Annotated in this window: 42 protein-coding genes and 1 pseudogene; 32 read left to right on the top strand and 11 right to left on the bottom strand. The window is 51.7% G+C overall.

What is annotated here, in order from left to right; genetic code table 11:
- The first annotated feature begins 266 nt into the window (after positions 1-266).
- The 9 genes from tmk to H9X84_RS10825 all read left to right on the top strand — a co-directional run bounded on the left by tmk (position 267) and on the right by H9X84_RS10825 (position 10,314).
- Positions 267-914 (top strand): dTMP kinase, encoded by a 648-nt coding sequence (gene tmk, locus H9X84_RS10865; protein WP_205134299.1) that lies wholly within the window; start codon positions 267-269, stop codon positions 912-914.
- 12 nt (positions 915-926) lie between these two features.
- A complete protein-coding gene (locus H9X84_RS10860; RefSeq protein ID WP_205134300.1) occupies positions 927-1,253 on the top strand; it encodes a cyclic-di-AMP receptor in 327 nt (108 codons plus the stop codon).
- 17 nt (positions 1,254-1,270) lie between these two features.
- A complete protein-coding gene (holB, locus tag H9X84_RS10855; RefSeq protein ID WP_205134301.1) occupies positions 1,271-2,260 on the top strand; it encodes a DNA polymerase III subunit delta' in 990 nt (329 codons plus the stop codon).
- Positions 2,257-3,129, top strand: a complete 873-nt coding sequence (locus tag H9X84_RS10850; RefSeq protein ID WP_205134302.1) for a PSP1 domain-containing protein — start codon at positions 2,257-2,259, stop codon at positions 3,127-3,129. The genes holB and H9X84_RS10850 overlap by 4 nt, the downstream gene beginning before the upstream one ends.
- Entirely contained in the window at positions 3,119-3,874 is a 756-nt protein-coding gene (locus tag H9X84_RS10845; protein ID WP_205134303.1) for a tRNA1(Val) (adenine(37)-N6)-methyltransferase, read from the top strand. The genes H9X84_RS10850 and H9X84_RS10845 overlap by 11 nt, the downstream gene beginning before the upstream one ends.
- A 1-nt stretch (position 3,875) precedes the next feature.
- Positions 3,876-4,754 (top strand): 16S rRNA (cytidine(1402)-2'-O)-methyltransferase, encoded by an 879-nt coding sequence (gene rsmI, locus H9X84_RS10840; RefSeq protein ID WP_205134304.1) that lies wholly within the window; start codon positions 3,876-3,878, stop codon positions 4,752-4,754.
- The gene (locus tag H9X84_RS10835; protein WP_205134305.1) at positions 4,739-5,107 is read left to right on the top strand and encodes a hypothetical protein; all 369 of its coding nucleotides are present in this window, start codon (positions 4,739-4,741) and stop codon (positions 5,105-5,107) included. The genes rsmI and H9X84_RS10835 overlap by 16 nt, the downstream gene beginning before the upstream one ends.
- Positions 5,108-5,363: 256 nt before the next feature.
- Entirely contained in the window at positions 5,364-6,020 is a 657-nt protein-coding gene (locus tag H9X84_RS10830) for a TetR/AcrR family transcriptional regulator (RefSeq protein ID WP_205134306.1), read from the top strand.
- Positions 6,021-6,042: 22 nt separating this feature from the next.
- Positions 6,043-10,314 (top strand): acyl-CoA dehydratase activase-related protein, encoded by a 4,272-nt coding sequence (locus tag H9X84_RS10825; RefSeq protein ID WP_243423741.1) that lies wholly within the window; start codon positions 6,043-6,045, stop codon positions 10,312-10,314.
- A gap of 190 nt (positions 10,315-10,504) precedes the next feature.
- Here H9X84_RS10825 and H9X84_RS10820 read toward each other — a convergent pair whose 3' ends face one another.
- Positions 10,505-10,966: a hypothetical protein gene (locus tag H9X84_RS10820; protein WP_205134308.1), complete on the bottom strand. Its 462-nt coding sequence runs from the start codon at positions 10,964-10,966 to the stop codon at positions 10,505-10,507.
- A gap of 206 nt (positions 10,967-11,172) precedes the next feature.
- Here H9X84_RS10820 and cls point away from each other — a divergent pair, with 206 nt between their 5' ends.
- Complete coding sequence (cls, locus tag H9X84_RS10815; RefSeq protein ID WP_205134309.1) at positions 11,173-12,639, top strand: cardiolipin synthase; 1,467 nt, start codon at positions 11,173-11,175, stop codon at positions 12,637-12,639.
- Positions 12,640-12,658: 19 nt separating this feature from the next.
- The gene (locus H9X84_RS10810) at positions 12,659-13,411 is read left to right on the top strand and encodes an acyl-[acyl-carrier-protein] thioesterase (RefSeq protein ID WP_205134310.1); all 753 of its coding nucleotides are present in this window, start codon (positions 12,659-12,661) and stop codon (positions 13,409-13,411) included.
- A 70-nt stretch (positions 13,412-13,481) separates the two neighbouring features.
- Here the strand turns inward: H9X84_RS10810 and H9X84_RS10805 are convergent, their stop codons facing one another.
- Positions 13,482-14,666: an MFS transporter gene (locus H9X84_RS10805; protein ID WP_205134311.1), complete on the bottom strand. Its 1,185-nt coding sequence runs from the start codon at positions 14,664-14,666 to the stop codon at positions 13,482-13,484.
- A gap of 20 nt (positions 14,667-14,686) precedes the next feature.
- Positions 14,687-15,556 carry a methionyl aminopeptidase gene (locus tag H9X84_RS10800; RefSeq protein WP_205134312.1) on the bottom strand — a complete coding sequence of 290 codons (870 nt, stop codon included), beginning with the start codon at positions 15,554-15,556 and terminating at the stop codon, positions 14,687-14,689.
- Between the two features lie 204 nt (positions 15,557-15,760).
- Between H9X84_RS10800 and cysK the strand changes: the two genes are divergently transcribed.
- Positions 15,761-16,693: a cysteine synthase A gene (cysK, locus tag H9X84_RS10795; RefSeq protein WP_205134313.1), complete on the top strand. Its 933-nt coding sequence runs from the start codon at positions 15,761-15,763 to the stop codon at positions 16,691-16,693.
- Between the two features lie 55 nt (positions 16,694-16,748).
- Here cysK and ytvI read toward each other — a convergent pair whose 3' ends face one another.
- Positions 16,749-17,816 (bottom strand): sporulation integral membrane protein YtvI, encoded by a 1,068-nt coding sequence (gene ytvI / locus H9X84_RS10790; protein WP_205134314.1) that lies wholly within the window; start codon positions 17,814-17,816, stop codon positions 16,749-16,751.
- Positions 17,817-18,066: 250 nt separating this feature from the next.
- On the opposite strand from ytvI, the gene ispE reads away from it, so the two are divergent.
- From ispE to H9X84_RS10770, 4 genes are all read left to right on the top strand, one after another.
- On the top strand, positions 18,067-18,969 hold the full coding sequence (gene ispE, locus H9X84_RS10785; protein ID WP_205134315.1) for a 4-(cytidine 5'-diphospho)-2-C-methyl-D-erythritol kinase: 903 nt from the start codon (positions 18,067-18,069) through the stop codon (positions 18,967-18,969).
- Complete coding sequence (locus H9X84_RS10780; RefSeq protein ID WP_205134316.1) at positions 18,966-19,640, top strand: GntR family transcriptional regulator; 675 nt, start codon at positions 18,966-18,968, stop codon at positions 19,638-19,640. Before ispE ends, H9X84_RS10780 begins: the two co-directional genes overlap by 4 nt.
- A gap of 173 nt (positions 19,641-19,813) precedes the next feature.
- Positions 19,814-20,920, top strand: a complete 1,107-nt coding sequence (locus tag H9X84_RS13330) for a G5 domain-containing protein (RefSeq protein WP_205134317.1) — start codon at positions 19,814-19,816, stop codon at positions 20,918-20,920.
- A gap of 48 nt (positions 20,921-20,968) precedes the next feature.
- Positions 20,969-22,306, top strand: a complete 1,338-nt coding sequence (locus tag H9X84_RS10770) for a glucose-6-phosphate isomerase (protein WP_205134318.1) — start codon at positions 20,969-20,971, stop codon at positions 22,304-22,306.
- Between the two features lie 178 nt (positions 22,307-22,484).
- On the opposite strand, the gene H9X84_RS10765 is transcribed toward H9X84_RS10770, so the two are convergent.
- Positions 22,485-22,919, bottom strand: a complete 435-nt coding sequence (locus H9X84_RS10765; protein WP_205134319.1) for a MarR family winged helix-turn-helix transcriptional regulator — start codon at positions 22,917-22,919, stop codon at positions 22,485-22,487.
- 144 nt (positions 22,920-23,063) lie between these two features.
- Between H9X84_RS10765 and H9X84_RS10760 the strand changes: the two genes are divergently transcribed.
- The 11 genes and pseudogenes from H9X84_RS10760 (at position 23,064) to H9X84_RS10715 (ending at position 33,247) form a co-directional block, all read left to right on the top strand.
- The gene (locus H9X84_RS10760) at positions 23,064-24,278 is read left to right on the top strand and encodes an MFS transporter (RefSeq protein WP_205134320.1); all 1,215 of its coding nucleotides are present in this window, start codon (positions 23,064-23,066) and stop codon (positions 24,276-24,278) included.
- The gene (locus H9X84_RS10755) at positions 24,275-24,715 is read left to right on the top strand and encodes a MarR family winged helix-turn-helix transcriptional regulator (protein ID WP_205134321.1); all 441 of its coding nucleotides are present in this window, start codon (positions 24,275-24,277) and stop codon (positions 24,713-24,715) included. The genes H9X84_RS10760 and H9X84_RS10755 overlap by 4 nt, the downstream gene beginning before the upstream one ends.
- A 305-nt stretch (positions 24,716-25,020) precedes the next feature.
- Complete coding sequence (locus H9X84_RS10750; protein WP_205134322.1) at positions 25,021-25,713, top strand: response regulator; 693 nt, start codon at positions 25,021-25,023, stop codon at positions 25,711-25,713.
- Positions 25,714-25,761: 48 nt separating this feature from the next.
- Positions 25,762-26,994: pseudogene (locus H9X84_RS10745) on the top strand (histidine kinase dimerization/phospho-acceptor domain-containing protein); the annotation flags it as partial.
- Between the two features lie 45 nt (positions 26,995-27,039).
- Complete coding sequence (locus tag H9X84_RS13475; protein ID WP_420360569.1) at positions 27,040-27,522, top strand: sensor histidine kinase; 483 nt, start codon at positions 27,040-27,042, stop codon at positions 27,520-27,522.
- A 148-nt stretch (positions 27,523-27,670) separates the two neighbouring features.
- A complete protein-coding gene (locus tag H9X84_RS10740) occupies positions 27,671-28,105 on the top strand; it encodes a hypothetical protein (RefSeq protein WP_205134324.1) in 435 nt (144 codons plus the stop codon).
- A gap of 29 nt (positions 28,106-28,134) precedes the next feature.
- The gene (locus H9X84_RS10735) at positions 28,135-29,538 is read left to right on the top strand and encodes a hypothetical protein (protein WP_205134325.1); all 1,404 of its coding nucleotides are present in this window, start codon (positions 28,135-28,137) and stop codon (positions 29,536-29,538) included.
- A 24-nt stretch (positions 29,539-29,562) separates the two neighbouring features.
- Positions 29,563-30,417, top strand: a complete 855-nt coding sequence (locus H9X84_RS10730; protein ID WP_205134326.1) for a two-component system regulatory protein YycI — start codon at positions 29,563-29,565, stop codon at positions 30,415-30,417.
- Between the two features lie 197 nt (positions 30,418-30,614).
- Positions 30,615-30,839 (top strand): FeoA family protein, encoded by a 225-nt coding sequence (locus H9X84_RS10725; RefSeq protein ID WP_205134327.1) that lies wholly within the window; start codon positions 30,615-30,617, stop codon positions 30,837-30,839.
- Positions 30,840-32,891 carry a ferrous iron transport protein B gene (gene feoB, locus H9X84_RS10720; protein ID WP_205134328.1) on the top strand — a complete coding sequence of 684 codons (2,052 nt, stop codon included), beginning with the start codon at positions 30,840-30,842 and terminating at the stop codon, positions 32,889-32,891.
- Between the two features lie 68 nt (positions 32,892-32,959).
- The gene (locus H9X84_RS10715) at positions 32,960-33,247 is read left to right on the top strand and encodes a Nif11 family protein (protein ID WP_205134329.1); all 288 of its coding nucleotides are present in this window, start codon (positions 32,960-32,962) and stop codon (positions 33,245-33,247) included.
- 60 nt (positions 33,248-33,307) lie between these two features.
- Here the strand turns inward: H9X84_RS10715 and spo0A are convergent, their stop codons facing one another.
- The 3 genes from spo0A to H9X84_RS10700 all read right to left on the bottom strand — a co-directional run bounded on the left by spo0A (position 33,308) and on the right by H9X84_RS10700 (position 35,984).
- Positions 33,308-34,102: a sporulation transcription factor Spo0A gene (gene spo0A / locus H9X84_RS10710; RefSeq protein ID WP_205134330.1), complete on the bottom strand. Its 795-nt coding sequence runs from the start codon at positions 34,100-34,102 to the stop codon at positions 33,308-33,310.
- Between the two features lie 485 nt (positions 34,103-34,587).
- Entirely contained in the window at positions 34,588-35,460 is an 873-nt protein-coding gene (gene rsmA / locus H9X84_RS10705) for a 16S rRNA (adenine(1518)-N(6)/adenine(1519)-N(6))-dimethyltransferase RsmA (RefSeq protein WP_205134331.1), read from the bottom strand.
- A gap of 23 nt (positions 35,461-35,483) precedes the next feature.
- Positions 35,484-35,984, bottom strand: a complete 501-nt coding sequence (locus tag H9X84_RS10700) for a COG2426 family protein (protein WP_243423740.1) — start codon at positions 35,982-35,984, stop codon at positions 35,484-35,486.
- A 207-nt stretch (positions 35,985-36,191) separates the two neighbouring features.
- Between H9X84_RS10700 and H9X84_RS10695 the strand changes: the two genes are divergently transcribed.
- Positions 36,192-37,055: a MurR/RpiR family transcriptional regulator gene (locus H9X84_RS10695; protein WP_205134332.1), complete on the top strand. Its 864-nt coding sequence runs from the start codon at positions 36,192-36,194 to the stop codon at positions 37,053-37,055.
- Positions 37,056-37,110: 55 nt separating this feature from the next.
- Here H9X84_RS10695 and H9X84_RS10690 read toward each other — a convergent pair whose 3' ends face one another.
- Complete coding sequence (locus tag H9X84_RS10690; protein WP_205134333.1) at positions 37,111-37,632, bottom strand: DUF6648 family protein; 522 nt, start codon at positions 37,630-37,632, stop codon at positions 37,111-37,113.
- 90 nt (positions 37,633-37,722) lie between these two features.
- On the opposite strand from H9X84_RS10690, the gene H9X84_RS10685 reads away from it, so the two are divergent.
- A complete protein-coding gene (locus tag H9X84_RS10685) occupies positions 37,723-38,139 on the top strand; it encodes a hypothetical protein (protein ID WP_205134334.1) in 417 nt (138 codons plus the stop codon).
- Here H9X84_RS10685 and H9X84_RS10680 read toward each other — a convergent pair.
- On the bottom strand, positions 38,108-38,662 hold the full coding sequence (locus H9X84_RS10680) for a DJ-1 family glyoxalase III (RefSeq protein WP_205134335.1): 555 nt from the start codon (positions 38,660-38,662) through the stop codon (positions 38,108-38,110). The two genes, H9X84_RS10685 and H9X84_RS10680, sit on opposite strands and share 32 nt — an antisense overlap.
- 128 nt (positions 38,663-38,790) lie before the next feature.
- Here H9X84_RS10680 and H9X84_RS10675 point away from each other — a divergent pair, with 128 nt between their 5' ends.
- The 3 genes from H9X84_RS10675 to trmB all read left to right on the top strand — a co-directional run bounded on the left by H9X84_RS10675 (position 38,791) and on the right by trmB (position 41,341).
- Complete coding sequence (locus H9X84_RS10675; RefSeq protein ID WP_205134336.1) at positions 38,791-39,255, top strand: CYTH domain-containing protein; 465 nt, start codon at positions 38,791-38,793, stop codon at positions 39,253-39,255.
- 170 nt (positions 39,256-39,425) lie between these two features.
- On the top strand, positions 39,426-40,610 hold the full coding sequence (locus tag H9X84_RS10670; protein ID WP_205134337.1) for a hypothetical protein: 1,185 nt from the start codon (positions 39,426-39,428) through the stop codon (positions 40,608-40,610).
- 80 nt (positions 40,611-40,690) lie between these two features.
- Entirely contained in the window at positions 40,691-41,341 is a 651-nt protein-coding gene (gene trmB, locus H9X84_RS10665; protein ID WP_205134338.1) for a tRNA (guanosine(46)-N7)-methyltransferase TrmB, read from the top strand.
- Between the two features lie 46 nt (positions 41,342-41,387).
- Here trmB and H9X84_RS10660 read toward each other — a convergent pair whose 3' ends face one another.
- Positions 41,388-41,621 carry a hypothetical protein gene (locus H9X84_RS10660; RefSeq protein ID WP_205134339.1) on the bottom strand — a complete coding sequence of 78 codons (234 nt, stop codon included), beginning with the start codon at positions 41,619-41,621 and terminating at the stop codon, positions 41,388-41,390.
- Positions 41,622-41,775 lie beyond the last annotated feature (154 nt).

The raw sequence follows: 41,775 nt of genomic DNA, 5'->3' as shown, positions 1-41,775 counted from the left end.
AAAGTGGATGAAATGAACAAACGTCCCAGAAAATGTTTAAGGTATAGAACGCCTTATGAGATTTATTATTCAGAGGTGTTGCATTTAACTTGACAATTCAAGGGAAAAAAACAGGAGAGGATGGCCCGTTTTCCCCGGAAGGACAGGGCTTTGGGGCTGTTTTTCTTTCCAAACGGCGGGGAGTATGATATAATACTTGCAAAAAGAAGGTTTTGCGGCCGCTCCGGCGGCATTTCGATTTTTTTGGAAAAAGGATGCGTTGTAAAATGAAAGGGTATTTTATTTCCATAGAAGGCAGCGACGGCAGCGGCAAATCCACCCAGCTGGAAAAAATGGTGGCATATCTCAGGGAACGCTGCCCCCGGGTGGAAGTCACAAGGGAACCCGGCGGCACAGCGGTGGCGGAGAAAATACGGGAGCTGATTCTGGACCCGGAAAACAGGGCCATGACGGCGCGGGCGGAAATGCTTCTGTATGCGGCCAGCCGTGCCCAGCATGTGGAGGAAAAGATTCTGCCCCTGCTGGAGGAAGGCACTGTGGTGGTGACGGACCGTTTTACGGATTCCAGTATCGCCTATCAGGCCTATGGCAGAGGATTGGGGGATATGGTGGCAGAGGTGAACCGTATCGCCACGGGCGGTCTGGAACCGGATCTGACCATATTTCTGGATCTGTCCCCGGAGGCGGGGATTGCCAGAAAACGGCGGGAGGACCGTCACGAACTGGATCGGCTGGAGCTGGAGGCGCTGGCCTTCCATGAAAAGGTATATAAGGGGTATGACGTTTTATGTGGGGAAAACCGGGAGCGCATTGTGCGCATTGACGCGGACCGGCCGGTGGAAGAGGTCTTTTCTCAGATCCGGCAGACATTGGACGGGGCGCTCCGGGAGAAATATACGCGAAACGATCGGTAAGGAGGTATTTTTATGAAACTTATCATTGCCATTATACAGGACGAAGACGCGGGCGAAGTAATCGCCCATCTGAATGACGCGGAAATCCAGGTGACCAGACTGTCTACCAGAGGCGGATTTTTGAGAAGCGGCAATACGACCATTATGACGGGGATTCCCGATGAGCAGGTGGATACAGCCCTGAAGATCATTGAAGAAAACAGCAAGGCCAGAACCCAGTACGCGACGCTGCCTTCTTCCTGCGGTGCTATGCACGGATTTATTCTGGCGCCCATCGAGGTAAAGGTTGGCGGCGCTACGGTATTTGTGCTGGATGTGGAGCAGTTCCATAAATTCTAAGGCGAAGGAGCATTGGTATGTACCGCTTTGAGGAAATTTGCGGCAACGCCGGACTGGTGGCGCATTTACAGGGTGCGCTGCGCCGGAAAAAGACCTCTCACGCCTATTTGTTTTTGGGCGGGGAAGGCATGGGCAAACGACAGCTGGCCCGGACCTTTGCCATGTGTCTGGAGTGCGAGGCGCAACAGACGGAGCCCTGCGGCCAGTGCTCCAGCTGCCGGGCGTTTCTGGTAGGAAGCCATCCGGACATTGTAACGGTACGGCCCTCCAAAAAAACGCTGGGGGTAGACGATATCCGGGAGCAGATTCTGGAGGATGTAAAGCTGAAGCAGTACCGTTATCCTTATAAGATCTATATTGTGGAGCAGGCGGATACCATGACGGTGCAGGCGCAGAACGCGCTGCTGAAAACACTGGAGGAGCCGCCTGCTTACGCTGTGTTTTTGCTGCTGGCCCAGCGGCTGGAGAATTTTCTGCCCACGGTGCTTTCCCGGACGGTGGTACTGAAGCTGCGGCCCTTGCCGGAACAGACGGTGGCCGATTATCTGTGCCGGAAGAAGCTGGTTCCCCAAGAAAAGGCCGGTGTGCTGGCGGCCTATGCGCAGGGCAGTATCGGCCGTGCCCTGTCTCTGATGGAGGAAGAGGGCTTTGCCGCCATGCGTCAGGAGGTTCTGGACAAGCTGGAACGGCTGCCCCGCGCGCCTTTGTCGGAGGTCCTGCTGTGGGCCAGAGAATGGGAAGTGTACAAAAACGATCTGCGGTTTTTGGATATCATCAGTCTGTGGTATCGGGATGTTCTGGTGGCGAAACGGCTGGGGGACGGATCGAAGCTGATCCAGCAGGATAAGCAGAGAGAACTTTTTGCCGCCGCCGGAAGCTCTGTGGCGGCTCTGGCCAAAGGCGCCGCCGCCGTGGAGGAAGCCCGGCGGGCCCTGGCGGCCAACGGAAATTTTCGGCTGACTCTGGAAGTCATGCTGATGAAACTAAAGGAGAACGAGACATTATGATAGAAGTTGTAGGTATCCGGTTTAAAAAAGCCGGTAAAATGTATTATTTCGATCCCGATGGCCTGAAGCTGGAACGGGATCAGTATGCCATTGTGGAAACGGCCAGAGGCGTGGAATACGGAATGGTTATTAAAGGAAATTCCATGGTGGCGGAGGACAGCATTGTGCCTCCTTTGAAAAAAGTGCTGCGGGCGGCGACGGAAGAGGACGCCAAAACCATGGAGGCCAATGCGAAAAAAGAAGAAGAGGCCTTTCGCATCTGCCTGCAAAAAATCGCTCGTCTGGGGCTGGATATGAAGCTGGTGGATGTGGAGATTACGTTTGATAAAAATAAACTGATTTTCTATTTTACCTCTGACGGCAGAGTGGATTTCAGAGAACTGGTAAAGGAACTGGCGGCGGTATTCCGTATGCGTATTGAGCTGCGGCAGATCGGCGTCCGGGACGAGGCGAAGATGCTCAATGGCATCGGCATCTGCGGCCGTGCCCTGTGCTGCGCTACCTTTCTGGGGGATTTTCAGCCAGTATCCATCAAGATGGCAAAGGAGCAGAATCTTTCCCTGAATCCTACTAAGATCAGCGGCATCTGCGGCAGACTGATGTGCTGCCTGAAATATGAGGAAGAGGTCTATGAGGAGCTGAACCGGAAGCTGCCTTATGTGGGGGATATTATTTCCACACCGGACGGCACAGGGGAGATCCTGGCCACCAATGTACTGATGCAGCAGGTGAAGGCGGCGGTGCGCAAAACAGAGAATGACGCGCCGACCATCGCTTTTTACCATGTGGATGAGATCAAGGTCATCAAATCCAAGAAAAAGAGAAAGCATGAGCCGGTACCGGAGGAACTGAAGGCATATGAGGACTGATGTAAAGATCAATCCCTGGGAGCGGGTGGATGACCTGCACCGAAAGGGCTACCATATCATACAGGACCCCAAACGGTTCTGCTTTGGGGTGGATGCGGTGATCCTCAGCGGCTTTGCCCGGGTAAAAAAGGGAGAAAAGGCGCTGGATCTGGGCACCGGCACCGGCATCATCCCCATCCTGCTGGAGGGCAGGACGGCGGGACAGCATTTTACGGGGCTGGAGATCCAGACGGAAAGCGCGGAGATGGCCAGACGCAGTGTGGCTCTCAACGAGCTGGAGGAGAAAGTGGATATTGTGGAGGGAGACATCAAGGAAGCGGCGGCATTGTTCGGCGGCTCTGTGTTTGATGTGGTCACTTCCAACCCGCCTTATATGAACGAGGGCGGCGGTCTGCAAAATCCTTCCGGGCCCAAGGCCATCGCCCGGCATGAGATTCTCTGTACGCTGGAGGATGTGGTCAGTCAGGCGGCCAAGGTGCTGCGCCCCGGCGGCAGATTTTACATGGTCCATCGCCCCCATCGGCTGACAGATATTCTGGTGCTTTTAAGACAGTACCGGCTGGAGCCGAAACGCCTGCGCTTCGTCCATTCCTATGTGGACAAGCCGCCGGTGATGGTACTGGTGGAAGCGGGCCGAGGCGGCAGACCCATGATTAAAGTAGAAGCGCCTCTGGTGATCTACGAAGAGGCGGGAAAGTATACCCAGGAGATTTACGACATATATTATGGAGAGGGACAGGCATAATATGGCTGGAACATTATATTTGTGCGCCACACCCATTGGGAATCTGGAAGATATGACTCTGCGGGTGCTGCGGATATTAAAAGAGGCGGACGTGATCGCGGCGGAGGATACCCGCAATACACTGAAGCTGTTGAATCATTTTGAAATCAAAACACCCATGATTAGCTATCATGAGCATAATAAAGGCGCTAAGGGGCCACAGCTGATTGAGCGTCTCCAAAAGGGAGAGACCATCGCGCTGGTCAGCGACGCGGGGATGCCCGGCATTTCCGATCCCGGCGCCGATCTGGTGCGGCTGTGCTACGAGGCGCGGATTCCCGTGACGGTTGTTCCCGGCGCTTCGGCGGCAGTGACGGCGCTGGTACTGTCGGGGCTGGATACGAGACGATTTGTGTTCGAGGGCTTTCTGCCGGCGGAGAAAAAAGAGCGTCGTGCCGTACTGGCGGCCCTGGAAAAGGAACACCGTACCATGATATTCTATGAAGCCCCTCACCGTCTGCTGGATACGCTGGCGGAGCTGGAAGAAATTTTCGGCGGAGAACGGCCGATGGCGGCCCTGCGGGAGCTGACAAAGAAATTTGAGGAGGTTCGCCGGGGTACGGCGGCACAGGTGCGGGCTTCTTTTGACGGACAGCCGCCCAAAGGCGAGTTTGTGCTGGTCTATGAGGGCTATTCTCTGGAGGCCCAGCGTCAGGCGGAGGCGGAAAGCTGGGCGAAGATTTCCGTGGAGGAGCATATGCGCCGCTATCTGGATCAGGGCATGAGCGAGAAGGAAGCCATGAAACAGGTGGCGAAGGACAGAGGCGTGCCCAAGCGGGAGATCTATCAGTATCTCCATAAGGACGGAAAGGCAGGTGTTTCGCCATGTGGGAAAGCATAATGACAACAGGCTGGAAGCAGATCCTTTTCTGCGCCATTGTGGCCTATGTGGTCTGGGCGCTGGTGGAAAAATGGATCGCCTTCGCCAAAAGCCGGAAGAACCGCCGGACCTTCGGCGAGGTGGATATGATGCGGGTCATGGAGCGGTGCCGGGAAATGTTTCCCATTGAAACGGTATCCTTTCACGGCGATCTTTTTCAGCGGGGGACCCGGGTCCGCATCGTCACGACCCAGGAAAACATCATTGAAGGAGAGCTGGTGGGCATGAACCGGATTCAAATGGTCTGCATTCGTACCCAGACACAGATCATTGCCCATCAGCTGAACAAGATACAGGATATGCGCAGAATCTAAGCGCAAAATCAGATGTATTTTTCGGAAAAAACGGAAAATGCATCTTTTTTTGTTGTCGAAAATCGGGCGGGGAAAGTTTTCCAGATAGGGAAAAATTTTCAGAAAAATGGGGAAGCAGGAAACAAAAACCTTGATATAAAGGCATTCTTAACACTTTTTTAGCGGTTTTTTAATTGAAAATTTATGGCAGAATGGCATATAATGATAACGAATCAGACCGACTGGTCTGTATGTTTTTGTCTAAAGGAGGGATAACATGAAAACGGAACAGAATATCTTGCAGACGGCATTTCGGCTGTTTTTGGGCAAGGGGTTTTCCGATATCTCTACCAATGAAATTATTCGGGAAGCCGGCGCCACCAAAGGCGGCTTTTATTATTGCTTCAAAAGCCGGGAGGACCTGGTGCTGAAGGTCATTGACCGGTATTTGAAGCCATATTATCTGTGTCCCATCGAGCGGATGGAACAGGTTTGGGAAAATAAACGGGTGGATATGTCCACCAGAACGCTGCTGTGGGAAGGTTTTTTCGCTCCCCAGCGGTTCAAAGCCTATCAGGAATACGCGGGCATGGATATTGCCTTTCGAGATTTTTATTTCCTGCTGTATGAAGGCATGAAAAAATACGAGGAAGTAGAACACTACTTCGCGGAGAATACCAGAAAACGGGAACTCTGTTTGCGGCGGATTCTGGAACGGGGCAAGGAAAGAAAAGAGATTCCGGCCGATGCGAATCTGGACAGCTGCATTGTAATGACCCTGGCCATGCAGGACGGGATTCTGGCACTGAAGGTGCTGGACGATAAAATAGACGACGAAGAAAAATACAGATATATGGAAAAACAGATGTGGAAGGATCTGGTAGGTCAGGAAGCCTACGGGCCTTATCTGGATGGAGGTGTTGAGAGTGCATAAGAATCAGGAACAGTGTTATAAAATGGGGATTGATATTGGCTCTACGACCGTAAAGGTGGTTTTGGTAAATGAGGCCAATGAAATGGTATTTAACCGGTATCGCCGCCATTTTTCCGAAATTAAGAAAACCGTAAAGGAAATTCTGGCGGAAGCCAAAAAAGAACTGGGCTTCTGCTCTTTCTCCACGATGATTACCGGCAGCGGCGGCGTTGCGCTGGCAAAGGCCGTAGGCGTGGACTTTATTCAGGAGGTTGTAGCCACAGCCAACGCCATTGAAGTAGTAGCGCCCCAGACAGACGTTGCCATTGAGCTAGGCGGCGAGGATGCCAAGATCATCTATTTCTCCGGCGGCAACGTGGAACAGCGTATGAACGGCGTTTGTGCCGGCGGTACCGGTTCTTTCATCGACCAGATGGCCAGCCTGCTGCATACAGATGCTACCGGTCTGAATGAGTACGCTAAGGGACATGAGGTGATTTATCCCATCGCTTCCCGCTGTGGCGTATTTGCAAAAACCGATATCCAGCCCCTCATCAATGACGGCGCAAAGAAGGAAGACCTGGCGGCCTCCATTTTCCAGGCGGTTGTCAATCAGACCATCGCGGGTCTTGCCTGCGGCAAGCCCATTCGCGGCCATGTGGCCTTTTTGGGCGGCCCGCTGCATTTCCTTTCCGAACTGCGCCAGCGTTTTATTGAAACACTGCATTTGACAGACGAAACGGCCATTCTGCCGGATCATTCCCATCTGTTTGCCGCATACGGCACCGCGGTTTCCAATAAAGGCGAGGCGGAACTGGATTTCGATACGCTGCTGCGTCTGCTGGATCAGGGCGCGGAGCTGCAGATGGAAGTACAGAGACTGGAGCCTCTTTTCGCCAATGCGGAAGAATACGATGCCTTCCAGAAACGTCACGGCAAGGATAAAGTAAAAAGAGTACCTCTTTCTACATATTCCGGCGACGCGTTCCTGGGCATTGACGCTGGTTCTACCACCACAAAAGTGGCGCTGGTCAGCGACAAAGGCGATCTGCTCTACTCCTTCTATGCGGGCAACGAAGGCAATCCCCTGAAGGTAGTAATGCAGAGCCTGAACGAAATGTATGATATGATGCCCGAAGGCGTAACCATCCGCAATTCCTGCGTAACCGGTTACGGCGAAGGCCTGATTAAAGAAGCGCTGATGATCGACCTGGGCTATATCGAAACCGTAGCCCATTATAAGGCAGCCCAGTTCTTCAAGCCCGATGTAGACTTTATTCTGGATATCGGCGGTCAGGATATGAAGTGTATCCGCATCAAGGACGGCGTTATCGACAGCGTCCTGCTGAACGAGGCTTGCTCCTCCGGCTGCGGTTCCTTCATCGAGACCTTTGCCAAATCCCTGAATTATACGGTGGCGGATTTTGCCAAGATCGCGCTCTTTGCGAAAGCACCCATTGACCTGGGCTCCAGATGTACCGTATTTATGAATTCCCGTGTAAAACAGGCCCAGAAGGAAGGCGCTGATGTATCGGATATTTCCGCTGGTCTGGCATATTCCGTTATCAAAAACGCGCTGTTAAAAGTAATCAAGATCGCGGACCCCAAGGCTATGGGCAAATCCATGGTCGTACAGGGCGGTACCTTCTATAACGACGCTGTATTGAAGAGCTTTGAAATGATCAGCGGCAGAGAGGCCGTTCGTCCCGATATCGCCGGCATCATGGGCGCTTTCGGCGCCGGCTTGATCGCCAGAGATAAATACGCGGCCGGTTACCAGACCACACTGGTTTCCAGAGAAGAAATGAACGCACTGGAAATTCAGTCCTCCATGGCAAGATGCCAGGGCTGCACCAACCACTGCCTGTTGACCATCAACCGTTTCAGCGGCGGCAGAAGATTCATCACCGGCAACCGCTGCGAAAGAGGTCTGGGCAAGGATAAGATCGAAAATCCCGCACCCAACCTGTATGAATACAAACGTCACAGACTCTTTGACTACGAGCCTTTGACGGCGGAAACGGCCACCAGAGGCACTGTGGGTATCCCCCGTGTACTGAATATGTGGGAGGATTATCCTTTCTGGTTCACTTTCTTCACAAAGCTGGGTTACAGAGTGGTGCTTTCCCCTTATTCCACAAAGGCCATCTTTGAAAAGGGCATGGAATCCATCCCCAGTGAATCCGTTTGCTATCCTGCGAAACTGGTTCATGGCCATATTATGTATCTGATCGAGCAGGGCGTAGACTTTATTTTCTATCCCGGCATCGTTTACGAAAGACGGGACAGCAGCGCGGCGGACAACAACTATAATTGCCCCATCGTTGCTTCCTATAACGAAAATATCAAAAACAATGTGGAAGATCTGAAGGAAAAGAATATTCCTTTCATGAATCCCTTCCTGTCTCTGGATAAGATCGAGACTGTCATCAAGCGTATGACCGATGAATTCGTTCCCATGGGCTGCGACGCCAAGGAAATCAAGGCAGCGGTAGAAGCCGGCTGGGAAGAATGGGATCACTTCCGTCAGGATATGCGCAAAAAAGGTGAGGAAACCGTAAAATACCTGAAAGACAATAACATGACCGGTATTGTTCTGGGCGGCAGACCTTACCATGTGGACCCGGAAATCAACCACGGTATTCCCGAACTGATCGCCGGCTACCATATCGCCGTACTGACAGAGGACAGTGTAGCCCATATGGGTCATCTGGAACGTCCTACGGTAGTACGTGACCAGTGGACATACCACTCCCGTCTGTACGAAGCGGCTGCTTTCGTAAAGAAACAGGAAAATATCGAATATGTACAGCTGAACTCCTTTGGCTGCGGTCTGGATGCCGTAACCACAGACGAGGTAAAAGCCATCCTGACAGCGGCAGGCAAGATCTATACCGCTTTGAAGATCGACGAGGTAAATAACCTGGGTGCGGCCAGAATCCGTATCCGTTCCCTGATCGCCGCTATGGAGGACAGAAAGGAAAAGAAAGTCGAACTGAAAAAAGGCGATGCTTCTTTGAAGAGAGTGCTCTTTACCAAAGAGATGCGCAAGGATTACACCATCCTCTGCCCCCAGATGTCTCCCATCCATTTCGACATTCTGGAGCCCGCTTTCCGCAAATGCGGCTATAACCTGGAGATCATGGCGGCCATGGACAAAGACGCCATCGACGCCGGCCTGAAATATGTCAACAACGATGCCTGCTATCCTGCCCTGATTACCATTGGGCAGCTGATGAACGGCCTGTTATCCGGCAATTACGACCTGAACCGTACAGCCCTGCTGATTTCTCAGACAGGCGGCGGCTGCCGTGCCACCAACTATATCGCCTTCATCCGTAAGGCGCTGGCCAATGCCGGGATGCCCAATATTCCCGTTATCTCCATCAACCCTGCGGGCCTGGAGAAAAACCCCGGCTTCAAATACGAGCCCGGCCTGCTCCACAGAGCTATGCAGGCACTGGTATATGGTGATACCTTCATGCGTGTGCTGTACCGTACCCGTCCTTATGAAAAGGTAGAAGGCTCCGCCAATGCCCTCTATGAGAAATGGAATGAAAAAGTAAAGAAAGACATCCTCCGTGCCGACAGAAAGACCTTCTGCCGCAACGTTGCCGGGATCATCCGGGATTTTGAGAACCTGGAGATCTACGAGGATATGAAGAAGCCTCGTGTCGGCGTCGTTGGTGAGATTCTGGTAAAATTCCATCCCACCGCCAACAACGATCTGGTGAACCTGCTGGAAAGAGAAGGCGCCGAGGCCGTTGTGCCTGATCTGTTGACCTTCGGTCTGTACTGCTGCTACAACGCGACCCAGAAGGAAAGATACCTGGGCGGCACCAGAAAAGGCAGAATGATCGCCAATGTACTGGCGAAAGTCATCGAATGGTACCAGAAGCCTTTGATGAAGGCTCTGGATAAGAGCAAACGCTTCGACCGTCCCGAGGATATCCGCACACTGGGCGAATATGCGAAGAAAGTGGTATCCCTGTGCAACCAGACCGGCGAGGGCTGGTTCCTGACAGCGGAAATGATTGAGCTGATCCACAGTGGTGTGCCCAATATCGTCTGCACACAGCCCTTCGGCTGTCTGCCTAACCACGTTGTGGGCAAAGGCGTTATCAAGGAACTGCGCAAACAGTATCCTATTTCCAATATCGTAGCCATCGACTACGATCCCGGCGCCAGCGAAGTTAATCAGCTCAACCGTATCAAACTGATGCTGTCCTCCGCCGAAAAGAATCTGGCGGCTGGCAAGACAGAAGTGCCGAAACAGCAGCATACGGTAACAAAAGCGGCCTTCCGTGTATCTTAAGAGACAGGAAATCAAAAGAAAAAAAGAAGCTGCTTTAAGGGCATCTTCCTGAGAAAACAAAAAGCTGAAATCTTTGTACCGCAAAGATTTCAGCTTTTTTATTGGAGCGGTATTTTTTCTGAGGGCTGCCGCATGGCCCTTTTAAATGGATAAAAAAATATCCGGAAGTCTTTGGCTTCCGGATGGGTTTTTATTTTTTGGACTGTTTTTCCATGGTGCGGCTGACGCTGGCGGAAATTTTCTCTGTAAATGTCTTTTTCTTCTTATCCGCCAGATTCATGCCGGTTACGGTAATGATATACATACCGGCCAGATCTACTTTAATGCTCTTTTTTACAGGCAGTACGTCAAACACAGGCTTATCACACATCAGTGTCACGATCTGAGGACCTACCTTTGCCTTGACCAGATTGGCTTTCCGCATTCTGGTGGATTTGGGCATCTGCTCATATACCGATTTGGGCAGATTGGTGGGAGAGGGTTTCTCCTGTTTTTTGTCGATGACGAAGATCTGTACTGTCATGCGGTTCTGATCGATGAAGTCCTGTGCCTGGATCATGCGGCGCATGCTCTTTTTGTTGAGATAGTAAAGTCCCGCCAGAACGGCAACGACAATAATAGCGACAATGATGATGATATCCGATGGATTCACGAGTAATTCCTCCTTGCAATTAAAAAACGAAACCCGTTTTTTGTTTTCTCACGTTTCTTTATTGTATCAAAATTACAGCCGTTAGGGAAGGGAAAAAACGAAATTTTTCAAAAAAAATTGATTCTGCGGCGGCTTGCGGCCTATCCCTTTTTTTAGTATACTAAAGTATCAGTAAGGAAATGAAGCATAGGAAAAGAGGTGAGAGCATGAGTCCTTTGACAGTGATCGCTTATCTGGCTATTTTGGTGCTGGTGGGAAATGTGATTTTGGCGGGCTTTGTGGTATTCTTTGAACGCAGGAATCCGGCCAGTAGCTGGGCATGGCTTTTGGTGCTGCTGTTTATACCGGTACTGGGCTTTTTGATTTATATGATTTTTGGCAGAAACAGCCATAGAGAGAAGATGTTCCGGGAGAAGGAGGCCTATGACCGGCATGTGTATTATGACTATCTTTTTCATGATGAACGTTCCGGGGAAAAGATCAAGCGGCAGAAGGAGATCATTGAAAAGGGCGGCCGCCTGATTGAAGAGGAATATTTGACAGACCTGGCGTATCTTCATCTGAATTCCGGCAACTGGATGACCTTCAACAACAGCGTCACCCGCTTTACCAACGGGCGGGACAAGTTCGCCGCTTTGGTCAAGGATATTCGTGCGGCCAAACATTTTATCCATCTGGAATATTATATCTGGCGGGGGGACCGCTTAGGGAAACAGCTGGTGGAGGAGCTGACGAAGAAGGCTGCGGAAGGGGTAGAGGTACGTCTGCTCTATGACGGCATCGGAAATTCTACTCTGCCGCCTAATTTCTTTCGGAAACTGCATAAGGCAGGCGGCTATACAGCGGCGTTCCTGCCCCGTTTTCTGGTGCGCTTGAATTACCGCAACCATCGCAAGCTCTGCATCATCGACGGCGAGATCGGCTATATCGGCGGTTTTAATGTGGGCGATGAATATCTGGGCGTGGTAAGGCGGTATGGGCCCTGGCGGGATACCCATCTGCGGATTGTGGGAGACGCCATCGACCAGATGAATATCCGTTTCATTAAGGATTGGAATTTTACGGCGAAAAAGGGACTGGTGGAACTGGAACGGCGGTATTTTCCCGTTCGGAAACAGTTCGACGGCATCCGTACCCAGATCGTTTCCAGCGGGCCGGATACCAGATGGCATAATGTCCACAACGGCTATTTCAAAATGATCAATGAGGCGGAGGACCATATCTATCTGACAACGCCCTATTTCGTTCCTGATGACGGTATTTTTGAAGGCCTGCGGGTGGCGGCGCTGTCGGGGCTGGATGTGCGTATCCTGATCCCCGGCAATCCGGATCATTTCTTCGTATACTGGGCCAGTATGTCCTATCTGGGGCAGCTGCTGGAGGCGGGGGTGCGCTGTTATCAGTATGAGAAAGGCTTTATCCATGCCAAGTGTCTGTGTATTGACGGGATCATGTCCTCTGTGGGCACAGCCAATATGGATATCCGTAGTTTTGCCCTGAATTTTGAGGTAAATGCCTTTTTATATGACGCCGATTTTACAAAAATCCTGGAAGAGGATTTTATGCGGGATTTGAAAAGCTCTGTGGAGATCACCAAGGATTGGTACCGCCGCAGAAGATGGTGGTTTAAGGTGAAGGAGGCCGTGGCACGGCTGATTTCACCGATGCTGTAAGAAAGGGATGGAAAAGCACATGATGGTGGAAAAGGGTTATGAGGAAGACCTGAAAACGAATTATTTTCAGCTGGACGGCAAAGGCAGGATGTCGCCGGCGGCACTGCTGGCAACGCTACAGGACGCGGCTATTGCCCATTCCGATGGTCTGGGCTATACGCCGGCTTATCTGATGGAGCAGGAGCGGGGCTGGGCTGTTGTTAACTGGCATATCCGCGTCCATCGTATGCCGGCGCATCCGGAGGCGTATCATTTGGAGACATGGAGCTGCCGCTGCCGGAGAATGCAGGCGGAGCGTGGATTTTTCCTCTACGACAGCCGGGGAGAGCGGATGATGGAAGTAATGAGCCGGTGGGTCTATATGGATACGGCCAGACGCAGACCGGCCAATGTACCCGAAAGCATGATCGAGGCCTATGGAGACAAACAGATGCCGGCCATAGAGAACGAGAAATTTCTGATGCCCAGAGAGCCGGAGGAGGGAACGCCCATCCAAAGCTTCGTGCGGGTCACCAGACGGGACACGGATACCAATGGCCACGCCAACAACGTGAAATATCTGGAATGGGTTATGGATGATGTGCCGGATGAAATTTATGATTCTATGGAGACGAAGGATATCCGCATGGTCTACCGGAAGGAATGCCGCCGGGGAGATCTGGTGGAACTGCGGACCTATGTGATAGACGGCCCGGAAGGAAAGGAGACTTGGACCTTTCTGCTGGATGAGGAGGGCAAAACCATTGCCGAGGCGGCTATCCTCTGGAATTGAAGGAAAAACATTAAAAAACGGAAGGGACTCCTGATTTGGGAGAGCATCCTTCCGTTTTTTGTGTTTTATTTTATTTAGCGGCCGCCGGCTGGTCCGCGGCGCCTGTTTTTTCCGCACCGAGGAAGAAAAGCACCAGTCCCAGCAGGCTGAATGCCACAGAGATCCAAAGGGCCGCTGTTACGCCCCACAGCCCGATGAAGCATCCGCAGACAAAGCTGCCCAGGATATTTCCGATGGTAATGGCAATGGTAATCAAGGCCTGGCCTTTTACCTTGTCCCCTTCCGAAAGAATCCGGTCGGCATAATATACCGACGCCGGCGTAAAGAGGGCAAAGGAAAACAGCTGCAAGGTCAGCGCGCCGTAGATCATAGGCAGATTTCCCGCAAGGCAGATGAAAGCACCTTTGAGGACGAAGAAAATGGCGGAAAATTTCAGGATATTGCCATAGTCCCGGCCTTTGGTGATACGGGAGAAAAAGATCATAACGAAAAATTCCAGCAGCGCCGTATAGGCCATGACCTGCCCCAGCTCCGTATTCCCTTTCCCAATCTTCTGCAGCACTTGGATCATATAAGTATTGATGGCGCTGTGGCAGAGAAAGACCAGAATAATGCCCAGTATCAGCAGGGCAAATCGGGGATGGGTCCGCAGGATGGACCAGGTTCCCGAGGAGGAGACTACCGTATTGCCATGGTTTCGTACCTCCGGGAAGAAGCGCAGCAGCAGGATGATGGCGCCATAGATCAGGATCGCCAGCACCGGCAGGCAGCGCATGGAAAACAGCACGGTCAGATTCCCCAGGAAAAAGGTCAGGATGGCATAGGAGATCGAGCCAATGCCTCTGGCTGTGCCGAAATTGATCTGATACCCATGATTGATCAGATGCATGGCCAGGGCGCTGAGCAGAGGCTGAAACGCCAGATGCAGCAGAAGAAGAAGGGCGTAAAAGAACGCCAAAATGATTTTAGTCTCAGGCAGGAACAGCAGACAGCCTTCCGACAGTATGATGATAAGGCACAGGGCCGTCATAAAGAAACGGATGGTAAAACGTGCGCTTCTGTCGGCGGCGGAGGCGATGACTGGCTGAAACAGCGCCGAAAAAATGCAGGAAAGGGCGATGATAGTGCCGACCTGTGCGTCCGTAAAGCCTCTGTCCAGCAAAAAAACCGTAGTAAAGCTGTAAATAACGCCATAGCTCATCCAATACAGTCCCTGGAGGATACTGTAATTCAAAGAAACATTTTTTCCGTTCATAGGCTCATCCTCGATCACCGTCAGTGTGTGATAACTTCCACGCCGTCTTCCGTAATGGCAACGGTATATTCCCACTGGGCGGAGAGGGAGCCGTCCTCTGTATAGATGGTCCAGCCGTTTTCCTCGTCCTGGAAGAAGTCCTCTTCACCGGCGTTAATCATGGGCTCGATGGTAAAGACCATGCCGGGTACCAGCAGCATACCGGTGCCTTTTTTGCCTACATGGCAGACATAAGGCTCTTCGTGGAAGTCGTTGCCAACGCCATGGCCGCCGATGTCATGGAGTACTGTATAGCCATGGGCGTAGGCGTGTTTGCTGATGACTTCGCCGATATCCCCCAGAAAGCCCCAGGGACGTACTTCTTTCAGTGCCAGATCCACACATTCTTTGGTAACCTCTACCAGCTTTCTGGCTTCCTCGCTGACGTTGCCGATGCAGAACATCCGGGAAGCGTCGGCATAGTAGCCATCCAGAATGGTGGTTACATCTACGTTGATGATGTCCCCATCCTGGAGGATTTCGTCAGGAGAAGGGATGCCGTGGCAGATGACGTCATTGATGGAGGTGCAGACGCTTTTGGGAAAGCCGCAGTAGTTCAGGGGAGCGGGGATGCCGCCGCGGGAGATGGTGTATTCATGGACCAGGGTATTGATGTCCTCGGTGGACATGCCGGCATGGATCTTTTCCGCTACCATATCCAGAATTTCCGTATTGAGTTTTCCCGCCTTGCGGATGCCCTCCAGCTGTGCCGGCGTTTTGATGAGGTCATGGGTGGGAACTTTGATATGTCTTGCTTTATAGGCCGCGATCTTGTCATCAAAGGACGCGTGGCAAACCTTATATTTTTTTCCGCTGCCGCACCAGCAGGGATCGTTTCTACCGATTTTCACTTTGGATCACATTTCCTTTCTTTTTTGTCAATGTCTGGCTCTTTTAGCAGAGATTTTCTCTGATTTTTCGTATTTCATAGTAGCACAAAACAACTTCCGATACAATAGAGCAAAAAAAGAAAAGATGCGCCTTGACACAGTTTTTTGACTGTGGTACTATCCTCGCAAAGATGAAGCTTGTTTGAGACAGAAAGGTGGAAGAATATGGGAAAAATTTATCATAGCGTAGAAGAATTTATCGGGCGTACTCCTTTGATGGAGCTGACCCATGTGGAGGAAAAGCTGGGGCTTTCCGCAAAGATTCTGGCGAAAATCGAGTTCTTTAATCCCGGTGGCAGCGCCAAGGACAGAGTGGCCCAAAAGATGGTAGATGACGCGGAGGCAAAGGGCCTGCTGAAAAAGGGCGCTACCATCATCGAGCCTACCAGCGGCAATACAGGCATTGGTCTGGCGGTCATGGCGGCGGCCAGAGGCTATCATGCTATTATCGTCATGCCCGATACCATGAGCGTAGAGCGGAGGATGCTGATGCAGGCCTTTGGGGCGGAACTGGTACTGACCGAAGGGGCCAAAGGCATGGCGGGCGCCATTGAAAAGGCGGAGGAGCTGGCCAAGGAGATCCCCGGTTCCTTTATCCCCGGACAGTTTGATAACCCTTCCAATCCTCAGGCCCATTATGAGACCACCGGCCCGGAGATCTATGAGGATACTGACGGGAAGGTGGATATTTTTGTGGCAGGCATTGGCACTGGCGGCACTTTGACCGGCGTGGGACGCTACCTGAAGGAAAAGAATCCCGCGGTAGAACTGATCGGCGTAGAGCCCGCGTCCTCTCCCCTGCTGACGGAAGGCAGAGCGGGAGCCCATGGCCTGCAGGGCATCGGCGCTAACTTTGTGCCTTCTATTCTGGATACCTCTTTGTATCAGGAAGTGATGACCGTAACAGAGGAAGAAGCCTATGCGGCAGGACGGATGCTGGCAAGAGCGGAAGGTCTTCTGGTGGGCATTTCCGCCGGAGCGGCCCTGCATGCCGCCATTGAAGCGGCAAAGCGCCCGGAAAACAAAGGCAAAAACATTGTGGTTCTGCTGCCTGATACTGGGGACCGCTATCTGTCTACCCCCATGTTCGCGGAATAAGAAAGAAACAAAAAAGCTCTGGTCTTTCGGAAGAAAGGCCGGAGCTTTTTCGTTTTTATGGAGTAGTTTTTTCATCGGCTTGCTGTTCCTTTTTTCTGGTCTGGAAATAAGCCCGCAGCAGTACGGCGATAATGGGTCCCAGGATCAGGCCCCAGAAGCCGATGCACTTGAAGCCGAAATACATGGAGAACAGCGTCAGCAGGGGATGCAGGCCGATCTGGGTCCCCAGGATCTTGGGCTGCATAATTTGCCGCATGACCTGTACGGCGGCATAGATCACCAGATAGCCGATACACAGCCTGGTGTCCCCCAGAATCAAATGGATCAGAGCGCCGGGCCAGAGGATGAAGCCGCTGCCGAAGAAGGGCAGGGCGTCAATGATGGCGATGATGACGCTCAACAGCAGGGCATAGGGGGAACGCAGCAGCATCAGACCGATGATGCAGATACCGAAGGTATAGATCATCAGGATCAGCTGTGTTTTTACATAACCCCAGAGGGAATATTTCAGTTCCTTTCTGGTACGGTTCAGGGAACCGCCCAGCAAAGGCGCGATATGGGTATTGGCCAAAGCGTAAATATGATCCCGGTCCTTCGTAAAGAAGTAGGCGGAAAACAAAGCGACAATGAGCCCCAGCAGGAAATTGGGCACGCCCGTCAGCGAGGAGGAGCCGCTCTGAACCAGAGAAAGTGCCGCAGAAGTCAGGCTGCTCTGGACTTTTTCCAGATAAGGCTGGATAGAACCGGGCAAGGTCTGCCGCAGCTCATCCAGATGGTCCCAGATACGGTCTGTGGCCGCCTGGATAGATTCGATGTAATGGGGCAGCACCGTTACCAGAGATTTTGCCTGTGCCTCAATGCGGTTGCCGATCAGCAGGCCGAACAGAGCGATGGCCCCAAACAGCAGAAACAGGCACAGCCAGGCGGAAATCCACCGGGGCACCCCTTTTTGCTGGAGGTGGTCCGCCAGAGGGCAGAACAGCAGGCTCAGCAGCCAGCCTACGAAAAAAGGAAGCAGGATAGGAAACAGATAACGGAAAAACAGAAAGCAGAAGAGAATGGCGCCGGAAAGGATCGTCAGATCGAACAGACGCCGTTTATTTTTTCTGAAAAAATCATCCATACTGTCACTTCCTTTCTGTTGTCGTTGCTTTCATTATAAACTTTTTTGTGGAAAATGCGTATCCTTTTTTCTGCAATTTCAAAAGAATTAAGAAAATCGGCGTGGATTTTGGGCGGATCTCAGGATTTTTCGGCAGATTATGCAAGAGGTGGGCCGGTTTTTTTGTGTAACATGGCGGTTGTTTCTTTGTCCGTTTTCAGGTACAATAGAAAAAAGATTGTATACAGTATAGAAAAAACGAGGGTGCGCTGTGAAGGAAATCAGATTAAAAGCAAGGGCAAAAATCAATCTTACGCTGGATGTAACAGGAAAGCGGGACAACGGCTATCATGAGCTGCGGATGATTATGCAGACGGTGGGCCTTTACGACGGTGTGCGGATGAAAAAGATCCCGGAACCGGAGATCCGCCTGACGTCCAATGTGCATTGGCTGCCCACAGACAGCCGAAACCTGGCCTGGAGGGCCGCCGCGCTCATGCGCGAGACTTATGACCTGAAGGAAGGCGTGGAGATCAGTATTGATAAGAGAATTCCCGTAGCGGCTGGACTTGCCGGCGGCAGCGCCGACTGCGCCGCTGTGCTGGTAGGCATGAACCGGCTGTTCGGACTGCGGCTTCCTCTGTCCAGACTGGAGGAACTGGCGCTGACCATGGGGACGGATATTCCCTATTGTGTGCGCCGGGGGACGGTACTGGCGGAAGGCGTCGGCGAGGAACTGACAGATATTGTGCCGCCCTGCCCCTTCTGTTATGTGGTGCTGGTAAAGCCGCCGGTCAGCGTTTCCACAGCAAAGGTTTACCAGAGCCTGCGCTGGGACCAGGTGGAGGAGCACCCGGATACCGAGGCCATGATCGAGGCCATGGCGGCGGGAGATGTGGAAAAAATGGGTACACTGCTGTGTAATGTGCTGGAAACGGTAACCATTCCCATGCATCCGCAGATCGAAAGCATCAAAAAGGCGCTGTTGGAAAAAGGCGCCGCCGGCGCATTGATGAGCGGCAGCGGACCAACGGTGTTTGCTTTATTTACAGAGGAAGAAACTGCGAAAAAGGCAGCCAGAGAAGTCAGAAAGCAATTTTCCATAAAAGATGTGTTTGCCACACAGATCTACCACGCTGGCCGTGGGACAGGACGAAAGGAGAAAACAGAATGATGGATACGAAATTCAATATCAATTCCAATGAATACCTGCCTTTGCGGGACGTAGTTTTCAATACCCTTCGGGATGCCATTTTGACCGGCAAGCTGCAGCCCGGCGAGCGTCTCATGGAGAATCAGCTGGCGGAAAAGCTGGGCGTGAGCCGTACCCCCGTCAGAGAAGCGCTGCGGATGCTGGAACTGGAAAACCTGGTGGAACTGGTGCCCAGAAAAGGCGCCCAGGTGCTGGATATGAGTGAGAAAGATGTCATCAATATTCTGGAGGTCAGAGGCGTTCTGGAAGGGCTGGCTACCAGTCTGGCCTGCAAAAAAATGGCGCCGGAACAGCTGGCGGAGCTGAAGGCGCTGGAGGATCGCTTTGAAAAAGCGGTGGCGGATAAGGCGCTGGAGGAGATCGCCGAGATCGACGAGGAATTCCACCGGATGATCTTTGCTTCTTCCGAGAACGATAAGCTGATCCAGATTAGCACCAACCTGCAGATTCAGCTGTACCGCTACCGTATGGCGCATCTGAAGCTGGATTCCTCTATCCCGGCTATTATCGCGCACCATAAGGGCATTATCCGGGCCATTGAGAACCATGAGGCGGAGGAAGGCATGACACTGGCGCAGGGTCATGTCAAATATCATACAGAATTTATCCTGCGTGCCATGCGCAGCAAATAAAAAAGGAACCAACGGGGCTTTCCGAAAAGGGAAGGCCCTGTTTTTTTGCATACTGGCAGAGAAAAAATTACAGTTTTTTTACAGGGTTTTTCTTTTGCTTGCAATCCACAAAGGGATGGCATAAAATAAAAAGTGATTTATATAGTATGTTGCATTCGAAGGGAGGCGTCACGGTGGCGGATCGAAATAAAAAAGAGCTGTTCCCCAAACGGGAGGAACGAGTACCCTACGGCGGCGGAAAGCCTGTCAGAACTTCCGGGAAAAAGGAAAAAAAGGGGAAGGAGAAAAAACCGAGGCGTGTCTCTGCGGCCAATAAAGGCGGCGGCAAGCGGCTTTCGCCGAAACAGACATTGATTCTGGCGGCGGCAGTGGTGGTTCTTGTGGTTCTTTTTGTCTGCTTCCGGAAAAATGGCGTGGAGGTCTTTGTGGCGGACCAGAGCATGGGGATCTTGAAAGATACCTCCATTACAGATACCAAACTGAAGGAAACGCTGGAGGCCCAGCTGGCCGAAAGCGTAGGAACGGCGGTACAGATCAATGAGACCATTACCGTAGAAAAAATACATATCGGCGGAGACAAAAAAAGCCAGGTCTGCACTATGGAATACCTGCTGCCCCAGCTGAGAAACGCGGTTACTTATAAGGTGCAGGCGTCTGTGATCTTTGTGGACGGCGGCGCTGTAACGCCTCTGGCGACACAGACGGAAGCGGAGCAGGTACTGGAACAGCTGAAGGAGCCTTATCTGCCGCAGGACGAAACCTCCAACGCGGAGATCAGTTTTGTGGAAACAGTGGAGATCCAGAGCCAGTTTGTGGATTCGGAAGAGATTTTGTCCGTAGAGGAGGCGCTGAATGTGCTGACGGGCACCACACCTGTGACCCAGACCTATACGGTGCAGACGGGAGACGGTCTGGCAAAGATCGCCGCGGAATATGATATGACCACGGAAGAACTGCTGGCGGCCAATGAAGGCATGACCGTTTCTACCCCTATCTATGTGGGGCAGGTGCTGAATGTCATTGTGGATGAGCCCATGGTTTCCGTAAAATCCGTGGAAACACAGGTGCTGACCACAGTGGAGAAAAAGACCTATGAGTATCAGCAGGATAATACAAAGCCTTCTTCCTACCAGAAGGTGATCCAGCAGGGCAAGGACGGCCAGAAAAAGAGCACCATCCAGATTACCCGCATCAATGGCTTTATTACAGAGGAAAAAGAAGTATCCAAAGAAGTGATTACCGAGGCGGTACCGGAGATCATTGTAAGGGGTACTTTGTAATAGAATGAAAATATGGGGACAACATAAGAAAAAGAGGAGGAGTTAGCTATGAGCATTACATTTTCCATGAAGGGCGACGCCCTGAAAAAAGAGGATATCCTTGCCCTGCGCAAGGATGTGCGCAAGGCGCATTTTGACCTGCATCAGAAAACAGGTAAGGGAAACGATTTCGTAGGCTGGGTGGACTGGCCCCAGGCTTACGACAAGGAAGAATTTGACCGGATCAAAAAGGCGGCGGAAAAGATCCAGAAGCAGAGCCAGGTACTGATTGTCATCGGCATCGGCGGTTCTTATCTGGGCACCAGAACGGCGCTGGATTTCATCAAATCCCCTTTCTATAACGAGGATAAGACAAAATCCACACCGGATATCTATTTTGTGGGCAACAATATCAGTTCCGCTTATCTGAATGATATTCTGGGGATTCTGGGCAATCGTGATTTTTCCGTAAATGTCATTTCCAAATCCGGCACCACCACGGAGCCTGCCATCGCCTTCCGTATCTTCAAGCAGCTGCTGGAGACAAAATACGGCAAGGAAGGGGCGGCAGACAGAATTTATGCTACCACAGACAGAGCCAAAGGCGCTTTAAAGACCATGTGCAATACAGAGGGCTATGAAACCTTTGTGATCCCCGATGACATCGGCGGCAGATTCACTGTTCTGACGGCAGTAGGCCTGCTGGCGATGGCAGTTGCCGGCGTAGATATCGACAAGGTCATGGAAGGTGCGCAGTGGGCTATGGAGGCTTACGGCAATCCGGAACTGGCGGAGAACCCCTGCTATCAGTATGCGGCTGCAAGAAACCTGTTCTACAAACAGGGCAAGACCATTGAGATTCTGGCAAACTATGAACCGCATATGACTTCCTTCGGCGAATGGTTCAAACAGCTGTATGCCGAAAGCGAAGGCAAGGACGGCAAGGGTGTATTCCCTGTATCTGCCAACTTCTCCACAGACCTGCATTCCATTGGTCAGTTCATTCAGGAGGGCGGACGGTATTTCTTCGAAACCGTTCTGTGGTGCAAGGAACCCAAGTCCACCGTATTGGTTCCCTTTGATAAAGAGGATCTGGACGGCCTGAATTTCCTGGCGGCGAAAGATATGCAGTTTGTCAACAGCAAGGCCTTTGCCGGCACGATGCTGGCCCATATGGACGGCGGCGTACCCAATATGGTAGTGGAAATGGACCGCATGGACGCATGGCACTTCGGTGCGCTGGTATATTTCTTTGAGAAGGCAGTAGGCATCAGCGGCTATCTGCTGGATGTGAACCCCTTCAACCAGCCCGGCGTAGAGGCATACAAGAAAAATATGTTCGCGCTGCTGGGCAAGCCCGGTTATGAGGACATGAAAGAAGCGCTGGAGAAACGTCTGGCGGATTGATCTTTAGAACAATGATTTAGGGGCCGTAAAGGGTTTCTAAAAAATAGAACCGCTGGAATTCTTTCCTGTGAACGGAAGGAATTCCAGCGATTTTTTGTTTTATTATAAATATCCGGAAAAAAGGAGCCTTCTTAGAGAAAAGAGCTCCTTTTTCTATTTGAGAGGCCTAGGGAGATGCTTATTCCCCAAAATCAATGGCTGCGTCGGCCGCCTTTGCCAGCAGCCGCTGAAACTGCGCCTGTTCCTTTTTTGTCATGGAGGACGTCATGCGCTGAAAGCTGACTTCGATCTGTTCTTTGATAAACGGATAGATCTGCCAGGATTTTTCTGTGGGAGAAATATCGTAGGTTCGTTTGTCTCTGGCGTTGGTGGAGCGGACCAGGAAACCAAGCTCTTCCAGCTTTGTGACTGTCTTAGCGATGACGCTTTTGTCCAGTGCCAGACGTTTTGTGATCTCATCCTGTGTCAGCGTCTTAAAGTCGCAGATAATGAGGATAACGACCGCCTGCGCCGCTGTCAGCCCATACTGTAAACAGGCGTTATTCAGCCAGATATGCGATTTCCGGTATAAGATAGAAACGGATTTAAAGGGACTGTTTGTAATATCGGGCATTATGAAAACCTCCTTTGCTCGAAATAATTATACTCCAAACTGGTGGCAGTTGCAACTGGATATTGACGAAACTCTCCTTTTTTGCTATATTAAAAATAGTGGCAGTTGCCACTAGTTTTAAAGAACCAAAGGAGATGTATTTATATGGAACCAGCGAAAAAAATATGGAACAGAAATTTTATACTGCTGTTTATTACCAACCTGTTGGTCTTGGCGGCATTTTACGCATCAATCCCCATCATTCCCGTCTATTGCCAGGAAATCGGCATTACCGGTTCGAAGGTGGGTATGGTACTGACGGCCATGTCCATTTCCACGATTCTGTTTCGTCCGGTGGCAGGGTATTTGCTGGATAATTTTAATCGTTACCGGGTATATTTGCTGTTTTTGGCGTTGTTTTGCCTGTCTTTTCCCGGATTTATCGTTTTTCCCGTATTCGGCCTTCTGATTATAATCAGGTTATATATGGGTGCGGTATATTCTGTCTGCGGTTCCGCCACAATGACGCTGGCGGGGGATGTGCTGCCTCCGTCGAAGATTACGGAAGGCATCAGCAGATTTGCCTTTACCATTTCCATCGGCATGGCGGCAGGGCCCTATGTGGGAATCCAGGTGCAGAACCGTCTGAGCAGTAAGGCATCCTTTCTGACGGTTTTCGCCATTGCCCTGATTGCGCTGCTGTGTGTATCCTGCTGCAAGATCCGCTATCCCAGGACGGAGCGGAAAAAATTTTCCCTGCGGGACTCCATTCATAAGCCGGCACTTCCTTTTATGGCAAATATGACATTTCTGATGATTCCCTATGGCGCCGTGATCGCGTATTCCTCCATTTTGGCACAGGAGAAGAATCTGATGTCGGTGCTGCCCTATTTTTATATCTGCCTTGTTATTGGGATGCTGCTTTCCAAATTATCCACGCAAAAAATGATTGATGCCGGAAAACACCGTATTCTGGTGTATGTCAGTCTGGTACTTCTGATTCTTACGATGGCCAGCTATTTGTTTTTGTCTACGGGAATCCATATGCTGGCGGCAGGGTTCCTTTTTGGTCTGGGATACGGCATTGTCCAGCCGTTGTTCCAGTCCTTCGTAACAGGGACCACACCGGCGCCGGAAAGGGGTGTCGCCAATGCCACCTATTTGCTTTCCTATGATATTGGCATTGGGATTGGCTCTCTGCTGATGGGATGTTTGCAGGAGTCCATTGGCCTGCAGAAGGGCTTTGCGCTGACAGCGGCGGCTTATATTGTGGGTGGTATTGTGTATGCGGTCTATACAGACCGGTATTATCGTGGGAGAAAGGCATGTTTTTTGGCAAATGATAACGGGCAGATGAGAAGGGCAGAGGAAAGCGTATGAAGAAAGAAAACGCGGGCACACTGCTGATCCAGCTTGGAAACGCCGTGACATGGCTTCGGAATCAAAAGATGCAGTCCATAGATCTGACCTCCAGTCAATCGGGAATCATTCAATATATCCTGCGGCACCCACATGAAAAAGTAACGGCGGGAAATTTGATAGAGCGGCTGCGCCTTTCCAAACCCACAATATCAAAAATCATTAAACTGCTGGAAAGAAAGGGATTGGTGGAGCGGAGCACCGATAACAAGGATCTTAGAAAGCGGATTATTGTATTGACAAAAAAGGGCCAGTCTCTGGAGGAAGAACTTCAGCGGATAGATCAACAGGCGGAGGAAATCCTTCTGTATGGGATGACGGCCGAGGAGACGGCGCAGTTTTTAGGACTGCTGCAAAAGGCTCTGGAGAATCTCCATAAAAGAAAGGGGATGCCGTAAGGACTGAACATGTAGCGGAATCAAAAATGGAACCTTTAAGGTCTTCCTTCTGCAATCAAAAAACTGTATTTAAAATATGGCGCCGAAAACGGTTTCCCCTTTAAGAAAACAATTTCAAGCAAAATGGAATTGCCGGAATCCTTGCAACGAAGAGGATTCCGGCAATCTTTGTTTTCTTATGAAGGTGCCTGAAATTCCGGCGTCTTTTTCCGAAGGGGAAAAGACGGGTCTCCTTTACTTTTTTCTCTGGCTTTAGTATAATAAAATTTAGGGAAAAAGTTGATTCTGAAGGGAGTATCGGAAGAATGGACAAAAAAGTATTGATCGTAGATGATGAGAAAAATATTGTGGATATCATCGCTTTTAACCTGAAAAAAGAAGGGTATCAGGTCCTCACCGCCGCTGACGGCGAGGAAGGGGTAAAAAAGACCTTTGAGGAAAACCCGGACCTGATCCTTTTGGATATCATGATGCCGAAAATGGACGGCTATGAGGCCTGCCGCAAGATCCGGGAGAAAAAGCATACCCCCATCATTATGCTGACGGCCAGAGCCGAGGAAGTGGATAAGGTGCTGGGGCTGGAAATGGGGGCCGACGACTATGTGACAAAGCCCTTTGGTGTGCGGGAACTGATGGCCAGAGTCAAGGCCAATCTGCGCAAAGTGGCGGCGCTTCAGGAGGCCGGCGGCACAGACAATCATGTTTCTAAGGTGGGCGGACTGACCCTGAACGCGGACCGCTACGAGGTCAAAAAGGGCGATAAGGTACTGGATCTGACGCTGCGGGAATTTGAGCTTTTGAAATTCCTGATCCAGCAGAAGGGCCAGATCTTTTCCCGGGAGGTACTGCTGGAGAAGGTCTGGGGATATGAATATTTCGGGGATGTGCGGACTGTGGATGTAACCATCCGCAGACTGCGGGAGAAAATCGAGGATGACCCCGGCAAACCTGTTTATATCCTGACCAAAAGAGGCGTTGGCTATTATTTTGATTGTTGATAAACGGAGTGGGGACCATTGCGCAGCATTAAATGGAAATTGATTATCATGTATCTGGGACTGGTGCTGATCGTTATGATCGTCAGCGGGACTTATATCCTGCTGAGCCTCAGAAATATCGAAGTGAATAAATCCAGAGAACAGCTGGAGCTGTACGCGGAAAAAATTCAGGAGCAGGTCATCGAGGGCGTAGAGGAAGACCGGTTCCAGGATGCCCTCCAGCTGACGGTGACCAATGCCGTGGGGATTCAGGGCAATATCCTCAATGCCCAGGGGGAAACCATCGCTTCCACAACGGCGCTTCAGGCGCCCTATCCCCAGTATACGGATCAGGCCATCATCTCCGGGATGAATGGCGCGGCCTCTTTTTCCACAGGCAAAAAGAGCACGGACTCCTTTGGCCTTTTGAAGGAATGGATGAGCTACGCCGTACCCATCCGGGGTGAGGATGAGAGCATACAGTATATTATTTATACCCGGCTGGATGCCAGCGATATGCAGAGCAGCCTTGACGAGACCACAAAGATCATTGTGGCGGCGGTGGCCATTGCCCTGCTGTTGGCGGCCATCATGGGCTATGTTTTCGCCCAGACGCTGACGGGGCCCATTTTGGCCCTGACCAGAGGCGCCAAAAATATGGCGGAGGGCAATTTGAATCAGAGCCTGAAAGTGCGCAGTGCCGATGAGATCGGCCAGCTGACCAGCAGCTTTAACAACATGGCGGCGGAACTGCGCAAGAATATGCGGGAAATCTCCAAGGAAAAGAACCGTCTGGAAATTATTCTGCATAATATGAGTGACGGTGTCATTTCCTTTGACAAAGACGGCGATCTGATGCTGGCCAATACGGCGGCGGAGGAAATGCTTCAGGTGGAAAAGCTGGATATGGATTTTTCCCATTTTATCCGGCAGTACGACATCAATTCCGGTGTTTATCTGGATATGGGCAACGAGCCTTCGAAAAAGGTGACCTTCCCTGTGGAAAAACAGTTCCTCAACGCCATCTTCTCGCCTTATTACAACGCGAAAGAGGAAATCGACGGCGTTGTGGTGGTACTTCAGGACGTTACGGAGCAGAAAAAGCTGGACGATATGCGAAAGGAATTTGTGGCGAATGTGTCCCATGAGCTGCGGACGCCTTTGACCACCGTCAAGAGCTACACAGAAACCCTCATGGAAGGCGCCATCGACGATCGGGAAACGGCCATGGAATTTCTGGCCATTGTGGACAGCGAGGCAGACCGTATGGCCTTTTTGGTACGGGATCTGCTGCAGCTTTCCCGCTTTGACAACAAGCAGGTACGTCTGTCTATTTCCGAGATCGACATGAACGAGTTCCTGGAGACAATGGTGCGCCAGAACAAGATCCATGCCGAGGCGAAGCATCAGGAACTGACCTTTGAGCCCTACGAGAAGGAAGTCATCATTTTCGGCGACAGAGACCGGGTGGGCCAGGTAGTGAACAATATCGTTACCAACGCCATCAAATACAGTCTGGATCAGGCAAAGATCAAAATTTATATTTCCGAGGACGATACCTATTACAAGATTTCCGTAAAGGATACGGGGATGGGTATCTCCAGAGAGGATCTGCCGCGAATCTTTGAACGGTTCTATCGTGTGGATAAGGCACGCAGCCGTGCCATGGGCGGCACCGGCCTGGGGCTGGCCATTGCCAAGGAAATCATGGAAAGTCACGGCGGCAGGCTGACGGCGGAAAGCGAATACGGCAAGGGTACCACCATGACCATGTGGTTCCCTAAGGAACGCCCGGTGCTGGAATACGAACAGGAGGACGCAGGTGCCTAAGAATTTTTCTCTCCCATACACCGCAGGAGAACAGGAAAAATGTGTTAGCAAACTGTAAGTCCTTTGTAACGGTTCTGTAATATTTCCAGTGTATAATAAAGGAGCAATAGAAATGTAGTGTGAAATTCCCGGTAAGGAGGTGAGAGAGATGAAAAGAAAAAGAATTATAGGAATGCTTCTGGCGGCGTTGATCTGTCTCTCTCCCGTCAGCGCGTTCGCGGCGGAAACTCCCGTTACGGTCAGCAGTGGGCTGAATCTGGAAAGCTGGGAAACAGAGTCTACCTTTGACAGCCAGCGCACCATTTACGGCGAAGCGAAGCCGGGAACACAGATCAGTGTTTCCGTCAGCCGGAAAAACGCTGGCGGGGATATGGTCCAGACCCAGTATCAGGATCTGACCGTGGGTTCTCTGGGGATTTTTTCCGCTACCATTGATTTGGCGCTGGGATACAATTATGTGACCCTGACGGCGGAGAAAAGCGGTTATGAGCTGTCCTCTGATACAGTGACCATCAAGCGGGTCTCCCAGAGGATCAAAAAAGAATTGCAGAGTATGATCGCTCTGCCCGGCACGGTTTACTAAAAAATAAAATAAAGAAGCGGTGAGATCAAATGAAATTATACAAAATCACGAATTTTGTCATTGTTGTTTTGGTCATAACCGCTGTATATCAGACAGGAGAGTTATGGCTTCAGGGAACAACAAGCCATAACTTTTTTTATACCATTTTAGAGAGTCTTTCTCAAAATAACGAAGAGGATCAGGCCAATGGGGAGGTACTGCTGGCGACCCGTTATGCCGTAGGCGACGGTGGTTCCAATTTCAGTGTATACTACCCCGATGATGTGGGCAGCAGTACCCTGCTGACCATGGCCAATACTACCATGAGCGAGATCCTTTCCGGCAGTTCCGGCGATGCCGTAACAGGAGACGCCGACTGGAAGGAGATCCTGCAAAGCCGGTGTCTGGTACTCCAGTATGATTTCCTTCTGTCTACGGAGGAATATCTGGCCGGTTACCGGAATGTCCGGGGAGCGCAGGAGCTGGAGGCCTTTGACTATATTACCATTGTGCCGGGAAAGGTCAGCGGGGAGAAGAGCAGTGTGTATTTCGTTAATTCGGAAAATAACGAATACCTGCTGTTTACCAGTACCAAAAGCAAGACTTCGGCCAGCCTTTACGAGGCACTGCAAAAGGGCGAGGACGATATGGTCTATATCTCTACGGGACAAAAGACTACATCCTCTGTGTTAAAGCGGAATCTGTTCCTGCCCCAGTGGGCACAGCTGCCCTATACTTACGCGACTTTGCGCCAGTCTCCCGTCTTTGAGCAGGAGGGCGCGGTCAGCAGGATGACTCTGGAAAACAGCGTGGAGGCCTTCTTCAAGAATTTCTCCGCGGATTGGAGCAGCCGGGACGAATATGGAAACTTTGCCTTCAGTGACAGCTCTGTGGTGGTAAAATATTACCCCGGTGAGCGGGTGCTGGAGTATTACAGCTATGATACCTACGGCACCGACAAGAACCAGGCGTCCCTGGCAGAGGGCTATCAGATCAGCTGTAACTTTATGCGCAACGACACCTCTTTGCACACGGATGTTTATCTTTCCGATATCATCCAGCAGGGCAATCAGGTGGTATACTGCTTTGATTATGTGGCGGGGAATCTGCCGGTCTATCTTTCCGATGAGATCCGGGAAAAAATAGATATGGACCATGCCATTGAGATTACAGTCCGTGGACAGGCCGTGAAGAAATACCGCCGCTACGCGGTGGATTATGTGGCGGAGGACCGTACGGCGGCATTGAACGTGCAGTTTATTGACGCGCTGGATGAAGCCAATCGGACCTATCAGGAAGAGGTAGAAGAGCGGATCGTGGATAATGTGCAGAATATTGTACTGGGATATTATGCGCAGGATACGGAAAATATTGGACTGAAATGGTTTGTCAATCTGTATGACCATTTGTTTATGATAGAGACCTGGCAGGAAGCGCCGGAGATCCAGGAATAGAAAAAAACGAAAGGAGGGCGGTCTATGGAATGGGGACGAGCGAAGAAATTTGTGATCGTGCTGCTGCTTCTGCTGAATGTTTGTCTGGCAGGACTGAACTATCAGCAGGAACGGGCAGGCGCTATGACGGCGTCTCAGGAAAGAGCTATTTTTGAAGTCCTTTCCAGAAATGGGATCACAATGTATACAGACCTCATCACAGAGACGCAGCCCATGAGCCGGCTTTCGGTGACGGTGCCCTCTTATACAAAGGAGCGGCTGGAGCAGATCTTCTTTCAGGGAGAGAAAACCATTGTGGTGCCGGGAAAGACCTCTATGGTTTACCGCAGTGACAGCCTAGAGCTGATTCTGGAAGGCCTCAATGGCGTGCTGCGCTTTTCCGATGTGGAACCGGGACGGGGAGAGACCAACCGGGGCAGCGCCGTACAGATCGCGGAAAAATATATGGAGGGGATCGAAGATGCCTTCCCTGATTTTGTCTCGGCGGATGTGGCGGATACGGAGGATGGCTTCTGCGTGGAGTTTTACCAGAAATATAAGAGTCATTTTATATTTTCCAACTGGTTCCGGGTTTATGTCTGTGCCCAGGGGATTTATCGCGTGGAATTTTCCTATGGTCAGGTCACCGGAGAACAGGGAGAGAAAAAGGATATCTTCTATGCGGATGAAGCCCTGCTGACGTTTATGCGGACGCTGAAGGAGGAGACGGTAAAAGGTGAGATCACCGTTAACCGCATGGAGCTGGGGTATGACCTGGTAGAGCAGACGGAATCCGTCTCCGGCAGTACGCTGAATCTGGTGCCCTGCTATCGGATAGATACCATGGAGCTGGATTCGCCCTATATCATCAATGCCTATACCTGTCAGGTGGTATCCTGAGAAGGAGCCAAAACAGATAGTTTTTTCAAAAAATTGACATGGCCGGCGTCTTTTTATCAAAGACGCTGGCCTGATTTTTTTTAGGAAGCCGCTTTCCGGGCTTCTTTTTTTTCACCAAAAGAACAAAGAGGAAAAGCACAGGATCTTTTTTTTCCCATATATTGGCCATAACATGATCGTAGCCGGGAGGGAAAACAATGGCGGAAGAGATTACTTTGGCCCAGGTCCCTCTGGGGCAGCTGTGCCGGGTGGAGGATGGCGCGCAGCTGCGGCTGATGGAGCTGGGGTTTTGCGGCGGCAGTCTGATACGGCCGCTGTATGGCTGTTTTGGCGGCGGTACCAGAGTTTACTGCGTAAAAGGGACGATGATCGCCCTGCGGGACAGAGACGCGTCACAGATTATCATAAGGGTGGTGGAGTGAATGGAGAAAGGACTTTGCGTGGCTTTGGCGGGAAATCCGAACACGGGGAAAAGCACGGTTTTTAACGCCCTTACCGGATTAAAGCAGCATACAGGCAACTGGTCGGGAAAGACCGTAGGCACAGCCAGAGGCAGGTGCCTGCTGGAGGGGAAAGAAGCGCAGATCGTCGATTTGCCGGGGATCTATTCCCTGTTTTCCGATTCGGCGGAGGAGCGTTATGCCAAAGGGTTCCTGCTTTCCGGACAGGCGGATGTGGTGCTGGTGGTGCTGGACGCAGGCAGTCTGGAACGGAATCTGCCGCTGGCGCTGCAAACGGCCTGGCTCCACCCCAGGGTTGTCCTCTGTCTGAATCTGGTGGATGAGGCCAGAAAACAGGGAATCTGTGTATCCAGAGAACGTCTGGAGGCGATGACAGGCCTGCCGGTGGTGGAAACTGTCGCCAGAGAAGGAAAGGGACTGGAGGAACTGAAAGCCAGTCTTTGCCGCAGGGCGGAGAGCCTCTCTTTTTTTTATGAGAAAACAGGGGAGGACGGCGGAGAACCCGCTTTGGACTATCTTCGGGAAAGCCTGCCGGAGGGGGCGGAAGGCCGTCTTCCCCGGGAGATCTTCTGCCGTCAGGTGCTGGAGGGCAGTGCGGAGTTTTACGAGGAAATGATGGCACAGGGCAAAGAGCCGGCCGAGATATTGGAATGGATGTATCTGTCGGAAGGGGCCGGAACCCTTCTGGAGGATGACGTGGAAGTCTGGCGGAGAAAGCAGGCGGCCTGGTTTCTGGAGGAGGCGGAACGGATCGCCGGGCAGGTCTGCCGCCGGGAAACGGTGTCCGGAGGGGATCTGACCCATCGGCTGGACCGGCTGCTGCTGCAAAGCCCTTTGGGCTTCGTCTGGATGGGATTGCTGCTGGCACTGGTGTTCTGGATCACCGTGGCGGGCGCTAACCTGCCTTCTTCCTGGCTCATGTCCGGCTTTCAGACTTTGGGCGGCTGGCTCCGACAGGGATTGGAAGGGCTGGGAACACCTCTTTGGCTGGAAGGCCTGCTGATGGATGGGATGTATCTGACCCTCAGCTGGGTGGTGGCAGTGATGCTGCCGCCTATGGCGATTTTTTTCCCGCTGTTTACGCTGCTGGAGGATCTGGGACTGCTGCCCAGAATCGCTTTTCTGCTGGACGGCTTTTTCCAGCGGGCCGGAGCCCATGGAAAACAGGCTTTGACCCTCTGTATGGGCTTTGGCTGCAACGCCGCCGGTGTTACGGCCTGCCGGATCATAGAGTCGCCCAGAGAACGGCTCATCGCCATACTGACCAATGTTTTTGTGCCCTGCAACGGCAGATTTCCCACCATTATTCTGCTTTGCTCTATTTTTTTATCGGCGGGCCTGCCGTTCCTTGGGGGCGCGGCTGTCTGCGCTGTGGTGGTGTTCTCAGTGACCGTGACGCTGGCGGTGTCTTTTTTCCTCAGCCGGACCCTGCTGAAGGGGACGCCTTCGGCCTTTGTGCTGGAACTGCCACCCTATCGCCGTCCCCAGATCCGGCAGGTGCTGCTGCGCAGTCTTTTGGATCGGACCATATTTGTACTGGGGCGGGCGGTGACGGTGGCGCTGCCGGCGGGGGCCTTTCTCTGGGTCTGCGCCAATGTTTCTTTGGGGGATGCTACGCTGCTGGGATTGCTGGCGGACTTTCTGGACCCGCTGGGCAGTCTTATGGGGCTGTCCGGCGTGATTCTGGCGGCCTTTCTGCTGGGGATGCCCGCCAATGAAATTGTACTGCCCATACTGTTTATGGTGTACAGCCAGACAGGGATGTTGACAGAGGCGGGAACGGCCCAGGCGGGAGCTTTGCTGGCGGCCAATGGTTGGACCTGGGCCACGGCCCTTTGCGCCGTGATCTTTTCGCTGAACCATTTCCCCTGCGCTACTACCCTTTGGACCATACGAAAGGAAACGGGCAGCAGTTTCTGGATGGCGGTGGCCTTCTGCCTGCCGACTCTGGTGGGGATGCTCCTTTGTATGGCCGTTCATGGAGGATGTGTTTTGTTTTCTCTTGTCTTTTAAATGGAAATCTATGGTTAACTGTGGTAAGATAGATCTATCAGGACTTATACAAAAGAGGAGGAGAGGCTATGAACGAGATGTTATGGAAACTGCTGGAGGCGGCAGGGACGGACGCGGCACTGCGCCAGCGGATTTTCGCCACCAGAGAAGAAAAAGACCCGGCCCAGGCATTGTGTACCCTGGCCACGGAAATGGGATTCCCCATTACCGTAGGGGAATTGTTCGGGGAAGGGGAGGAATATGCCTCCAATCTGCTCAAAAGCTGCAATGGCGGCGCAAGCTATCCCTTAGAGGGCTGGGAGGACAGCTATGATCTGTTTTTTGCCTCCCTGGAAGCTCTGGCGCAAAAATCATAAATCCTACAAAAAAAGGCGTGTGTCTTCCGGAAAACAGGAGGGCACGCGCCTTTTTGCTTCTCAGCCTGCCTTCTGTTCCAGACGGAGACGGTCGGCGATGAGGGCAATAAATTCGCTGTTGGTGGGTTTGCCTTTATGGTTGTTGATGGTATAACCGAAAAGAGCGTCGATGGCGTCGATCTTGCCCCGGTTCCAGGCCACTTCGATGGCGTGGCGGATGGCCCGCTCTACCCGGCTGGGCGTGGTGTTGCACTTTTTGGCGATGGAAGGGTACAGCTCCTTGGTGATGTAGTTGAGTACATCCATATCGTTGACGCTCATGATGATGGCCTCCCGCATATAGTGATAGCCCCGGATATGGGCGGGAACGCCGATTTCATGAAGGATATTGGTGACTCTCGTTTCCAGATCGAAGGAGGACGAGGAAACGGGATTGACGGCGGAAAAGGAACCGCCCTGTTTGATAACGGGCTTTTCCTGCATGAGCTGGCGGATGCGTTCCGTCAGAGATTCCAGATCAAAGGGCTTGACCATGTAATAGCCTGCTCCCAGATCCAGCGCCCGCTGGATAACCTTTTCCTGACTCATGGCCGATAGTATGATGGTGATGGGCTGGTGCATATCCGGGTTTTTCTGGAGACGCTCCAGTACACCCAGTCCATCCAGACGGGGCATGATGCCATCGATGATGGCGACATCCGGCTTATGTTCCCGGATCTTGTTCATGGCGTCGATGCCGTCCACGGCAACGGCTACTACATGAATGTCGTTTTGTTTATTCAAATGGCTGACAACGATGTCACAAAAGTCTTTATTATCATCGGCAAACAGCACTTTAATCGTATTTTGGCTCAAAATAATCCCTCCGCTTGTAGTTTAATGAATGAATATGGAAATAATACTTGCTTTTGGGTTGATTATAGTACAGGCGATAGGGGCTGACAATATGGTTTCGCCAGACAAATTCCCCGGGCAGAACCATTGATTTTACAGGATATTTTGCGGTTTTCGCGGGAATTGGGAAACTTTGTCAAAGGCTGTGGGAGAATGTCGGGGGGAGACGGGAAAAAGGGCAAAAAAGAGCGGCTGATGTCCGGGCGAAGGCTGTGTTATTTTGTCGCGGCAGGTTGGATTTGGCGAAAGGAGGAGAAGGAGGAAGAAAAGTTTTTCGGGCGGAGGGGCGGCAGGCGAAAAAGGTCAAAAAAATACCTTCCCACGAAAAGCAATCTCCCCCGAAGAAAACAATTCCGATCAAAATTGAATTGCCGGAATTCCTTTTTTTATAAGGATTCCGGCAATATTTGTTTTCTTATGAAGATGCCCTAAGGAAGACAGTTTTTTTATTGGGTTTTCTGAGAAAGGGCGTCAGAAAGTCTGGCGAAATCCTCGATGGACAGCGCCTCACCCCGGATGCGCTCGTCAAAGCCCAGAGAAGTCAGGACCTCTGCCAGTTCCTCCTTAGACAGATTCAGGCCGCCCTGATTGTACAGACAGTTCAAAAGTGTTTTTCTGCGCTGGCCAAAGGCGCATTTTACAATATGGAACAGCATTTTTTCATCCTTTGCCGCCACTTTGCGCTGGGGCAGCACCTTCAGGGTGATGACTGCGGAGGCTACCTTGGGCCGGGGCATAAAGCAGGAGGGGGGCACAATCATATCCAGATGGGCGTCGCAGTAATACTGGACGGCGATGGATAAGGCGCCGTATTCCTTGTCGCCGGGGCCTGCCTGCATCCGTTCCGCCACTTCCTTCTGCACCATGACGGTGATACTGTCCACCTTCCGCTCGTTTTCCAGCAGATCCATGATGATGGGGGTGGTGATATAATAGGGCAGGTTGGCCACTACCTTAATGGGCCGGTCCTGATTTTTTTCGTGGATGATGGCGTCGATGTCCGTTTTCAGGATATCCTGATTCAAAACTTCGATGTTGTCATAGTCCGCCAGCGTTTTTGCCAGTATGGGGATCAGGTTGCTGTCGATCTCCACGGCGGTGACGGAACCGGCGCGCTCCGCCAGTACCTGAGTCAGACTGCCGATGCCGGGGCCTACTTCCAGTACGCAGTCCTCGGATGTGACGCCGGCGCAGTCGGCGATGCGGTCCAGAATGTTGCTGTCGATGAGGAAGTTCTGCCCGAAATTCTTTTTGAAATAAAACCCGTTCTCCTCGATGATCTCTTTCGTCCGGGAGGGGGTGGAAATGCGTTCTGCCATGATGCTCGCTCCTTACAAACTACTTAGATGCCCAGACTGCCCAGCACGCCGAAGGACAGTACGGATACAATGATGCCTGCCGTCAGTACCCCCAGCATGATAACAGGGAAGGTTTTTTTCGGGTCCATATTCAGCAGGGCGCTGATGAGGGCCCCCATCCACGCGCCGGTGCCCGGCAGGGGAATTGCCACAAACAGGAACACGCCCCAGTAAGCGTATTTGCGGATGGTATCGCTTTTTCTTTCCGCTCTGGTTTCGCACCATTCCACAACGCCGTGGAGAGGTGTTTTCTTCAGCAGTTTGAAGATATAGCGGATGAAAAGCAGGATAAAGGGGATGGGCAGGATATTGCCGATATAAGCGATGATAAAAGTAGGCAGCCATTCCATATTCATGGCAAAGCCGGCAATAATGCCGCCTCGTAATTCCAGAATCGGCAGCAAGGAGACGATAAAGACAATCAGTTCCCTCGCCATGGTGCCTTCAAAATTTACTACAAACCAGTTTGCAATCGTTTCAGCCAAAGGATCTCCTCCATTATGTTTTAGATTCTATTTACTGCAATATTATATACGATAATGCCGCGGGAAACAACAATTCCTTTCTTACGAATGTATTTATTTCAGAAAATAGGGGCATTTTTGCGGTATCTCTTGAAAAGAAAGAGGGAGTGTGTTTAAATGATAGTAATAATGTCCTTGGTATGAGGAAAGAAAGAAGGGGAGTTGGAGATGACAGAAGAATTAAGAGCGCAGCTAATGGGCGTGAAACTGACCAAAAAGGAGAAGCTCATCGCGGAATTTATATTGGATAACTTCGCGGAGGCCTGCTTTATTACCTCTACGGAGATCGCCAGACGTCTGCATGTCAGTGATTCTTCCGTAATCCGCTTTACCAGAACTCTGGGCTATACCGGCTTTATGGATTTCCAGCGCAGCATCCGCAAGACCTATACAGAGCGGATCAACAGTGTATCCGATAATATCACCATCCCGTCGGAGCGTCTGAAGCTGAGTATCGGCAAGCTGGACCAGAGCAATATTATGGAAAGCTATTTCTCCAATGTGCTCCAGAATCTGAAATCCTGCGTCAATCAGAATGATGCCCTTTCCTTCGAGCGGGCGGCGGGACTGATTACCGGTAGCAAGCGGAAGTTTATCGTCACCTCCCGTGCCAATTCCTGTGTGGGGGATATGATGCTGCTGCTGTTGAAGCACCTTCTGCCGGATGTATACGAAACCTCTCACCCGGCGTTGAATGTCATTGACCATTTGTGTGATATTACGGAAAACGACTGCATTATTGCCGTCAGCTTTCCCAGATATTCGGAAATGGACCTGCTGGCGGCCCAGATGGCTTATGAGGCGGGGGCCAAGATTGTGCTGATTACGGATAAGGCAAGTTCTCCTCTGGCCAAGTACGCTACCCAGCTGCTGACGGTCAGCGTAGACAGCAATACTTTCTTTAACTCCTATGTGGCGGTACTGTTTACCATGGAGCTGCTCTGCTCCTTTATCAGTAAAAAAATGGGCTATTCCACAGAGGCGAAATTGCAGCTCATCGACAAATATCTGTCGAAGGTAGGGCTGTTCTGAGCAAGGCGAAAAATAAGACCGGATGTTTTCCCCACAAGGCAGACACCGGTCTTTTTTAATACCTTCTATTCACATAATCATCAATGATGGATTTCCTGCTTTCCTCGTGGAATACGCCCTCCTCCCGCAGACATTTCAGGATCAGCGTGCTGGTGGAGTGGAGGATGATGCCCTCCTCGGGAATGACGATCTCGAAGAGCTTTCCTTTCAGGTATTTGCTGCGGATTTTGATAAAATAGGCCTCTACGCCCTGAAAATCCAGCATCCGCAGAGCGGTCAGAGTGGCCTTGTCCTTTTTGCTGTAATAATAATTGCTTTTTTCTATATAATCCCGTTTCAGCTCATAGTCCATGTCCCGGGTGGTGCTGACGGTTTTCATTTCTTTTGCCAGCGCGTTGTAATACTGGTAATTGAAAAGGGCCTTTTCCACCGTATCCATGTTATGGAAGGGGCCGATGTCGCCGTAGATCACCGCTTCATAATTGCGCTGGAGATATTCCCGCTTGGTCATGTCTCCCTTGGCGTATTGGTCGATGAGACTTTGACGGTATTTAAAATATTTCTGGATCGCGTTCATGGTCCTGCCTTCCTTCCATCCATTCCCTGTGGCGCGGCCCCTCGGCGGGCTGTTACAATAGCCCTAGAACAAAGAGGGGGAACACTGCTTATGGAAACATTTTTGGATTACTACGAAAAACGGATACAGCCGGGGATCGCCGCGGCGGATCTGCTGTTAAAAACGGCACGCCGGTCTTTTTCGATGGAAAAAGCCGCCGCTGTTCTGGGCATCTCATCGCAGGAAGCGGCGGAGATTTTAGGCCGAAGCGATACGCCGGTGCGCCGGGAGGATTTTCTGCGGCTGATGCGAAAGGGGACCTCACCCCTGTGCCAGATGTTCCGCCGCCAGCTGTTTGTGGGGCTGGGAGGGGCACTGACCCAGGAGGAAGTCTCTTATATTTATGATATTGAGATCGGCGTGGTGCAGGCGGCGGCAAAAAAGACCGGGATGGAACAGATTCCTTCCTCCCTGCTGCCGCTGCTTTTTTCCGCCATCAGACTGTCTGATACACAATACTCTCTTTGAGAGCGGCTGTCTTTTCCGGGCCTTCCAGAAGAGAAACCAGCGTCAGGGCAAAGGGAACGGCGGCGCCGGGGCCTCTGCCGGTAACGACATTTCCGTCTGTGCAGACAAGCTCTGCCACAGGGGTTGCGCCCAGCAGCTTGTCCTCCATGCCGGGATAAATGGTGGCTTTTTTGCCTTTGAGGATGCCCAGATGGCCCAGAACCATGGGGGCGGCGCAGATGGCGCATACGAATTTGCCTTCTTCATGGAACTGGCAAAGGAGTTTGCCCAGGGTTTCATCCTCCTGCAGATGTACGGAACCGGGCATACCGCCGGGCAGAATCAGCATATCCGCTGTCTGGGCTTCTTTTACGTCAAAGAGGCAGTCAGCTCGATAGGCAACGCCATGGGAACCGGTGACCATCAAGTTGCCGCTCAGGGAAACGAATTTCGCGTCTACGCCGGCACGGCGCAGAAGATCCAAAGGCGTTACGGCTTCCATTTCCTCGAAGCCCTCCGCCAGAAAAATCAATGCCTTTTTCATAGGAAAACACCTCCTGTGTGGATTTGTATTTATCTGTATTATATGCCGAAATCCTGCATTTATCAAGGGCGGGACAGTTGACAGAGGACGCCGGGCGGGGTATGCTGGACAAAAAAGGAGGAGATACCATGGAGATTGAACGGAAATTTCTGACGAAGGAAGTACCTTTTTCCCTGAATGTATATCCCAGTCATCAGATCAGCCAGTGCTATATCAGTCTGTCCCCTACCATTCGCCTGCGCAGACAGGATCAGGATTTTATCCTGACGGTGAAGGGAAAGGGGCTCATGGCCAAGGAGGAATTTGAGCTGCCCCTGTCCCGGGAGGAATACGAAAAGCTGCTGGAAAAGGCGGAAACGCCGCCGGTGGAAAAACGGCGGTATCTGGTGCCTTTGGAGAATGGCCTGACGGCGGAGGTGGATATCTACGAGGGCCCTCTCCTGGGGCTGACGACCACAGAAGTAGAGTTCACGTCCATGGAGGAGGCGAAAGCCTTTGTGCCGCCCCAGTGGTTCGGGAAGGATGTGACCATGGACAAGGCCTATAAAAATACCGCTCTGGCTTTGTACGGCATTCCGGAGGAAAAGGAATGATATTTCCCCGGCTGTTTCATGGAAAAGAAGGCGGACATCCCTGCGTTTAAAAAGGATGTTGGCCTTTTTTTATTTCGGCGGTTTTCGGAAAGCCCGCCGGTGCGGTTCTTTTTTTGTCCCCTTTCGCATAGGATGGTAGCGGTACAGACAAGCAAAGGGAGGACGGCGGAATGTATAACAGACGGTATGATAAGATATATCTGATGCTGCGGCAGGAGACGGCGGGCTATGGCCTCCAGCAGAAAACGCCCTGGGGCAGCTGTGTGCTGGAGATCAAAAACGGACAGGCAAGGCTGCATATCACGGCCCAGGGACTGCGGCCCAGAAGCCGGGGATGGTACGGCGTATATGCCGTGGCGGAAAAGGACGGACAGCCACGGACCTTTTTCGGCGGCGAACTGCCCATCAGCCCCGGAGGACAGGGTGAGCTGAAATGGGATTTTCCCGCCGACCGGCTGGGAGACTGTCAGGCGGAAGATGTTTACGCGGTGGTGGTGCTGGCCAGGGAAGAGGACGGCAGAGGACTTTCGGCGCCCTTGACGGCCTACTTTGGGGAAAAACGGGAATGGCGGCAGGCTTTTTCTCAGGGAGATGGGCTGAAAGCGGCGGAGGCCGCCGTTCTGTGCCCGCCCAAAGAGGAGAAAACGGTTCCGGAACAGCCGCTGTCAGTTTTGACGGAGCAGGGGAAAGAAGAAAAAACGGAGGTTTTGACAGAAACAAAGAAAGAGCCCGCCAATGACGGCGGCATGATGGAAGGCCACGGCAGTTTTCGTGATCTGCTGAAAAAGTTCCGGCAGGAGATGGAGGAACTGACGGAAATGGGCCTGCTGACGGAAGAGGAGAACCAGCGGATCTTGGGAATAGGAAGTCATTCTGTGGCGGCGCAAGAGAAAGAGCCGGAAGCAGTAGGGGAAACGGTACCGGCAGAGGCGGAGGAACAGCCGCCGGAAAAAGAGGCCGAGGCGCAGGAGGATGCCGGGGAAGAAACGACAGCGCCGGAGGAGAAAACGGAAAAACAGGAGAAGGAAAAACAGCCGCAAAAGGAAAGCTGGCTGCTGGAAGGACATGAGACTCTGTACCCCTTCGGCGGGGAAGAAGCGTGGCAGTGCATCCTGCCGGAAGAGGCTCTTTGTCTGGGGCCTTTTTACTGGAACCGGGATATTTTTTTCCTTTCCGCCTGCCACAGATACCGCCATCTTATTGCCAGAGCCGAGGGAGACGGCCTTCTGCTGGGGCTGCCGGAACAGTTCCGGGAGGAGGACCGGAAGCGGGCCGCCGCTTTGGGTCTGGTATGGTTCCGTCCCATGGAACAGGACCCGGCCTTTGGCTACTGGATCGGCAAGGTTTCCCGGTAATTTCCCAAAAAAGCGTTGCGGGATTTTCGTTTCGATAGTATGATAGAACGAAAAGGATGTATACAGTAAGGAGTCTGACTATGAGAATACGAAAAAAACCGTGGGCGGAGGCGGAACTGGAACAGAATAGCCACGTTATCAAAAACGCCCAGGAGCTGAAGGGAAAATGGGCGGAGTATTTCGGCAACGATAATCCCATATATGTGGAGATCGGCTGCGGCAAGGGCGGCTTTATCCGTCAGAACGCCGAGGCTTTCCCCCATATCAATTTTGTGGGCATTGAGCGGCAGCTGAGCGTGGTGGCGGTGGCGGCCAGACGCACCAAGGAGGAACTGCCCAATCTGGCCTTTGTCTGGAGCGATGCCAAAAAACTGACGGAATTGTTCGCTACGGGAGAGTTCCAGCGGCTGTACCTGAATTTCAGCGATCCATGGCCCAAAAAGCGGATGTACAAACGGCGGCTGACCTATCGGGAATATCTCCAGAGCTATCGGGAGGCCTTTGGGGAAAAAGGCGAGATTTTCTTCAAGACGGATAACCGGAACCTCTTTGAGTTTTCCCTGAACGAGTTCTGCGCCGACAACTGGAAACTGTCCAATATTTCTCTGGATCTGCACAACAGTGATTTTGAGGGGAATATTATGACGGAATACGAGGAGAAATTTTCCTCTCAGGGGATGCCCATTTACCGGCTGGAAGCCAGATACGGCATGGAGGATGAGAAAAAATAAAGAAAAGAAGAGGCATGGAGCCGGATGGTTCCATGCCTTTTTGTATTCAGTCCCAGTTTCTTTGGATCAGGGCCAGCGCCGCCTCCAGCTGGTCTTTTTTGACGTAGAAAGTGTAGCTGAGGCGGACGGAATTGACGTTGACGGGACTGCCCAGAGGCCCCATCTGGTTTACGTTGTCCCCTTTGACCTTGTAGTCGATCTGGTGCTCTGTGAAAAGCTGTATGATTCGTTCCCGCTCCTGCGGATGGGAGATGGTAACGCATTTTGTCATGCCGAACATAAGACCCCTCCTTTCAAAAAACAAGCCCCTTTTCTTTTATTTTTATTTTGAATTTATAATCTAAGTGCAACAAGTAAAAATGACTCACAGTTTCTGGTAAAATGGTGTTTGCAAAGACATCCATTAAACTAGGAGGAACTATGAGCCACTATAA

Origin of the sequence: Anaerotignum lactatifermentans, from assembly GCF_016902535.1 — a bacterium.
GTDB lineage: Bacteria > Bacillota > Clostridia > Lachnospirales > Anaerotignaceae > Anaerotignum > Anaerotignum lactatifermentans_A.
This window is presented reverse-complemented; position numbering and strand designations above follow the sequence as displayed.

Coding starts and splice junctions, on each gene's coding strand:
- tmk (WP_205134299.1), top strand. CDS start 267: ATGAAAGGGTATTTTATTTCCATAGAAGGCAGCGACGGCAGCGGCAAA.
- H9X84_RS10860 (WP_205134300.1), top strand. CDS start 927: ATGAAACTTATCATTGCCATTATACAGGACGAAGACGCGGGCGAAGTA.
- holB (WP_205134301.1), top strand. CDS start 1,271: ATGTACCGCTTTGAGGAAATTTGCGGCAACGCCGGACTGGTGGCGCAT.
- H9X84_RS10850 (WP_205134302.1), top strand. CDS start 2,257: ATGATAGAAGTTGTAGGTATCCGGTTTAAAAAAGCCGGTAAAATGTAT.
- H9X84_RS10845 (WP_205134303.1), top strand. CDS start 3,119: ATGAGGACTGATGTAAAGATCAATCCCTGGGAGCGGGTGGATGACCTG.
- rsmI (WP_205134304.1), top strand. CDS start 3,876: ATGGCTGGAACATTATATTTGTGCGCCACACCCATTGGGAATCTGGAA.
- H9X84_RS10835 (WP_205134305.1), top strand. CDS start 4,739: ATGTGGGAAAGCATAATGACAACAGGCTGGAAGCAGATCCTTTTCTGC.
- H9X84_RS10830 (WP_205134306.1), top strand. CDS start 5,364: ATGAAAACGGAACAGAATATCTTGCAGACGGCATTTCGGCTGTTTTTG.
- H9X84_RS10825 (WP_243423741.1), top strand. CDS start 6,043: ATGGGGATTGATATTGGCTCTACGACCGTAAAGGTGGTTTTGGTAAAT.
- cls (WP_205134309.1), top strand. CDS start 11,173: ATGAGTCCTTTGACAGTGATCGCTTATCTGGCTATTTTGGTGCTGGTG.
- H9X84_RS10810 (WP_205134310.1), top strand. CDS start 12,659: ATGATGGTGGAAAAGGGTTATGAGGAAGACCTGAAAACGAATTATTTT.
- H9X84_RS10805 (WP_205134311.1), bottom strand. CDS start 14,666: ATGAACGGAAAAAATGTTTCTTTGAATTACAGTATCCTCCAGGGACTG.
- cysK (WP_205134313.1), top strand. CDS start 15,761: ATGGGAAAAATTTATCATAGCGTAGAAGAATTTATCGGGCGTACTCCT.
- ytvI (WP_205134314.1), bottom strand. CDS start 17,816: ATGGATGATTTTTTCAGAAAAAATAAACGGCGTCTGTTCGATCTGACG.
- H9X84_RS10780 (WP_205134316.1), top strand. CDS start 18,966: ATGATGGATACGAAATTCAATATCAATTCCAATGAATACCTGCCTTTG.
- H9X84_RS10770 (WP_205134318.1), top strand. CDS start 20,969: ATGAGCATTACATTTTCCATGAAGGGCGACGCCCTGAAAAAAGAGGAT.
- H9X84_RS10765 (WP_205134319.1), bottom strand. CDS start 22,919: ATGCCCGATATTACAAACAGTCCCTTTAAATCCGTTTCTATCTTATAC.
- H9X84_RS10760 (WP_205134320.1), top strand. CDS start 23,064: ATGGAACCAGCGAAAAAAATATGGAACAGAAATTTTATACTGCTGTTT.
- H9X84_RS10755 (WP_205134321.1), top strand. CDS start 24,275: ATGAAGAAAGAAAACGCGGGCACACTGCTGATCCAGCTTGGAAACGCC.
- H9X84_RS10750 (WP_205134322.1), top strand. CDS start 25,021: ATGGACAAAAAAGTATTGATCGTAGATGATGAGAAAAATATTGTGGAT.
- H9X84_RS13475 (WP_420360569.1), top strand. CDS start 27,040: ATGAACGAGTTCCTGGAGACAATGGTGCGCCAGAACAAGATCCATGCC.
- H9X84_RS10740 (WP_205134324.1), top strand. CDS start 27,671: ATGAAAAGAAAAAGAATTATAGGAATGCTTCTGGCGGCGTTGATCTGT.
- H9X84_RS10735 (WP_205134325.1), top strand. CDS start 28,135: ATGAAATTATACAAAATCACGAATTTTGTCATTGTTGTTTTGGTCATA.
- H9X84_RS10730 (WP_205134326.1), top strand. CDS start 29,563: ATGGAATGGGGACGAGCGAAGAAATTTGTGATCGTGCTGCTGCTTCTG.
- H9X84_RS10725 (WP_205134327.1), top strand. CDS start 30,615: ATGGCGGAAGAGATTACTTTGGCCCAGGTCCCTCTGGGGCAGCTGTGC.
- feoB (WP_205134328.1), top strand. CDS start 30,840: ATGGAGAAAGGACTTTGCGTGGCTTTGGCGGGAAATCCGAACACGGGG.
- H9X84_RS10715 (WP_205134329.1), top strand. CDS start 32,960: ATGAACGAGATGTTATGGAAACTGCTGGAGGCGGCAGGGACGGACGCG.
- rsmA (WP_205134331.1), bottom strand. CDS start 35,460: ATGGCAGAACGCATTTCCACCCCCTCCCGGACGAAAGAGATCATCGAG.
- H9X84_RS10695 (WP_205134332.1), top strand. CDS start 36,192: ATGACAGAAGAATTAAGAGCGCAGCTAATGGGCGTGAAACTGACCAAA.
- H9X84_RS10690 (WP_205134333.1), bottom strand. CDS start 37,632: ATGAACGCGATCCAGAAATATTTTAAATACCGTCAAAGTCTCATCGAC.
- H9X84_RS10685 (WP_205134334.1), top strand. CDS start 37,723: ATGGAAACATTTTTGGATTACTACGAAAAACGGATACAGCCGGGGATC.
- H9X84_RS10680 (WP_205134335.1), bottom strand. CDS start 38,662: ATGAAAAAGGCATTGATTTTTCTGGCGGAGGGCTTCGAGGAAATGGAA.
- H9X84_RS10675 (WP_205134336.1), top strand. CDS start 38,791: ATGGAGATTGAACGGAAATTTCTGACGAAGGAAGTACCTTTTTCCCTG.
- H9X84_RS10670 (WP_205134337.1), top strand. CDS start 39,426: ATGTATAACAGACGGTATGATAAGATATATCTGATGCTGCGGCAGGAG.
- trmB (WP_205134338.1), top strand. CDS start 40,691: ATGAGAATACGAAAAAAACCGTGGGCGGAGGCGGAACTGGAACAGAAT.
- H9X84_RS10660 (WP_205134339.1), bottom strand. CDS start 41,621: ATGTTCGGCATGACAAAATGCGTTACCATCTCCCATCCGCAGGAGCGG.